The 57,671-nt window shown below is 48.4% G+C and carries 41 protein-coding genes (2 of these 41 cut by a window edge); 16 read left to right on the top strand and 25 right to left on the bottom strand.

The genetic code is table 11. The features are described 5' to 3' along the window. Together HGH91_RS28455 and HGH91_RS28450 are read right to left on the bottom strand one after the other, a co-directional pair. On the bottom strand, window positions 1-378 hold the beginning of the coding sequence (locus HGH91_RS28455; protein WP_168742649.1) for an MFS transporter. Its footprint begins 828 nt before the window's first position; only the first 378 of its 1,206 coding nucleotides appear in the window; it begins with the start codon at window positions 376-378; the stop codon falls past the left edge of the window. 140 nt (window positions 379-518) lie between these two features. After that, window positions 519-1,490, bottom strand: coding sequence for a DUF1080 domain-containing protein (locus HGH91_RS28450; protein ID WP_168742648.1), 972 nt, complete (start codon window positions 1,488-1,490; stop codon window positions 519-521). A gap of 220 nt (window positions 1,491-1,710) precedes the next feature. Between HGH91_RS28450 and HGH91_RS28445 the strand changes: the two genes are divergently transcribed. Both HGH91_RS28445 and HGH91_RS28440 read left to right on the top strand, forming a co-directional pair. Continuing rightward, the gene (locus HGH91_RS28445) at window positions 1,711-2,670 is read left to right on the top strand and encodes an SGNH/GDSL hydrolase family protein (protein WP_168742647.1); all 960 of its coding nucleotides are present in this window, start codon (window positions 1,711-1,713) and stop codon (window positions 2,668-2,670) included. A 202-nt stretch (window positions 2,671-2,872) separates the two neighbouring features. Next, window positions 2,873-4,201 (top strand): PQQ-dependent sugar dehydrogenase, encoded by a 1,329-nt coding sequence (locus HGH91_RS28440; RefSeq protein WP_168742646.1) that lies wholly within the window; start codon window positions 2,873-2,875, stop codon window positions 4,199-4,201. 70 nt (window positions 4,202-4,271) lie between these two features. Here HGH91_RS28440 and HGH91_RS28435 read toward each other — a convergent pair whose 3' ends face one another. From HGH91_RS28435 to HGH91_RS28405, 7 genes are all read right to left on the bottom strand, one after another. Next, window positions 4,272-5,405 (bottom strand): hypothetical protein, encoded by a 1,134-nt coding sequence (locus tag HGH91_RS28435; protein ID WP_168742645.1) that lies wholly within the window; start codon window positions 5,403-5,405, stop codon window positions 4,272-4,274. A 10-nt stretch (window positions 5,406-5,415) separates the two neighbouring features. Then, a complete protein-coding gene (locus HGH91_RS28430; RefSeq protein ID WP_168742644.1) occupies window positions 5,416-9,348 on the bottom strand; it encodes a PAAR-like protein in 3,933 nt (1,310 codons plus the stop codon). Window positions 9,349-9,360: 12 nt separating this feature from the next. Further along, entirely contained in the window at window positions 9,361-10,125 is a 765-nt protein-coding gene (locus HGH91_RS28425; RefSeq protein WP_168742643.1) for a hypothetical protein, read from the bottom strand. Between the two features lie 6 nt (window positions 10,126-10,131). After that, window positions 10,132-10,635: a hypothetical protein gene (locus HGH91_RS28420; RefSeq protein WP_168742642.1), complete on the bottom strand. Its 504-nt coding sequence runs from the start codon at window positions 10,633-10,635 to the stop codon at window positions 10,132-10,134. Window position 10,636: 1 nt separating this feature from the next. Then, window positions 10,637-12,025 (bottom strand): DUF3289 family protein, encoded by a 1,389-nt coding sequence (locus HGH91_RS28415; RefSeq protein WP_168742641.1) that lies wholly within the window; start codon window positions 12,023-12,025, stop codon window positions 10,637-10,639. Window positions 12,026-12,068: 43 nt separating this feature from the next. Next, entirely contained in the window at window positions 12,069-13,916 is a 1,848-nt protein-coding gene (locus HGH91_RS28410) for a type VI secretion system Vgr family protein (protein ID WP_168742640.1), read from the bottom strand. Window positions 13,917-14,281: 365 nt separating this feature from the next. Next, on the bottom strand, window positions 14,282-15,130 hold the full coding sequence (locus HGH91_RS28405) for a hypothetical protein (protein WP_168742639.1): 849 nt from the start codon (window positions 15,128-15,130) through the stop codon (window positions 14,282-14,284). A 181-nt stretch (window positions 15,131-15,311) separates the two neighbouring features. Between HGH91_RS28405 and HGH91_RS28400 the strand changes: the two genes are divergently transcribed. From HGH91_RS28400 to HGH91_RS28370, 7 genes are all read left to right on the top strand, one after another. After that, entirely contained in the window at window positions 15,312-15,899 is a 588-nt protein-coding gene (locus tag HGH91_RS28400; protein WP_168742638.1) for a phage tail protein, read from the top strand. An 11-nt stretch (window positions 15,900-15,910) separates the two neighbouring features. After that, window positions 15,911-16,462: a phage tail protein gene (locus HGH91_RS28395; RefSeq protein ID WP_168742637.1), complete on the top strand. Its 552-nt coding sequence runs from the start codon at window positions 15,911-15,913 to the stop codon at window positions 16,460-16,462. Between the two features lie 25 nt (window positions 16,463-16,487). After that, window positions 16,488-17,051 (top strand): phage tail protein, encoded by a 564-nt coding sequence (locus HGH91_RS28390; protein ID WP_168742636.1) that lies wholly within the window; start codon window positions 16,488-16,490, stop codon window positions 17,049-17,051. A 13-nt stretch (window positions 17,052-17,064) separates the two neighbouring features. Beyond that, complete coding sequence (locus HGH91_RS28385) at window positions 17,065-18,204, top strand: ABC transporter substrate-binding protein (RefSeq protein WP_168742635.1); 1,140 nt, start codon at window positions 17,065-17,067, stop codon at window positions 18,202-18,204. Window positions 18,205-18,295: 91 nt separating this feature from the next. After that, the gene (locus tag HGH91_RS28380) at window positions 18,296-29,038 is read left to right on the top strand and encodes an MBG domain-containing protein (protein ID WP_168742634.1); all 10,743 of its coding nucleotides are present in this window, start codon (window positions 18,296-18,298) and stop codon (window positions 29,036-29,038) included. Window positions 29,039-29,048: 10 nt separating this feature from the next. Then, window positions 29,049-29,966, top strand: coding sequence for a PorP/SprF family type IX secretion system membrane protein (locus tag HGH91_RS28375; RefSeq protein ID WP_168742633.1), 918 nt, complete (start codon window positions 29,049-29,051; stop codon window positions 29,964-29,966). Window positions 29,967-30,208: 242 nt separating this feature from the next. Further along, a complete protein-coding gene (locus HGH91_RS28370) occupies window positions 30,209-32,191 on the top strand; it encodes a KUP/HAK/KT family potassium transporter (protein WP_168742632.1) in 1,983 nt (660 codons plus the stop codon). 19 nt (window positions 32,192-32,210) lie between these two features. Here HGH91_RS28370 and HGH91_RS28365 read toward each other — a convergent pair whose 3' ends face one another. Genes HGH91_RS28365 through HGH91_RS28355 form a run of 3 tightly spaced genes read right to left on the bottom strand, consistent with a single transcriptional unit; the run spans window position 32,211 to window position 33,578 of the window. Further along, window positions 32,211-32,603 carry a hypothetical protein gene (locus tag HGH91_RS28365; RefSeq protein WP_168742631.1) on the bottom strand — a complete coding sequence of 131 codons (393 nt, stop codon included), beginning with the start codon at window positions 32,601-32,603 and terminating at the stop codon, window positions 32,211-32,213. A 45-nt stretch (window positions 32,604-32,648) separates the two neighbouring features. Then, on the bottom strand, window positions 32,649-33,038 hold the full coding sequence (locus HGH91_RS28360; RefSeq protein WP_168742630.1) for an STAS/SEC14 domain-containing protein: 390 nt from the start codon (window positions 33,036-33,038) through the stop codon (window positions 32,649-32,651). Window positions 33,039-33,098: 60 nt separating this feature from the next. Then, window positions 33,099-33,578 (bottom strand): DinB family protein, encoded by a 480-nt coding sequence (locus tag HGH91_RS28355; protein ID WP_168742629.1) that lies wholly within the window; start codon window positions 33,576-33,578, stop codon window positions 33,099-33,101. 145 nt (window positions 33,579-33,723) lie between these two features. Here HGH91_RS28355 and HGH91_RS28350 point away from each other — a divergent pair, with 145 nt between their 5' ends. From HGH91_RS28350 to HGH91_RS28340, 3 genes are all read left to right on the top strand, one after another. Further along, window positions 33,724-34,968, top strand: a complete 1,245-nt coding sequence (locus HGH91_RS28350) for an amidohydrolase family protein (RefSeq protein ID WP_168742628.1) — start codon at window positions 33,724-33,726, stop codon at window positions 34,966-34,968. Between the two features lie 228 nt (window positions 34,969-35,196). After that, window positions 35,197-36,384, top strand: coding sequence for an ankyrin repeat domain-containing protein (locus HGH91_RS28345; RefSeq protein WP_168742627.1), 1,188 nt, complete (start codon window positions 35,197-35,199; stop codon window positions 36,382-36,384). Window positions 36,385-36,388: 4 nt separating this feature from the next. Further along, the gene (locus HGH91_RS28340) at window positions 36,389-37,729 is read left to right on the top strand and encodes an ankyrin repeat domain-containing protein (protein ID WP_168742626.1); all 1,341 of its coding nucleotides are present in this window, start codon (window positions 36,389-36,391) and stop codon (window positions 37,727-37,729) included. 94 nt (window positions 37,730-37,823) lie between these two features. Here HGH91_RS28340 and HGH91_RS28335 read toward each other — a convergent pair whose 3' ends face one another. Continuing rightward, complete coding sequence (locus HGH91_RS28335) at window positions 37,824-38,261, bottom strand: SRPBCC family protein (RefSeq protein WP_168742625.1); 438 nt, start codon at window positions 38,259-38,261, stop codon at window positions 37,824-37,826. A gap of 203 nt (window positions 38,262-38,464) precedes the next feature. On the opposite strand from HGH91_RS28335, the gene HGH91_RS28330 reads away from it, so the two are divergent. Further along, a complete protein-coding gene (locus HGH91_RS28330) occupies window positions 38,465-40,654 on the top strand; it encodes an alpha-galactosidase (protein WP_168742624.1) in 2,190 nt (729 codons plus the stop codon). Between the two features lies 1 nt (window position 40,655). Here HGH91_RS28330 and HGH91_RS28325 read toward each other — a convergent pair whose 3' ends face one another. The 12 genes from HGH91_RS28325 to HGH91_RS28270 all read right to left on the bottom strand — a co-directional run bounded on the left by HGH91_RS28325 (window position 40,656) and on the right by HGH91_RS28270 (window position 53,342). Beyond that, window positions 40,656-41,096, bottom strand: a complete 441-nt coding sequence (locus HGH91_RS28325; RefSeq protein WP_168742623.1) for a VOC family protein — start codon at window positions 41,094-41,096, stop codon at window positions 40,656-40,658. 201 nt (window positions 41,097-41,297) lie between these two features. After that, complete coding sequence (locus tag HGH91_RS28320; protein ID WP_168742622.1) at window positions 41,298-41,810, bottom strand: hypothetical protein; 513 nt, start codon at window positions 41,808-41,810, stop codon at window positions 41,298-41,300. A 12-nt stretch (window positions 41,811-41,822) separates the two neighbouring features. After that, window positions 41,823-42,182, bottom strand: a complete 360-nt coding sequence (locus HGH91_RS28315) for a hypothetical protein (protein WP_168742621.1) — start codon at window positions 42,180-42,182, stop codon at window positions 41,823-41,825. A 1-nt stretch (window position 42,183) separates the two neighbouring features. Further along, window positions 42,184-42,525 carry a hypothetical protein gene (locus tag HGH91_RS28310; protein ID WP_168742620.1) on the bottom strand — a complete coding sequence of 114 codons (342 nt, stop codon included), beginning with the start codon at window positions 42,523-42,525 and terminating at the stop codon, window positions 42,184-42,186. Between the two features lie 24 nt (window positions 42,526-42,549). Next, a complete protein-coding gene (locus tag HGH91_RS28305; protein ID WP_168742619.1) occupies window positions 42,550-43,287 on the bottom strand; it encodes a hypothetical protein in 738 nt (245 codons plus the stop codon). A 199-nt stretch (window positions 43,288-43,486) separates the two neighbouring features. Continuing rightward, window positions 43,487-43,828 (bottom strand): hypothetical protein, encoded by a 342-nt coding sequence (locus HGH91_RS28300; RefSeq protein ID WP_168742618.1) that lies wholly within the window; start codon window positions 43,826-43,828, stop codon window positions 43,487-43,489. 127 nt (window positions 43,829-43,955) lie between these two features. Beyond that, complete coding sequence (locus HGH91_RS28295; RefSeq protein WP_168742617.1) at window positions 43,956-45,164, bottom strand: TlpA disulfide reductase family protein; 1,209 nt, start codon at window positions 45,162-45,164, stop codon at window positions 43,956-43,958. A gap of 22 nt (window positions 45,165-45,186) precedes the next feature. Beyond that, window positions 45,187-46,269 (bottom strand): TlpA disulfide reductase family protein, encoded by a 1,083-nt coding sequence (locus tag HGH91_RS28290; RefSeq protein ID WP_211092460.1) that lies wholly within the window; start codon window positions 46,267-46,269, stop codon window positions 45,187-45,189. Window positions 46,270-46,291: 22 nt separating this feature from the next. Further along, window positions 46,292-47,713: a RagB/SusD family nutrient uptake outer membrane protein gene (locus HGH91_RS28285; protein WP_168742616.1), complete on the bottom strand. Its 1,422-nt coding sequence runs from the start codon at window positions 47,711-47,713 to the stop codon at window positions 46,292-46,294. A gap of 17 nt (window positions 47,714-47,730) precedes the next feature. After that, a complete protein-coding gene (locus tag HGH91_RS28280; protein ID WP_247651868.1) occupies window positions 47,731-51,264 on the bottom strand; it encodes a TonB-dependent receptor in 3,534 nt (1,177 codons plus the stop codon). A gap of 281 nt (window positions 51,265-51,545) precedes the next feature. Further along, window positions 51,546-52,697, bottom strand: a complete 1,152-nt coding sequence (locus HGH91_RS28275; RefSeq protein WP_168742615.1) for a FecR family protein — start codon at window positions 52,695-52,697, stop codon at window positions 51,546-51,548. Between the two features lie 87 nt (window positions 52,698-52,784). Beyond that, window positions 52,785-53,342 (bottom strand): sigma-70 family RNA polymerase sigma factor, encoded by a 558-nt coding sequence (locus HGH91_RS28270; protein WP_168742614.1) that lies wholly within the window; start codon window positions 53,340-53,342, stop codon window positions 52,785-52,787. A gap of 424 nt (window positions 53,343-53,766) precedes the next feature. On the opposite strand from HGH91_RS28270, the gene HGH91_RS28265 reads away from it, so the two are divergent. The 3 genes from HGH91_RS28265 to HGH91_RS28255 all read left to right on the top strand — a co-directional run. Continuing rightward, the gene (locus tag HGH91_RS28265; protein WP_168742613.1) at window positions 53,767-55,542 is read left to right on the top strand and encodes a sensor histidine kinase; all 1,776 of its coding nucleotides are present in this window, start codon (window positions 53,767-53,769) and stop codon (window positions 55,540-55,542) included. 13 nt (window positions 55,543-55,555) lie between these two features. Next, the gene (locus HGH91_RS28260; protein ID WP_168742612.1) at window positions 55,556-55,993 is read left to right on the top strand and encodes a GNAT family N-acetyltransferase; all 438 of its coding nucleotides are present in this window, start codon (window positions 55,556-55,558) and stop codon (window positions 55,991-55,993) included. Between the two features lie 194 nt (window positions 55,994-56,187). Further along, window positions 56,188-57,671: the 5' portion of an ABC transporter permease gene (locus tag HGH91_RS28255; protein ID WP_168742611.1), read on the top strand. 949 nt of this gene lie beyond the right edge of the window; 1,484 of the gene's 2,433 nt are visible here — the first part of the coding sequence; the start codon lies at window positions 56,188-56,190; its stop codon lies off the right edge, out of view.

The raw sequence follows: 57,671 nt of genomic DNA, 5'->3' as shown, positions 1-57,671 counted from the left end.
ACTTACTACCATAGCGGCCATGGTGATGCCATGTACTATGCGCATAGCATAGATCACATAAATGCTATGTGTGTTGGCTACTATTACGCAGGAAATACAACAGATAAACATCGATACCATCGATATCTTATACCGGCCGTAGCTGTCGAGCAGGCCACCTACAAACAACTGCGACACGCCATAACTAATCAGGAAAAGGCTGAGGGTCAACTGTGCCTGGCTGTTGGTGATGCCCAGCGCACTGGTCATGCCCGGCAGGGAGGGCAGGTAAATGTCGGTGGCAAAACCCGACACGGGTATCATGGCGAAAGCGAGTATAGTAGCTATTCCGATATTGCTCTCCTTAATGTTGCTGCGTTTGTTGATACTGGTTCCCATTTATTGCTGTTATCACGCAAAGGAATATAAGAAGCAAAGACGCAAAGGAATTTGTTTGTTAGGGACAGCTGATATGCTATCGTCAACAACAAAACTTTCTTTGCGTCTTTGCTTCTTATATTCCTTTGCGTGCGGAAATATTATTTCGCCGGAGTAATCACGATGTTCCTGAATTCAATAGGACCATGGTCGCCCTGGAAATAGATCGGTCCTGGCTCCGCTTCATTGCTATCCAGTGCACCGCCGGTGATACCGGGAATTTCCTGGTTGCTGATAATGGTTTTGCCGTTGGCTACGATCGTCACCATGCGACCTACGAGGGTGATATCATATGTTTGCCACTGATCAGGTCCGATCGCCGCATTTTCACTGGGCACCAGGAATCCATATACGCCTCCGAACAGGTGACTGTTGGGATGATCGGTTTTAGGATTATCGATGATCTGTGTTTCGTAGCGGCCTCTCAGGTATACGCCACTGTTACTACCTTTCTGGTAGCGGAATTCCAGGTGTAATTTGAAGTCGGTGAAAGTCTTTTCGGAAATCAGGTTAGCACCGGAGTGAGGGCTGCTCAACACACCGTTTTTAACGATCCACTGGTTTTCGCCCAGTGCTTTCCAGCCGGTCAGATCTTTCCCATTAAATAATTTAACGGGTTGGCCCCATACTGGCGGTGTGGCTCTTTTCAGGTCGGGTGCTTTTACACCTGTAAAAGGAAAAGACTGCCCGCTGCTGGTATGAATGGTACCGCTGATACCGTCAGCAGTAACGGTTCCTTCAAGTGTCAGATCACGATCTTCGTGTTCCCATTGCGGAGGGATGGCAAAGCTGAATTTACCGTTATCGAAGTTGACCTTTGAAATAGGCCGGGCACTACCGCCTGTGCTCACAAAGCGACCTACCAGGGTTTTGAAGCCGGAGAGCTCTACTTCCAGCCAGGATGGTTTGTCTGTTCCATTTTCATTCACTTTGATATCCCAGCGGCCAATCAGGGAACCGCCGGTCACGGTTTCCGTTTTAATAGCTGACACCTGTGCCATCACACCGGATGGATGTGCCAGCCCCAGGCCCATACAACATATCAGACCTGCGATAATACGTTTTCTGTTCATGTTCATAATTGTTGAAGAAGTTATAAAGATAAATATTTGGTTCTTTTTTTTCCGGCTTTTATTGAGAGAAAGAAAGTTAGCGGTAATGACCCGAAAACCGATTCACTGCGATATATGTGCAGTACAATGCTATTACTTTGAGGCAGTAGCTAATCCGGCTTCCTGTTTCCGAATACCCTCTGCAGCACTATTCCTGGCATTTTTATCAATACCCGCCACCATGAAAAAGTGTTTACTACTGGCATTCTTTTGTCTTGGTACCTGCATCAGCTATGCACAAAATTGCAATAGCCCGCTCAAAATCGTTGTGCTGGGCTCTTCCACTGCCTGGGGCAATGGGCTGCCCAGCCGCGACAGCGCCTGGCCGTTCCGCTATGCCCGCTATCTCAAAGCCAGTCACAATACCGCCGACACCGTAATCAACCTGGCTATTGGCGGGTATACAACCCAGCATATCATGCCCAATGGCACACCACCTTATACTACGCTGGGCATCCCCCTTAGCGTGGATACCGCGCATAACATTACCAAAGCCATATCGCTGCACCCTGATGCCATCATCATTAATATGCCTACCAACGATGAGGCGAAATGGTTTCCGCTGGATAAACAGCTGGCCAACTTCCTGGTATTGAAGCAAGCCGCAGCACAAGCTAACATTCCCCTGTGGGTAAGCACTACACAACCCAGGGGTAACCTGGGGTATGATGCCGCTGCCCGCCTGCGACAAATGAAAGACACGATCATCAAATACTTCGGCGCCCACGCGATCGACTTCTATACAGGCCTGGCCACCAGCACAGGATTCATTGCCCCGCTGTACAACAGCGGCGATGATGTGCATTTTAATTCGCTGGGACAAAGTATCCTGTTCAGCCGTGTGGTAGCTGCCGCTATACCGGATTCGCTCTGTGCCTATAAATCCATTGCTACTACGCCTACCCCACCGCCTACGCCTCCTAAACCGGGCTGGCTATTTCCTAACCCCGCTGCAGATCATGTGCTGCTACAGGGTATCATAGAAACGATATTCAGCGTAGCTGTTTACAATAGCAGCGGCGCATTGATCTACCTGCAACAAAACACGATGAGCAACCGCCTGGACGTGAGAAACTGGAGACCCGGCATCTACTTTATTATGGTGAACCATTCGCAGCGATATAAACTAGTGAAGATGTAAGATAAAAGGAAACGGGTATCTCCGATGATGGAGATACCCGTTTTAGTTGTAACCGCTTTCTTTATTGTGTCGGCAGCCAGTACTTAAACCCGAGGCTCCTCACCTGCTCCCAGCTCTGCGGCGCCGCGACGGATGGTAGCAGATGAAAAATCAACCAGTTAACGTAAAATGATGTAACTTTTGCCCTTCAACCCCTATAGCGATGGAGAAAAAGTACTTGTCTGCAGCTGCGGCTGCCCTATTATTGTCGTTATGCAGCTGTCATGGTTCACGTCCTCCGGCGCATGCAGCGCCCGACTCCCTGGCTGCGGCCAACAACACACCACCGGATTCGCTTCCACTGCCGGGAGCTACCAAGTCTGTCACCAACTTCAGCGATGTAATTGGCTGGAAAGATGGCAGCAAACCTATTGCTCCTCCAGGCTTTGAAGTGACCAAATTTGCAGACGGCCTGCAAAACCCACGGTGGATATACGTAGCGCCCAATGGCGATGTGTTTGTATCAGAAGCGCATGCGATCAAGCGGTTTACCCAGGAGGTGATCAACAAATGGAGTGGTAAAGCGAACTCGGAAAATAATAGTATCACGGCCAACAGGATTACCATGTTCCGGGATACTAATAATGATGGGCTTCCCGATGAACGGCATACCTTCCTGAAAAAGCTGAACCAGCCTATGGGCATGCTGATATTGAATAATATCTTTTATGTGGCCAACACCGACGGTATTGTGCAGTATCCCTATCAAACCGGCATGACCACCATGGAGGCCGACGGGAAGAAAATAGTGACCTTGCCCGCAGGTGGTTACAACAATCACTGGACCCGGAATATCATTCCCAATGAAGATGGCAGCAAGTTGCTGGTGTCTGTGGGATCCGGTACCAACGATGCCGAACAGGGAATGGAAGTAGAAAAAAACAGGGCCAATATACTGATCATGAATCCTGATGGCAGCAACCTGAAGATATATGCCAACGGGCTCCGCAACCCTGTGGGTATGGACTGGGCACCGGGCACCCATACTTTGTGGACGGTAGTCAATGAACGGGATCAGTTGGGCGATGACCTCGTGCCCGACTATTTTACCAGTGTACAGGAAGGCGGCTTTTATGGCTGGCCTTATGCTTATTTTGGTCAGCATGAAGACCCCTCTTTCAAAGGCAAGGAACCTGAGCTGGTGAAAAAATCCATTACGCCAGATGTAGCGCTGATGGCCCACTCTGCCTCATTGGGCCTGCTTTTTTATAAAGGTACTGTCTTCCCTGAAAAATACAGGAATGGCGCTTTCATTAGCCAGCACGGCTCCTGGAACCGTACCTACCTGTCGGGCTACAAAATCATTTACATTCCTTTCCAAAACGGGAAGCCTGCCGGTAAAGCGGAAGATTTCCTGACCGGCTTTATCGCCAACGAGCCTAAAAGCGAAGTACATGGCCGCCCCGTAGGTATGGCCATGATGAAAGATGGTTCCCTGCTGGTAGCTGATGATGCCGCTAATACCATCTGGCGCGTGTCGGTAAAAAAATAATCTTATCAATAAAAGAGGGTTGCATTTCGCATGAAATGCAACCCTCTTTTATGCCTGTTAATATGCTTGACTACTTTACAATACTGGGCTCTATCTCCTTTCTTAATTCCGGTAATCCGAAATACTGTTGCTGAATTAAATAGTCACGCAACCCTTTGTCTTCCAGGAACAGGTTTTCCAGGATTGTGCCAGCCGGCCAGGTAGCGGGGTTCTTAGGTACCAGCGCATGAAACAGCGGCACATAAATATTGGCTACATATGCCACTATCTTTCTCTTTTCTTCCAGCGACCACAGCTCAAACGGCTTTTGCCTGGTAAACTCGGTACTGCCACTGTTGTCGTACAACGCCGAAGCATACCAGTTTAAACCATCCAGTAAACGGTGATCTTCCGCGGTGGTATGGTCTTTTATCCAGGTGAGCAGCTCTTCCCGGATCAACATTTTCCCCTTGCAATCTTTCACAAAAATGGCTTCACCCACGGTACCAATATGGTTATCATCCATACGGGCATAATCGTTCATGGCCAGGTCGTTGATACGGGGTTCTTTCGTATAGCCGTACTGTTTGACCAGCCTTTTCAGGAATACCGAGTCGTTGGCCAGCAAGATGGCCAGGTCGGCCTTGCTGTCGTTGAGCAGGTATTTATTCCTGGATACCATTGAAGGCAGCAACTGTATTTTATAGTGGGCACTGTCGGTAAACTCAATAAAATCGCCCACCAGCGGTACATGGGTGATAAAATGATACCCCGTGGAAACAAAAATATTATCTACCGTATACCAATATTCTTCGTCCTCTTTTTTCTTCCCGTCAAACAAGGTAATAAACTGTTCATGTTTTTTGGCGTCGCAACTACCGGATTCAAAAACGTCGCCAAATATGCTGCGGATCTTTGCTTTAAAAGCGTCGTCGGACAACTGCACGAAATGCTGCGCTTTCAACCCTTCTGCGATGGCTGGCAATGCCACGTTTACATCGGTCTCGGTATATTTATAGATAGGATAAGATCCATCTTCTGATGCTTCCAGCCTCATCTGCAATTCCTTGTGCTTTTTCAGTAAAGCAGCATTCATGGTATATACGTTTTCAATTGGTTTAACACTATCGGTTTGCGCTGCCTGTTTCGTATTACTTTCCTGTGGATGACAACCCACGCAAGCCAATACCATCGCAACGATTCCGGTGAAGGTGTGTTTATACATTGTTTGTTGTTTATCTTAATCCGATATGAAAGTGATCCTGGTGAACGCTCATCGCCACCCCTTTGGTATTTTTAATACCTGCTTTATAGGCATAGTTGGTATTAAAACCCCATTTTAGAGCAATGGTAAGAATATTTTCCAGGGTTTCTACAAATTTTTCTTCTGATGGATAATGTGCCTTAGCGTCGTACCAGTACCGTTCATCAGGCGCTGCGCCGGGATAGCGGATATCCATATCATCGCCGTGCACGTGGCCCTGGTGCCCGATATTTCTTCCGTCATTTGCGGAAATGTCGTTATAGTAGAGTGTACCGGTATATCCATTGAGTGGTAATGAATAAAAGAAGCCAAAGAATGCGGCCGTTACTTTCGGCGCCGCATAGTTATCGCCGCCGGCATCCCTGGTCCCAAAACGGCCCCAGTTGGGCCCCTCCTGCGGAAAGGGCAACAAGTCTTTCTGGTTTATATCCATCAGATAAGTTTTTACCAGGGTGTTCTTGTTGTATACATCAAACTGGTATTGCTTCGATTCTTTGTTGATCCGGATCTGCTGGTAGGTAAACAGGTCCACATCAATCCGGTATTTGTTGTTGTCGCCCGCAGGAATGATACCGTACAGGCATTCACTCACTTTAAACACGACCGATGTTGTTTCTTTAAATGCTTTTTTCTTTTCCGCGTGGCTACTCTTGCCGTCGGAAGTCACCGCATCTTTACCTACTTTTTTGCTGATCTTTTCGGTCACTTCCGTATTGCCGTTGGCCGCGTTCTGCAACCCTTTCCATTTCCAGAAGGCCATAGACGACAGCACTCCTATCTTCAGGTCTTTGATCACCAGGTCGGGATCGGCAACGATATCTGCGTTTTCCCGCTTCGTGTAGGTGTTGGCGTAGTCGTAGGCGGTGCGGCCTGTTAGCTGTATGGGGCCTTTCCCGCGGAAGTTCCAGCCATCGTTGGCCTGGGTATTCCCCAGTTCTCTTCCTTTGGCGGCATCGGGACCGTAGGCGTAGTTCGCAATATTTTTTTCATTCTCGGGTGTTACGCCCGGGTGAGGAGGCTTTTCATTGGCCCTACCCCATAATTCTGCTTTGGCCCGGCCATCCGTGGTTTGAAAGGCGCCGAAGTTTTCGATCAGGCTTTTCCAGTACCAGTTGAAGCTCTCCCCACTTTTCAGGTGCAGCGTACTACCGGTTTCCACCATGATCTGTGCAAAGAAATGAGCTTTATTCCAACAGGTATTCATGCCCAGTTCCTTCATGTATTTGTTGTAGATGTCGGCGGCTGTTTGCAGGCTTTCCGGCGTCGCATCCGGGAACATTTTCTTCAGTGTGGCCGGCGTTATTTTTTCATTGCAACGCGGGCAGCCACCGGAAGATTCTTCTTTCTCCAACGCCTCTCCCAGTACGGTGGGCGCCACATCTTTGGTCACCCTATTCAGCAGGTCGGCCGCACCATCCGAGAGTTTAATATGCTGGTAATAACTAATGGTTTTAGGATTGAAGGTGTTTTTATCTGCTATTTCCTTGGGGAATTCAAACTTATCGGCCTTCGTGGATTTGATGATAGCATAGAAGGGACGAAGATTGTCATCTTTGGCTTTTACACCTGTTTTTAATTTGGTCGTATCCAGTTCTATATTCAGGATTTCCTGGTCGTCGACCTTACCGGTCAGCTCCAATGCCAGCTTATCTTCTTCCTTGTATTTATTTTCCCAGAGTTGCAGGGTGAGCGTTTCCCCACCCAGGTTGCGCGTTTGGATATGGATCTTTATCTTCTCCCCATATTTATACACTTTATAGGCAGGATAATCTTTGCTGTCGTAGAAGTGTACCGACACCACTTCTTTGGTGTCGTCGATGTACACATATTTTCCCGTTTCCTTATCACGCAGGTTGCTTTCTTTTTTTGGATACCAGAACTTTTTGCCTTTGGCCTCTACGGTTTTTACGTCTGCAAACTCAATGCCTCCGGGCCTTTGCAGGATACCGAAGCATACGTCGTATTCATTCCATTCGTATAATTTGTTCAGGAGAGGTTTGAGGTCATCGGTTTTAACATCGAGTTTGATATCGCCGTTGGTATCAAAGGTGGCCTCGCCCAGGTCTTTAATATAATTGAAGCTCGACTTATCGGCTTCCAGGATATGCAGGTTAACTTTCTCTCCTGCCGCAGCGGGGCAGCTGACGAGCACTTTAATGGTTTCTTTCCAGCCGGCAAAGGGTTTATATACGCCTTCTTTATCTCCAAAGCACCAGCGGGTGATGGCGGCGTATTTCGCATTTACTTCCAGCCTTTTGGTAGAGGCGCCGAGGGTGGCGGTCATATAGAATTTGCCTGCATGGGTAGCGTAAACGCCCGCATTCTTTTCTGTGCTGCTGTTGTTGTTAGGCACCCATGTCAGCGGACCATCCAGTTCCCGCTGGTATTTCATGAGTGTTTTAGCTACCAATGTGTAGTGTTTACCTACTATCCAGTCGGTGGTACCGCCTTCTACTTCCAGTTGCACCACTTCATTATTCTTCACTTCAAAGCGCCAGTCGTCTTTCTGATGGTTGCCCGCGGGTGCGCCTTTGCGGACATCCCAGGCATCGGCTTTCATCACGTAGGCTTCCACTACATATTTACCCGGACGCATAAAGTGCATGCGGCCGTCCAGGGAAATAGCAGAACCGGTGCCGACGTCACGGCCGTTGAGCTGCCATTTGATCATGCTGCTTTCAAAATCCTGCACCTGTGTTTTGTATACCATTTCGCTTACCTTAAAGCTCATGGTAGTGCCGGGTCTGATCACATCGGCCTGCTGGTCGTTGGTAACAGCTACTACGCCATTTGCTTCCGAAACCATATCCTGGCTAACTGTCTGTGGTGCGCCATCGGGGGTATCGGCTGCCATGGTGGCTGTTACTTTGTAAGTGGCAGCAGAGTTATCGGGAGTAAATGTAATTTTGTCGTTGCCAGGTTCTGTAGCAGCCACGATATTGCCTGCCTGGTCGGTCACCTGCATGGATACCCGCTTCTTTTCCTCTGCGGTGGCCGGCTTCATTTCATAGTCGGCGTTCACGGTAACCGGAACGCCTCTACGAATACGTTGTTCACTGCCCTTTAGCAGTCGCCCCATCCCCTCTCCTACGCTAAGGTGGTCTTTCAGTTTATTAACCGTCACTTTCACATCGAGGGAGCAGCGGGTATCATCGCCTTCATTTCCATAGGCCATCACGCGATAGTCGCCGGCTACGTCGAAGTTCATTTTCAGGGTGGGACCGGCCTCGTTAAAATCCCGGGCGGCGCCTTCAAAACCTTGTCCCTCCAGGATTTTCCAGCTTACTTTATCTTTATCTGCCTTGGCTTCGTTAAAATAAGATTTTACCGAGAAGTTGATCGATTCATCTACTCGTACGATCAGTACTTTTACCGCATCTGTTTTCTGGCTGCTACTCACCAATTCCAGCGCTGGCACCCGCCCTTCTACGACGGCTTTAATCGTATGCACTTTGGGCATCTCCTTACGATTAGCTGGTTTGGGCGCCATCGGGTTGAGTGCCGACATTGTTTCTACTTCTACTTTATCGAAATGGGCACTGTTTACCGCGGCTGTTTGCCCGTGGAAGAGAATAGAAATACAGGCCGATCCGGCGGTAGCACATACCGCTTTACTATCTTCTGTCAGCACCTTTCCCCCATTGGTGAGGGTTACTTTTTCATAAGGCTGTTGCCACGCGGTGATAGACGGTACACAGGTGCTGTTGTTATTTTTGCTGCAGTTGCCAAATGTTTTTGCTTCCAGGGGTGTCCCGGTATCTTTTGTGCTGGCGATAGGTTTTTCGCTGCCATCTCCATCATTGATATAATCGCGGTTGTTGCCGCTGATGACCAGTTTATCGGTCTTGGCGGCAAAATCGCATTTACAGGTGGCGCCCTGTACTACAAAGTGTTTATCGGCCATACAATGGATGTTTTATTGTTGATGTTCATCGCTGATATTGATGGCACGCAGGGTAACTTTATAGTTACCCTGTGTCCATACTCCTTCTAATCGTTGTAAAAAACCAGGTGGATGTAATTGTACCGCTTTTATTTCCATATGCCCTTCCGTGGCATCCTGTGCAGGCTGGCCTGTTTGCAGGATTTGTCCGGCAGGCGTTCGTTGTGCGGTGACCAGGAAGTTTACCGGCGGTTCAAAAGGTTGCACCGGGTAAGCTGCGGGGAATGTGTTGCGATGGCCGGTACGCATCAGGGAGCACCAGGTAACGAGCAACAGGTCTTGTTTCACCGCTTCCAGGAAGGCAGCTGGTTGCAACAGCGTTTGTTCCGTAGCGCTGATATAGCTGCTGGCTTCCGGTCCGGTGAAATACTGCAACAGCTGTATTTTTTTCTCTTCCCATCTCTTCACGATCTCCGGGTGATTATAAATACCGGTAATGCTACCATCTTCCGCTGTTTGTATTTGCAGGGGCCACATTACGCTGCCGCATTGGGCAGCCAGGTCGGAGGCCAGGTGATCGGAGGCGGGTTCGTCATTGACCGTCATTTCCGAGCGGTTCACCTGGAAATAGTCGTTCCCGTTATCACCTACGATCATCCGGCAGATGGTCATATTATACCGGAGTGTAGTGGTATTTTCTGCCTGGTAGCTGGCGGTGACCACGTATATATGGGAGGCCTGCAGCACCGGCGGTGCCACTGTTTTACTGAATATTTTGCTTAAAGAAAATAGCCCCATATCCGTTTACTCTGTGCATTTATGTCCAAGGGTATCTACCTGGTGATAGCCGGGCAGGCTTACTTCCAGCGTCCATTGTCCCTGTAACGAATCCCGGGAGCAGCGTTCATAGCGCAATTCTCCCCGGTAGTCGCTCAGTTCCTGGTTAATATCATTATGTGTATCCCAGAAATCTTCTTTTCCCTGCAGGTAACTTTCCGTAGCAGCAGATCGATCGAAGAACTGTATAAAATAGCGGTAATACTGCTTTTCCATAGCGGGCTTGTTAATGGCCGAGTCGCACCAGGTGCGCAGCAGTTGCCGGAGACTATCCGGGTTGTTGGGTGTATTTTCTATCAGTGCGTATTGATACAATCCTGGCCTGGGCTGACCGTTTATATTCACGGGCCCCTTACGGGTCAGTTTATTCAATGCCAGGATGTGTGGCGCCTGGTGTTGGGCAGGCTGCGTACACGACCACATCCAGAAGAGGAGGATGCCCGCATAGCTATATTTTATCATTCGATTCATACTATCTTTTACTTTTCCTTTCGGCGGCGCCTTCCGTGATGTTGCCGGTGAATTCCTTTTCAAATTGTACTTTGGTCAGGAAGGGTTTGTACCCTCTCAGGTGCTGTAATATAAACCAGGCACGGAAGCCCGCGCCATAGGAATAAAACTTTTCCATGTCTGGCAGATCCAGGCCAAAGTGATCCCATAGCTGTACTTCGTACTTTGCTTTGTAAGTATTGCCGGTCAACTTAAATGCCGTGAGAGTTACCTTATAGGACCAAACATCGTTGATAGCAATGGTCAATCCCGTAGCGAGGTTATAATCGCGGCTATAGGGAAAGGCGGGATGCCCGTAAGGATGTTTACTTTTATATCCTGCTTCATCGCCATAGTACACTTGTTTGTCTTCCATGGCGGTGAGCTCTCCTCCTGCTTTTTTAATCCTGTCTGCCATTTCATCTTCAATGCCCGTGCAAAAGCGTTGGGTAGAGGGATTGGCGACCACCGCTTTGGTGAGCGCCGCATTCTCATATACGCCGCCTTTGTTACTCTGAAAGCGGTCGATCATATTCCGGATATTATCGTTCAGATCTCCCCGGGCCATGAGTTCCACCATGGTGCGGAAATCCAGGAACAGCATGGAGTCGGAAGAGAAGTTAGAGAGCTTCATCAGCGTGCCGGTATTCATTACCTGTGCGGTGGAATAGATACCTTTGTCGCCAGCGTCGGCATTCGCAAATTTGGCATGTTTGGCTGCATCGAAGCCGGTATCGAGATAAGCATTCCGGTAGGCGGCAATATCTGCTGCCGAATACACTGGCTTTTTCCCGGTGCCTTTGCCGTAAGCCATATCATTGGCGATGTCCAGGCCGGTTTCATTGAGCCCGGGTACCCGGTAAACATCTACTACCAGGGGAAGATAGATAACTTTCGCGGTAGCTTTTACATTCGGATCGGCTTTGCGGAAATAAGCATATACTGATACTTGCTTATCGACGGTATTGCCTGCTACCGTAATCGTTTTATATGCAATTCCTTTCTCTGCTTTGGTGGTACCGGATTTAAAGGGAATGATGGTTTTGCCGTCATCGAAAGAAAAGGCCCAGTTGACCAGCATAAGCTGATGGTCGGGTACTGTTTCACTAAAGGCGATGGCTTTGAACTCGTGGGTATTGCCGTTGATAACGCTGGCGGGGCCGGTTACCTTCAGTACTTTGATGGTAGTAGCGGTATTGAGTACAACGGGGTCATTTTTATGGAAGGTAACGCCCTCCTGTTTTCCAGCCATCCGGATTCTTTTCCCGGAGTTGAGGGAGGTTTCACCCTGGCTGTTCCAGCGTATATTTTCGCCGTTTTCTGTATATTTTTTACAGATGACGACCATGTTACCGGCCTTATTATCACCCATAGGTTTCAGTTTAAAGATAATGGAAGTGGGTTATTGCAATGGTTTAGAATAATTTGGATTTTTCTGCGCTCTTGATGGCCACTGACTTACCGGAATTGATGGTCATCTCTTCTTTGGAGCTGTCGACTTTCATTTCCTCTGCCGTCTTTTCAATTTTCCGGGCCTGTACGTCCATATTTTCCGTTGCTATTTTAGTGATATTGGTAGCAGTGAGGCGGTAATCATTCACAGAAAAGTGGCTGATAGAATCGCCTGCATTGTGCAATATATTTACGCCGGCGGAGTGGCTCATGTTCATACCGGCGGCTTGTGTCATATTAAAGCCTGCATTGACATCAATATTTTCATTGGCCTGTATGCTGATGTTGGTGGCTTTGATGCTGATGTTTTCCGGCGCGGTGATGGAAATGCTGCTGGTGCTGGTATCCATGACGATCACATTTCCTGATTTATCGGAGATGGTGATGGACTCTTGTCCACTGCTGTCGTCGAGGCGAAAGGTGTGGCCGCTGCGGGTTTTGATTACCTTCACGTTATTCTGTGCATCGCCGAAGCCGGCTTTCGCACCGCCATTGTAGGCAGCGCCGGTAGCGTAAGGGGCTTCTGCATTACCGCCTTCAAAATCTACCCATACTTCCTCTCCTACTTCGGGCACAAAATAAAATCCCTTATCACCGCCGCCATGGGGCTGGAGCAGGCGTATCCAGGGCGTGGAGCCGGTTTGCCAGTTAAAGCGAACGCGTATACGTCCCAGTCCTTTGGGATCATAGTTATCGGTAACTATGGCGCTTTGTGCTTCACAGCGGGGAATATTTTCCAGGTTTACCGGGGGAGCAGCGGCTTCCGCGGGCATGGCTTCGAAAGTGTTGCTGTATTCACCGTTACCATTACAATGATGTTCGAGGGCAGTGATGACAAATTCGCCATGATCTTCTCTCGAAAAAACATTTTCCTGGATACTGACGATATCCCCTATACGTAGACCGGTGTTTTTGCTATGTCCTTTCAGTTGCACCATCTGTGCCATCTGGCCTTGTTGCTGGCGTTTGGTAAGCGATTGTAATTCTTCGGCGGCATTACCGCTGAAGGCGAAAGGCACTTTATAGAGTGCCGGCTTCTGGTACAGCTTTTCGCTCATGGCCTGCGCATGTTGCGTATAAGAACCGGTATTACCAGCGGATTTGGCGTTGGTGCTGTCTTCCACGGTTTTATTCTGCCGGTATTCCCATCCGTTCATCGACTGGTTATTGGGTAATACCCGCAGCTCCAGGTCGAAATTGATCAGGTCTACCTGGTGTACCAGGTTTATCTTGCGGGGTGTATACTGACCGAAGATGATTTGCTGGCCGTTATAGAAAAACCATTCCCCGTAGCGTTCCGATAAACGGCGCAAGAACTGGTAGCCTGTTTCCTTATATTGTACAATGTATTTAAGTGGCTTGCTGGTAGCGGGATTTACTTCCGGGCGGGAGCCGGAGGCGCTGCCTGTTTTGAGCACCGTGTTAACGATGCTTCCCAGTTCCTGCCGTTCGTAGGACTGGATATGCGGGTTGCCGTCGAGCAATACGGTAGGGCCGGTAGCCCGTATAACGCAGCTGCCGTTGATACCATCGCTTTCTTTTCCGGAGCTGACAGCGGTAACAATGCCGTTAAACAGGAGCGGTTTAAAATCGCCGCTTTTGTCGATCGCTTGTACAGATACCGTGATATCCTTTCCCAGGAAAGATTTGCCGGCAGCGATAGGATTCCTGCCTAAACGGGATAACCAGTCGTAACCGATTTTCAGCTCCAGGGAATGATGGCCATCCATCGTTTGCTGCAGCGACAGGGCATGAAATTGCTTGAATTGTTCTTCTCCGATAGATACGTTAGTTAGCGTGTATAAGGCCATTAGTTTAAAATTGATATGGTTAGGCGGTTAACATTGCCTGTTTATGGTTACAAACTAAAGTGGGAAGTTATACAAAAAATTTGAAATTGTGTGGAAACCCAATATGAATTCTTCGTGAGGGCTCAAAGATATTAATCAAAATAATAACATGAATACCGGTAACCTCAGGATATATTTTTCTCGCAAAGACGCAAAAGAAGCAAAGAAGCGAAGATTGATGCGAATTTTAAGCCCGCAAAGCAGGGAGATTTTATCGTATAGCTATATACTTTATAATCTCCCTGCTTTGCGGGCTTAAAATTCGCTCTCTTCTTCTTTTTAATTCTTTGCTTCTTTGCGCCTTGGCGAGAAAAACCCTATAGACATTAAGCCATGATGCTGCCGGGTTGGATACCGCAGCCCTGGCGTTCTTCATTGAACATCATTTTCATTTTTCCTACCATATTACCATTCCATCCGGCCTGGCTGAGATATACCTCCCGGTCCTGGAGGTTGCGGCATACCATGGTAGATGCCAGCATTTTTTTCTGATGCCCACCGATTACGAAATCGATATGCCGGGTATCGGTGGCCATATTATGGTTGTCGGTGATGGTGTCGGGCTGCTTGTATCCCAGGTGAGAGAGGCAGATGACTACCTGGCAACCGTAATCTTTTTTGAGCATGGCAGCCACCGCATCAGCGGCGGGTACCGGTGGCAAACAGGTGACCCCGTTGCCGGCAGGCAGTTGAGGGCCTACGCCGGTGATACCGATTTTTAACGCGCCCACATATACGATTTTATAAGGCAGCACTTTTTGTGCGAGCGCTTTATCTGCAAAACGGTAATTACAGTTGACCAATGCAAACTGCATATGCGGAATGAGGGCAGCCAGGGCGGCGGCGCCTCCGGCCAATTCCCGGTTACCAATAGTAGCGGCCTGGTAACCTGCGGCATTCATGGCCTGGATCATTTTCATATGTGCCTGTACGTTAGCCGTATCATCTAAAAAATCTCCCGCATCCAGGAGCAGTCCCTGTCTGCTTTCCGGCAATAAGGCAGTTAATTGCCCGTGTTGATCATTGGTATGCCACACCAGGAATTCCCGGTTATCGCCGGGCAGATAAGCTGCATTTTCAGTAATAGCAGCCAGTGATTTGAATGGCTTTTGCAGTAACAGTAAGCCTGTTGCCAGTGATGTGTTGCGTAAAAAGGAACGACGATGATGATTCATAAGGTAAAAGGGGGTTCATGAAAGTGGAACGAAGATAGGTAGTTATACGCAAAATCGAAAAATTCAAAAATAATTTATGCTGGAAAAGAATTTTAGCTATACTTTTACGGAAATTCTTAGCCGTACACTTATTGAATCCCTCAAGACAGCACTATACTTATATCAATTTTATCCCTGAATTATGTCATCAATCTTTGGCGATGATTTTACTCCATACCTGTCGGAAATCAGGATGATGTCCTTTCCTTTTCCACCGAAAGGACATGCTTTATGCAATGGGCAGCTACTGCCAATCAATCAGAACCAGGCATTATTTTCTCTGCTCGGTACTACCTATGGTGGGGATGGGCGTGTTAATTTTGCTTTGCCTAACCTGCAGGGAAGAGTTCCTATGAGCTGGGGAAATGGTCACACACTGGGGGAAGCCAGTGGGCTCGCGGCTCAACCAATTGCCGTTTCAAATTTACCGGACCACGGGCACAATGTGACCGCTACCTTAACACAGCCAATAGGTTTCAGTTCCAATGTCGAGTCCCCCAAAAACGCTTATCCGGCGCCGGCTGCAGCAGGCAGCCCCAGATATAGTACAGTGGCAGATGATCGAATGGCCATCATAAGAGAAGATGTACTGGCTAAAGACCTGGCAAGCAATCAACCACTCGCCACCAACAACAATATAAACACCTCTACACCTTTTGATAACCAGATGCCTTATCTCGCTATCAATTTCATCATCGCCCTGCAAGGAGTATTTCCAAGTCAGTTTTAAATTATCTCTACATGCCTATTTCACCTTTCGTGGCAGAAATTATGATTTTCCCATTTAATTTCGCCCCTGTTGGCTTTGCTCTTTGTGCCGGTCAACTCATACCTCTTTCACAGAATACAGCGCTTTTTTCGCTATTGGGTACTAACTATGGCGGAGATGGCAAAAGTAATTTCGGGTTGCCCGATTTACAGGGACGCGTACCTATAGGCGTGGGGCAGGGACCGGGATTGACACAGCGGGATATAGGCGAGAAAGCAGGCGTCGAAACAGTGACCCTCGCACTCACTGAACTTCCCTCACATACCCATCTTGTTACACAAACACCATTGGCAATTCCAATGGGAGATGTTAACAATACCTATAATCCGGTGGGTAACTACCTGGGAACAACAACCGGTACACAGCTATATGGAAGTGTTCCTGATACAGTCAATATCCCTTTAAAATCAACCATACAGGCCGCTAATGGAGGATATCCCAATTTGCCACTTAATAACATGCAGCCTTACCTGGCACTTAATTTCGTGATTGCGCTGCAAGGAGTTTTTCCGCCACGTACCTGATCCCTGATCTTATAAATTACAATCAATGCCTTTTTTAGGAGAGATAAGAATATTTGCTGGCAATTTTGCTCCCGCAGGCTGGGCGTTTTGTGACGGCAGTTTACAAGCAATATCAGAGAATGACGCGCTGTTTCAATTGATTGGTACTACTTATGGAGGTGATGGCGACACCACATTTGCGCTGCCCAACCTACAGGGCAGGGCTCCTCTGCACATGAATGGCGCCTACGCAATTGGGCAAGTGGGTGGCAACGAACAAGTGACATTGATGCCCATCAACGTACCTCCACACGCCCACCTGTTAAAAGCATCCGTAGCAATTCCCGCGTACGGTGAAAATCCTGGTACTGCACTTTCGCCAGGTTATCCGGCTATTACTGCGGGTAACACGGTATACAGCACGACGCCTGCTACGGCGCCGAATGCGGGTTACCTCCAGCCAATTACAGTGGCAGAAATGTCATCCGACGGAAACTACATGATGCAGGTGCAGCCCACCGGCGGTAGTCAACCAAAGTACAATATGCAGCCTTATACGGCTGTCAATTTTATTATTTCCCTGTTTGGTGTTTTTCCATCCCAAACATGATCGTAAACCGAATATGAAAACAGGCATACTTTTACCTAAATCTACGTTCCATCCTTTGATGCATCATCACCTGCTGAAAGCCATGCAGGCTTACCTGCAATACCGGGAGGTGAACGTGGAAATATTTTCTGCCAATATTGGTTATGGGGTAGATGCCGATCTCGTATTGCAAGCTGCAGAAACCATGCTGCTGGAAAACGAGGTAGATGTATTGGTGCTGTATGCTGACCAGGCAGCCGTGGAAAAAGTGGCCCAGCTGGCTAAATCACTGAACCGGCTGGTGATACTGATGCATGGAGGCGCCAAATATATGAATACCTGGGAACCTCATCCCATGGTATTATCCAATACACTGAACCATACTATTCATTGCCGGCTCACCGGTATACATACAGCTGCCCTGGCTAATGACGCCGCCATGTGCACTTCGTTTTATGATGCCGGGTACTCACATACGCATGCCCTTGTTCAGCCATACACCGATCATGGCGGCAGTATACAGTATAATTATGTGAGTCAATATACCGTAAAGGATTTCAACATAGCTCCCCTGACTGAGTTTCTACAGGCTAACGGGAACGTACGTACGCTACTGGCGCTTTTCAATGGCGACCTGGCGTATTGCTTTCTCCAACAACTACAGCAAACAGTGATGGCCCCTGAATTACAGGTATTTGCCAGCCCTATGCTGCTGGACGAAAGATTAACCGCCGTACATGGTGAACTAAACTTACCTTTTTCTATCAGCGGGTATGTACCCTGGGTATCTGTGCTGCCCAATGCTGCCAATCAGCTGATGAAAACACAACTTCAACAAAGTGGCAAAGCCGTTAATATAGACAGCATGCATGGCTGGGAAACAGGCATCCTGCTGGAGCACATTTTCAAAACAGCCAACCTGCATCAATTTCAAGCTAAAAAAATATTGGCATCCTTAGCGGATGTTACAATCGATAGTCCACGCGGGCCCCTACGCATGGACACCGCCACCCATCATATGATTGCGCCTTCCTGGCTGGTGAAGACAAATGAAAACCTGGAGCCGGCTATCATTGGTGAAAACGCGGAAACATTACAGGTATGGCAGGATGTAGTGAGAGAGCAACCAACCGGGATAGCCTCCGGCTGGATTAATACATATCTCTGCGCGTAGTTATAAACAGCGCCTTGTAGAATTCATTTTTTACATCCTGGAATACAGGATGTAACAGACATATTTCTTATACCAAAGACTTCGCCCCTATATGAAGGCAACACTACGTAAGGCATGCTTATGCCTTTTATTATCCCTCGGCATTGTTTCCTCCCTGCACGCGCAAACAATTGGCGCCGGTGACCTGGTGTTTACCGGGATCAATAGCTTTGACGATAATAACAACGGGAGCACACAAAATGATCTATTTTCATTTGTGTTACTCCGCGACTGTCCCGCCAACACCGTCATTTACTTTACCGACCTGGGCTGGACCGACAGCGGCTTCCAATCTACCAGTTGTACTCCTGCTGGCAACGGTTCCCAAACAGACGGTGTTATCCAGTGGAACTCCGGTAGTACTGTGATCCGCGCAGGACAACAAATCGTTGTCTATTGTAAGTATGCTCCCCTGAAGGCCACCATTGGTGGGGTAGTCACCGGCACTGTTACCGGTATAACCGCCACCCAGGCATCTGCCAGCAAGTATGTAAGTCTCGGATTGGCGGGCGATGAGCTTTTTGCCTTTACCGGCTCCGTTAATAACCCAACACTCATTGCCGGTATTAATATCAACCGGAAAGAATGGGACATTACCCTGGGTTCCTGCGACTTCACCTCCTCCCAATCAATGCAACCCGCTACCACGACAGTACTCAAGTTCCCGAGTATGAATGCCGTGAATGGCCGTTATAATTGTAGCGCCCTGGTAGGTGCTCCTTCAACACTCCGTACACTCCTACAGGATACTACCCGCTGGATACTGGATCGTACCTTAGCCGCACCCGTGCCCGATTCTGCCAACCTAACAAAGATGCCCCCCTGCAACCTGACTGTCGTGAATCCCGATGCGAACGGTATTGTATATGTAAACAATAATACTGGTATTCCCCATGGAGATGGAAGCAGCTGGAGCCTTCCGCTGGCCGAACTGCGCGACGCACTCACGGCAGCCGCTGATCCTGCCAGTGGCATTACGCAGGTATGGGTAGCTAAAGGCGTTTACAAACCAACGGCCACAGGAGATAATAGTATATCCTTTGTGCTACCCGCTGCATTGAAACTGTACGGCGGGTTTGCCGGCTCAGAAACGACCATCAATTCCCGAAATTTTAGCGCTAATCCCACTATTCTCAGTGGCGACCTGGGTGGCGATGATATTCGAACCAACAACATCACGCTCAATTATAACAACACCAGGGGGACCAATAGCCGACATGTGATCGTTGCCAGCGACAATACCACCGAAACATTAATAGATGGTTTTATTGTTACAGCGGGGGTTTCCTTTGATTATGGCGGAGGTATTTACAGCAACAATGCAAAGCTGAATATACAGCATACTGCCTTTTATGGCAACTACAGTGGATTGTTTGGAGGCGCCATTTACACAACCAACACTACCAAAATCAGTAATAGCATTTTCTTTGGTAACTACAGCAATTACCGGGGTAGCGCTATTGATGGTTTTGGCAGAACTGAGCTCACCAATGTCACTATCAGCGGGAATACCGCCAGCAATAACTATGCAGTTTCCAGCGTCGCAACTACCGTCTACAACAGCATTATTTCCGGCAATACGCCAGGTACGCAAATCTCATCGATCCCCCCTTCGTTCGGTTACAACATTATAGGGAATAGCTTTTATACCAATAGCAGTACGTCCCAAACAATCAATCCGGTAACATTCGTGAACGCCGGCCAGGGCGACCTGCATCTTACCAGCGCCAACTTCGCCATTAACAGCGGCGACCCGCAAACGAACCAGACTTCATACCCGGTACAGGCAGGTACACAGGATTTAGAGGGCGCCACCCGCATCATTAACCCCATCATTGACCTTGGGGCCTATGAATACGTGGCTGCAGCGCAAAACATTGGTTTCATTCCATTTACACCCGTTACCTACGGTGATCCAGATATTGTGCCTGGTGCTATCACCAATGGCGACACCACCATCATTTATTCTTCCAGCAATACTGCCGTAGCCGATACCGTGAACGGAAAGATCCGGATCAAAGGAGCAGGCACCGCGCAGATCACCGCTAATGCCCCCTATACCCGGGCGTACCTGGCAGCTGCGCCACAAACCCGCACCCTGACGGTGAACAAAAAAGCACTGACGGTAAACGTACAGGATACCAGCCGTATTTATGGTGTAGCCAACCCCGGCCCGGTTTTCCTTTATAATAGTTTCGCTTACAGCGACGACAGCACTGCCGCCATCAAAGGCATTATCACCGCCACCTATGGCGCTAACATTAACAGTGGTGTTGGCACCTACGCCATCACCCCGAATGTAAGTGCCGCTGCGGCCGCCAACTACACGCTATCGGCCGGAACCGGGACGTTGACCATTACACAGGCGCCGCAAACCATTACCTTCGGCGCCCTGTCCAATAAAACATACGGCGATCCTGCATTTGCCCTGAATGCCAGCGTTAACAGTAGCTTATCGGTAGTATATACCGTTACTTCCGGCCCTGCTACGCTCAATGGCAATATGCTTACCATCACCGGCGCGGGAGATGTAACCATTACCGCCAGTCAGCCGGGAGATGCCAATCACATCGCTGCCACACCGGTGTCGCAAACATTTACCGTTGCCAAGGCAACCTTGACGGTGAAAGCGAACGACAAAACCAGGTTCTATAACCAGGCTAATCCCACCCTGGACTACTTCGTAACCGGGTTCGTAAATAGCGACGATAGCAGCAGTGTACTCAGTGGTACTGCTACGCTCTCCGTGAACGCGGATAACAGTAGCGCACCTGGCGATTATCCTATTGTCGTGGCTCAAAACACCCTGAGTGCCGCCAATTACAGCTTTAACCTCACTAATGGCACACTGACCATTAACAAGGCGGCTCAAACTATTACCTTCCCTCCTATTGCAGACAAAGTATACGGGGCAGCGCCTTTCGCCCCCGGTGCTACCTGCGATGGAGAAACAGATATTACCTATACGGTTACAGGTCCTGCTTCAATGAACAATGGCTTATTGAGCATTACCGGAATTGGTACTGTAACCGTTACCGCCAAGCAAACCGGTAGCAGCAACTACCTGGCTGCCACACCGGTACAGCAAACATTTACAGTAAATAAAGCGCCGCTGGTGATCAAGGCAGACCATCAACAACGGTTGTACGGACAAAACAATCCGACGCTCACCTATACTGTTACCGGGCTGGTTAACAACGAAGATCAAAGCGTGATAACAAGCACGGTTACACTCAATACCACCGCCGTACTTAACAGTTCGCCGGGCGACTACCCTATTACGATAAGTGGTACCTACACAGCTACCAATTATAATATCTCTACTATCGATAACCTGTTAACGGTAAACATTGCGCCGCAAACGATCAGCTTCCCGGGTATACCGGATAAGACATATGGCGACCTGCCTTTTGCCGCCAGCGCTACCAGCGACGCGGGACTATCCGTTAACTACTCCGTAGTCAGCGGCCCGGCTACCGTGAGCGGCAATACCATCACCATTACCGGTAATGGTACAGTTACCATTGCGGCCAACCAGGCTGGAGATGGCAACTATTCTGGCGCCACACCAGTAACACAGTCGTTCCTCGTGAAGAAGGCGACACTCACTATTACCGCTAATAACAAGTCGAAGGCTTACCTGCAGCCGAATCCGACATTAGATTACACGGCTACAGGGTTTGTAAATAATGAAGATATCAGTGTAATAAATGGCACTATTGATGTCAGCACAACCGCAGACAATAACAGCGTACCAAACAGTTACCCGATTACACTGACCCCCCAGGCTGTCAGCGCTACCAACTACGACATCAACTTCGTAAATGGTACACTCACCGTTACACCGGCTACGCAAACCATCACCTTTAATGCTTTATCCAATAAAACATATGGCGATGCAGACTTTACATTGAACGCCAGCAGCAACAGTGGTTTAGGCATCAGTTACTCTGTAATCAGCGGTCCGGCTACCATTAGCGGCAATACCGTTACCATTACCGGCGCAGGCAATGTAACCATTGCCGCCGACCAGGCAGGCGATAACCGCTACCAGGCCGCCCCGCAGGTAACACAAAGCTTCAACATAGCGAAAGCCATACTGACCGTAACTGCTAACAATAAATCAAAGATCTATTTACAGCCTAACCCGGTACTGGACTACACGATTACAGGGTTTGTGAAAAACGAGGATAACAGGGTAGTAAGTGATACCGCTGCCATCAGTACCACAGCGGACGCCAACAGCACAGCGGGTAACTACCCGATTACGGTGACCACCGGCAATATCAGCGCCACCAATTACGACTTCACCTTTGTAAATGGTACACTGAGCGTAACACCTGCTTCGCAGGCAATCACTTTCACCACCATCCCTGATAAAACATATGGTGATGCAGCATTTACAGTAAGTGCCACCAGCGATGCGGGTTTACCGATCACCTACAGCGTTCAAAGTGGCCCGGCTACCATCAGCGGTAATACCGTAACTATTACCGGCGCGGGTAACGTGACCATTGCCGCCGACCAGGCAGGCAACAGCAACTACGATGCTGCTACTACGGCTACCAGAGCATTTACTGTTAACAAAGCAGTACTCACCGTAACTGCCAACAATAAATCCAGGACTTACGGACAAGCGAATCCTAACCTGGATTACTTCATCACCGGCTTCGTAAATAATGAAGACAGTAGTCATGTAATCGCCGGTATTGCCGGCATCAGCACTACCGCAGATATTAACAGTGTACCAAATAACTACCCGATTACAGTAGGTGTTGGTGGACTGACAGCCGCTAACTATGATTTCCAGTTTACCGGCGCTACGCTCACTGTAACGCCAGCAACCCAGGCTATCACCTTCAACACACTTGCCAACAAAACTTATGGCGATGCCGACTTTACCCTGAATGCCGGTAGCAGCAGTAATTTAGCGGTAACGTATTTAGTAACCAGCGGTCCGGCTACTATCAGTGGCAATACCGTAACTATTACCGGTACCGGTAATGTAACCATTGCCGCCAGCCAGGATGGCGACAACCGCTATCAGCCGGCAACAACTGTGACACAAAGTTTCAACGTCGCTAAAGCGACGCTGACGGTAACGGCCAATAACAAATCAAAAGTATACCTACAGTCTAATCCCGTACTTGACTATACCATTACAGGATTTGTAAAAAATGAAAATGCCAGCGTGGTGAGCGACAGTGCGAGTATCAGTACCACAGCAGATATCAATAGCGTGGTAGGCACTTATCCGATTACCGTTACTACCGGTAATATCAGCGCGACCAATTACGATTTCACTTTTGTAAATGGTACACTGAACGTAACGCAGGGAACACAGGCTATCACCTTTACGGCTATACCGAATAAAACATATGGCGATGCCGCCTTTACCGTTAATGCCTCCAGCGATGCAGGATTACCAGTTAGCTACAGCGTGCAAAGCGGTCCGGCTACTATCAGTGGTAATACCGTGACCATCACGGGTACTGGCAATGTGACTATTGCGGCCGACCAGGCGGGTAATAACAACTATCCTGCGGCCAGCACAGTTACGCAAAGCTTCATCGTTAACAAAGCGATGCTCACCGTAACAGCTAACAACAAGTCCAGGGCGTATGGACAACCTAATCCTACCTTCGATTATGTGGTAACCGGGTTCGTAAACAATGAAGATAGTAGTCATGTAATTACTGGCCTTGCGGGTACCAGCACCACTGCGGATGTGAACAGTGTGCCGAACAACTACCCGATTACGGTAGGCATTGGCGGGCTGACAGCTGCTAACTATGACTTCCAGTTTACCGGCGCTACGCTGACAGTAACATCAGCTACACAAGCCATCACCTTTAATACGATAGCTAATAAGACGTATGGCGATGCCGACTTTACGCTGAATGCCAGCAGTAACAGCAGCTTAGCGGTTACCTATTCAGTAGTGAGCGGTCCGGCTACTATCAATGGTAACACCGTTACCATTACTGGTGCAGGTAATGTAACTATTGCCGCCGACCAGGCTGGCGATAACCGCTACCAGGCGGCTACGCAGGTAACGCAATCCTTCAGCGTAGCCAAAGCCACGCTGACCGTAACAGCCGGCAACAAATCAAAAATTTACTTACAGCCTAACCCTGTGCTGGATTACACCATAACAGGATTTGTAAAGAATGAAAATGCCAGTGTGGTGAGCGACAGTGCGAGTATCAGTACTACAGCAAATATCAATAGTACCGTAGGCACTTATCCGATCACTGTTACTACCGGCAATATCAGCGCGGCCAATTACGGTTTCACTTTTGTAAATGGTACACTGAACGTAACACCGGCAACACAAACGATCACGTTCACCGCTATACCAAATAAAACATATGGCGATGCCGCATTTACCATTAACGCTACCAGCGATGCAGGATTACCAGTTAGCTACAGCGTTCAAAGCGGTCCGGCTACTATCAGTGGTAATACCGTGACCATCACGGGTACAGGCAATGTGACTATTGCGGCCGACCAGGCAGGTAATAACAACTACCCTGCCGCCAGCACGGTTACACAAAGTTTCACCGTTAACAAAGCAATGCTGACGGTAACAGCCAATAACAAGTCGAGAGCCTACGGCCAACCTAATCCGACCTTCGACTATGTGGTGACTGGATTTGTAAACAATGAAGATAGTAGCCATGTGATCACCGGTATTGCCGGTACCAGCACTACTGCGGATGTGAACAGTGTGCCGAACAACTACCCGATTACGATTGGTATTGGCGGACTGACAGCTGCTAACTATGACTTCCAGTTTACCGGTGCTACGCTGACTGTAACATCAGCTACACAAGCCATCAGTTTCAACGCCCTTGCCAACAAGACATATGGTGATGCAGACTTTACGCTGAATGCCAGCAGTAGCAGCAGCTTGGCAGTCACCTATTCGGTAGTGAGCGGTCCGGCTACTATCAATGGTAACACCGTTACCATTACTGGTGCAGGTAATGTAACTATTGCCGCCGACCAGGCAGGTGATAACCGCTACCAGGCGGCTACGCAGGTAACGCAATCCTTCAGCGTAGCCAAAGCCACGCTGACCGTAACAGCTAACAATAAATCAAAAATTTACTTACAGCCTAACCCTGTGCTGGATTACACCATTACAGGATTTGTAAAGAATGAAAATGCCAGTGTGGTGAGCGACAGTGCGAGTATCAGTACTACAGCAAATATCAATAGTACCGTAGGCACTTATCCGATCACTGTTACTACCGGCAATATCAGCGCGGCCAATTACGGTTTCACTTTTGTAAATGGTACACTGAACGTAACACCGGCAACACAAACGATCGCCTTTACCGCTATACCGAATAAAACATATGGCGATGCCGCATTTACCATTAACGCTACCAGCGATGCCGGCTTAGCGGTCAGCTACAGCGTTCAAAGCGGTCCGGCTACTATCAACGGTAACACTGTCACCATCACGGGTACTGGTAATGTAACCATCGCAGCCAACCAGGCGGGCAATAGCAACTACCCTGCTGCCAGCACAGTTACACAAAGTTTCACTGTTAGTAAAGCGATGTTGACGGTAACGGCCAACAACAAGTCAAGGACTTACGGTCAGCCTAATCCGGCCTTCGATTATGTGGTAACCGGGTTCGTAAACAATGAAGATAGTAGTCATGTGATCACCGGTATTGCCGGCGCCAGCACCACTGCGGATGTTAACAGTGTACCAAACAACTACCCGATTACGGTTGGTATTGGCGGGCTGACAGCTGCTAACTATGACTTCCAGTTTACCGGCGCTACGCTGACGGTAACGCCCGCTACACAAGCCATCACTTTCAACGCCCTTGTCAACAAGACGTATGGCGATGCTGACTTTACGCTGAATGCCAGCAGTAACAGCAGCTTAGCAGTCACCTATTCAGTAGTGAGCGGTCCGGCTACTATCAATGGTAACACCGTTACCATTACTGGTGCAGGTAACGTAACTGTTGCTGCCAACCAGGCAGGTGATAACCGCTACCAGGCAGCCACGCAGGTAACGCAATCCTTCAGCGTAGCCAAAGCCACGCTGACTGTAACGGCCAACAATAAATCAAAAATTTACTTACAGCCTAATCCGAAGCTGGATTATACGATTACCGGGTTTGTTAAAAATGAAAACAATAGTGTCATTAATGATACCGCAGCAATCAGTACTACAGCGGATATCAATAGCATTGTAGGCACTTATCCAATTACCGTTACTACCGGCAATATCAGTGCAGCTAATTACGACTTCAACTTTGTAAGTGGCATACTGAGTGTAACGTCAGCTTCACAAACGATCACGTTCACCGCTGTACCGAATAAAACATATGGCGATGCCGCATTTACCATTAACGCTACCAGCGATGCCGGCTTACCGGTCAGCTACAGCGTTCAAAGCGGTCCGGCTACTATCAACGGTAACACTGTCACCATCACGGGTACTGGCAATGTGACTATTGCGGCCAACCAGGCGGGCAATAGCAACTACCCTGCTGCCAGCACAGTTACACAAAGTTTCATCGTTAACAAAGCGATGCTCACGGTAACAGCCAATAACAAGTCAAGGGCTTACGGGCAACCTAATCCGACCTTCGGTTATGTGGTAACTGGATTTGTAAACAATGAAGACAGTAGCCATGTGATCACCGGTATTGCCGGCGCCAGCACCACTGCGGATGTGAACAGTGTGCCGAACAACTACCCGATTACGGTAGGCATTGGCGGGCTGACAGCTGCTAACTATGACTTCCAGTTTACCGGTGCTACGCTGACTGTAACGCCAGCTACACAAGCCATCACTTTCAACACCCTTGCTAACAAGACGTATGGCGATGCTGACTTTACGCTGAATGCCAGCAGTAACAGCAGCTTAGCAATCACCTATTCTGTAGTGAGCGGTCCGGCTACTATTAGTGGGAATACCGTTACCATTACCGGTGCAGGTAATGTGACTATTGCCGCTGACCAGGCAGGCGACAACCGCTACCAGGCAGCTGCACAGGTAACGCAAAGCTTCAGCATCTCTAAAGCGATACTGACTGTTACGGCTAACAATAAATCAAAAATTTACTTACAGCCTAATCCGAAGCTGGATTACACGATTACCGGGTTTGTAAAAAATGAAAATGCCAGTGTGGTGAGCGACAGCGCGGCGATCAGCACCACTGCGGATATCAATAGTACCATAGGCACTTATCCGATTACTGTTACTACCGGCAATATCAGCGCTGCCAATTACGATTTCAACTTTGTAAATGGTACACTGGCTGTAACTTCAGCTTCACAAACGATCACCTTTAGCGCAATAGCGAATAAAACATATGGCGATGCTGCATTTACTGTTAACGCCACCAGCGATGCCGGCTTACCGGTAAGCTACAGCGTTCAAAGCGGTCCGGCTACTATTAATGGTAATACCGTTACCATCACCGGTGCCGGTAGCATTGCCATCACCGCCAGTCAGGCTGGTAACAGCAACTACGGCGCTGCTACACCGGTAACCCAAACACTACAGGTGGCCAAAGCGGCATTAACCGTGAAAGCCAACGATGATACCCGGGTATACAATGGTACAGCCTACACCGGCGGCAACGGCGTGAGCTACAGCGGATTTGTTAACGGCGACGATGCTACCAAACTAAGTGGCAGCCTGTCCTACGCCGGTAGTTCACAATCAGCTATCGATGCCGGCAGCTATATCATTACACCGGCAGGACTCAGCAGCAGCAACTACGATATTAGCTTTACAAATGGACAATTAGTGATTACGCGGGCTACCCAGCAAATTACCTTCAACAGTCCAGGCGATAAAAACCAGGGCGATCCTGATTTCACGCTTACTGCCTCCAGCAGTTCCGGATTGCCGGTAACCTTCAGCAGCGATGCGAGCAATGTGATCAGCGTAACCGGTAATACTGCGAAAGTAGGTGCAGCTGGTGTGGCTCATATCACGGCTACGCAGCCAGGTAATAACAACTACGAAGCAGCTACCGCGGTGGTACAAACCATTAACGTAACCGCGTACAGCGAGCCGGTTATTACGGCTAGCGGGGATATTGTCTTCTGCGAAGGCGGCAGCGTTACCCTGCAATCCAGCACAGCACCGGCATACGAGTGGTATCTCAACAATGTAAAGATAGCCGGGGCCAACAGCCAGTCGCTCCTCGTGAAAGAAAGTGGTAATTATTCTGTGAAGGCGATATACAGCAGCAGCTATCAGCTCAGCTCTACGGCACTGCAGGTGACCGTACATCCGACACCGGTAGGCAATGTACAGGCCAATGGTAATACCACGATCAGTAAGGGAGAAACCATCAGGCTGGTAGCTTCTGGCGGCAGCAGTTACAGCTGGGAACCGGCAACGGGACTTAACAACCCGGCGATAGCGGCGCCAATGGCCCGTCCGGCGGTAACCACCACTTACCAGGTAACTATCAGCAATGCCTTTGGTTGCAGCGTTACCCGTGACATTACCATCACGGTAAAAGAAGATTATAAACTGGAAGCCAATAATATTATCACGCCTAACGGCGATGGCAAGAATGATACGTGGGTCGTAAAAAATATTGATATGTATCCACAAAATGAGGTGAAGGTATTTGATCGTGCGGGCCGCCTGGTATTCCAGCAACATGGTTATACAAACAATTGGAATGCTACTGTTAACGGGCAGCCGCTGGCAGAGGGCACCTATTACTATATAATAGACCTGGGCGATAATAAACCACAATTCAAAGGCTTTATCACTATCATCCATCAAAATTAATTGAACTGGTATGAAACAATTTATCAGATATGTGATGTCACTGGGAGTATTTGCCCTCAGCAGCTTTCATACAAACGCACAAACGGTAGGTAATACCCCTCCGTTGGATGAACCTATGACGGCACAATACTTCCAGGCGCCTTATATGGCCAATGCGGCCATGGCAGGCATAGATACCGGGTTGCATGTAACGCTGGCCTACCGGCGTCAGTGGTCGGGCATCCCCGGGGCGCCCGAGTCGAAGGCGTTGTCGGCCGACTACATGTTGTTTAAACGGGTAGGTATCGGCATGAATATTTACAACGACAAAGCCGGGTTGCTCAACAATACCAAGGTGGCGTTTACGTATGCCTATCACCTGCCATTGAGTGCAAATGGTGCCAGTGCATTACATTTCGGGTTGTCTGGCGCTTTCATTGCCCGGCGCCTGGATACGCAAAAGCTCAATGGAGATGTGACCGATCCGAATATCAATGCCTTCAACAGGAGGGACAACTATTTTGAAGCAGATTTCGGGATGGCATTTACCCGTAAAGGTCTTACTGTTCAGGCCGCCATACCCAACCTGGTAAGCGCCGTTAAAACCCGCGATACGGATGCAGGGATTGACCGGGCGCTCTTTTTTGCCGCCGCAGGCTATAAATTCGAAACCGGTGAACAGCTGAGCTCTATTGAGCCCAAAGTTTGCCTGCGTGGGATCAAAGGTTACAAAGACATTGTAGACGCCGGCGCCAACTTTGCCTTCCTCCAAAACCAGCTGAATGTTTTCGGCCTGTATCACAGTACTAAAAGCTTTAGCGTGGGAGCCGGAGCCAATTACAGGTCTATCGCAGGTTTCCAGGTGATTTACAACTCTCAGACCGCGGGTTTAAGTAATTATACCAATGGCGCTTTTGAAATAAACCTGACCGTTAACCTGGCCAGGTAACCATTTTGCCCATTAAAATATAAAGGCTCCGGTCGCATGATCCGGAGCCTTTATATTTTCTCTTCTCTATACTCCTTAAAATACGCTTAAAATCCCCTTTATCTTCCCCCTCTGCTCCCCTTGTGAACCCCACAAGTTGTACATTCGCGCCGAATTATACCAGGGTATAAAAACCCTGCTTGGAATCTGTCAGCTGCCTGGCCCTTTCGGGTTGGCATATACGTTTTATTTATACCTGCAACATGGATGCTCATCATCGTCATTTTAAGCGCATTACGACCGCTGGTCTGTTGATTGCACTTGGAATTATTTATGGAGATATTGGTACCTCTCCCCTATATACTTTTCAGACCATTATGAATGATGGCGGGTTTATTGATGAGCACCTCGTGTTTGGCGCCATCTCCTGTATTTTCTGGACACTGACCCTGCAAACCACTTTCAAATATGTGATCATTACCCTCCAAGCCGATAACCGGGGTGAGGGCGGTGTATTTTCCCTGTATGCGCTGGTACGGCGATTTGGGCCGAAGTTGGTCTTCCCTGCCATCATTGGCGCCGGTACCCTGCTGGCAGATGGCATTATCACACCTCCCATTACCGTAACCTCAGCAATAGAAGGCCTGAACATGGTTCCCTGGCTGAAAGACGTTATTGTTCCCGGTAATAACCTGGTGGTAGAAATTGTGCTGGTAATTATCCTCGCGCTTTTTATCTTCCAGCGCTTCGGTACAAAAATAGTCGGCGGCGCGTTTGGCCCGGTCATGTTCCTTTGGTTTATGATGCTGGGCATATTGGGTATCAGTCAGATTATTCATTATCCACATATCTTCCTGGCCTTAAATCCCAAATACGGGCTGGAATTACTGACGGCCCATCCCAAAGGATTCTGGCTGCTGGGCGCCGTATTCCTCTGCACTACGGGGGCTGAAGCCCTGTATTCTGACCTGGGGCACTGCGGTAAAAAGAATATCCAGGCGTCATGGATATTTGTAAAAGTAACATTGATCCTCAATTACCTGGGACAAGGCGCCTGGACATTATTACAGCACAAAACCAGCCTGGATGGGGCTAACCCGTTTTTCGCCATTGTGCCGCATTGGTTCCTGTTGCCTTCCATCCTGATTGCTACCTGCGCCTCCATTATTGCCAGCCAGGCCCTGATCAGCGGTTCTTTTACCCTGATCAGTGAAGCCATCAGCTTAAATTTCTGGCCCAAAGTAACGGTGAAATTTCCTACCAATATCCGCGGACAAATCTATATCCCCAGCATTAACTGGATACTCTGCATTGGCTGTTTCCTGGTAGTATTATACTTCCGCACCAGCGAATCGATGACTGCGGCCTATGGCTTTTCCATCACCATCGCCATGCTGATGACCACTATACTGATGTTTTACTTCCTCCGCTATGTAAAGCATTATCCTTTATGGATCGTATCGGTGATCATGTTGTTGTTTATTGCGGTAGAATCCTCCTTCTTTGTAGCCAATGCGGTAAAGATCGTTAAACGGTTGTTCTTCCTGGTATTTGAACTGGGGCTGATCTCCACGATGTACATCTGGTTCAACGCCCGTAAGATCACCAACCGCTTCCTCAGTTTTGTGCATCTGAATAAATACCTGCCGCAGGTAGCTGCCTTGAGTAACGACGTTACCACGCCAAAAACTTCGTCGCACTTAATTTATCTCACGAAAGCAGATCATGCCAACCAGATTGAAAAAAGGGTGTTGACGTCCATCTTCGAGAAAACTCCCAAGCGCGCGGATATGTACTGGCTGATACACCTGGAACGTACCGACGAGCCTTTCACCATGGAATATGGCGTGGAAGAAATGAGCGAAGGTAAAGTTATCCGCATAGATTTCCGGTTGGGCTTCCGTGTACAACCCAGGATAGGCCTGATGTTCAGGAGCGTGGTAAAAGATATGCTGCAAAACAAGGAGTTGAATATTCTTCAACGCTACCCCGCACTCATCGCCGAAAACCTGAACAACTATAAGTTCGTCATCTTCGAAAATGTGCTGTCGTACGATAATGAGTTTTCCGTCAGCGAAGGTTTTATTCTCAACAGCTATTTTGCTATCAACAAACTGGCTACTTCAGACAGTAAAGCGTTTGGACTGGACAGTAGCCAGATACTGGTAGAAAAAATACCATTGGTGGTAACGCCTAAGTCTTGCGATAACCTGAAACAGGTTTTCTATAAAAGGATGCCGATATAAAACCGATGGCCCGTTGTCATCAGCGCTTTATCGCCTTCGATGCCACATAGGCGAACAATCCCTGTACCAGCCCGGAGATAACGCCGATCACCGGCCCTGTCATGAGCATCATTAAACGGGGACTATCTGGCAATGGCATATGTGTCATCATTTCGGCCTCTTTTGGATGCCATGAGAGGTAGGTTTTAAACAGCAGTATATGTATGGCAGTAATCCATACACAATTAAAAATGCTCACCATAAATCCATGCTGGAAAAACCTTGCGGTGCAGTACTTCGCAATGAAATAAGCGCAGATGATGAAAATAATTACCCAGCAGAATGGTTCTACGTTGGAAGGGATAAAATAAACGGTGCCAAGCGCCATGGCCAGGCCAAAGAGCGATAATTTGAAAATCAGACTCCAGTTCATATGTAACAGTTTAAGTGTATTTGACAACAGGTACTTGTTTGCCCATTAAACAAACTGCAATAGCCATTCTCTTGCCTCTGTATCCCGGGTAAATGATTTCATGGGAATAGGAGGCGTCTTTAATTTAAACAGGATACGCATGATCAGCTGCGACAGGCCGGGTTTAGACACCATGGCCATAGCGGTATATACGTGCGGTAATTGCGTGGTAGAAAATTCGCGGGTGGCCTTATCAGGAACAGGAGAATCGGTAAGATATATCAGCAACGGCACCTTCTTATTACCCGTCACCTGCTTTACCAATGCGATATTGCCGGAAATATTTTCCACTGTTCTGCGTATGCCTTTGGAATAGGAATATAAAATGCCGGATGGATCATAATAGTAATCGGCAATTACGCCCTTTATAATTGGAAGGTGATCCGGAGGATTCATGTATACCTGATTTTGATACAATTGTGCATTCCCTTCATAAATATACGTAAAATCAACCTATCATGATAACATCCCCCTGTTACGGATGATCTTTTTCAGGATAGCGATCTGCCCCAGGTGATAATGTGTATGCTCCGTTACCCCCAGTAAATTTCTGAAATAGCTACCATATTTAGGATCCGTAAAGTTTTCCTGTAGGGTAGCATCATCGAGTTTTTCGATCAGCATGGTCATCTGTTCTGCTTCTGTAATCGCTTTATTGACCAGCGCCTGCCACGCTTCTTCAGAAGATATCGGCGGTACGTTGAAGCTCAGTTTATCATTACCTTCCAGCGGACCACCCTGTAATACCCTGGTGATAACACCCACGTAGTAGTTAATGTGAAATACCAATACAGCAATGGTGTTGAGATCATCGATCCTCGTCGTGGCCTGCTGCCAGTTGATACCGGCCAGTGTGTCTTTCAGGTTAACGCTGGTCCAGTTTCCTCCCAGGTGAACATCCCGGAAATGTTTGGCGATTTGTTTGGTTGAGTTCATAAACAATGTTTCAGGTATTGTAATATCCTGCTTTCTATGCATTATTACAAAAAACGGGCTTTTCATCACGCCAGCGTTCCGGTTGGTACCAGTTTGATGGTATACCTGTATTAATCGTTATTTTCATAGTAGAAATACCCACATCATGAAAACATATCTGCTCCTGTTACTATCCTTGCTTTGCAGCACCGGTTATGCCCAAACGCCCGTTCATTCGTGCCTGGCACTGACCGGCGCACGTATCTACACTTCTCCCGGAAAACCACCGCTGGAAAATAGTACCGTGATCATTACTGGCGGAAAAATAACCGCCGTGGGAAACAGTAAAACGATAAAGATCCCCGCGCAAGCGGAAGTGCTGGACTGCAAAGGATTGGTGATGATGGCAGGATTCTGGAACAGCCATGTGCATTTTATTGCTCCTGAGTGGGCCAATGCGGCCAACGCACCTGCGGCGGAATTAACCCGGCATATGAATAACATGATCAACAGTCATGGTTTTACCCATGTATTTGACCTGGCTGCGCTGGACTATCCTAACCTGCTGGCGCTGAAAGCCAGGGTGGCGTCGGGGGAAGTGAATGGCCCGGCGATACTCACGGTAGGCGTGCCTTTTGTGCCCCCGCATGGAAGCCCTTTTTATATACAACCGTTGAAGCTCCCGGAAATCAATACCCCGGCGGAAGCGGAAGCGTTTGTGATGCAGCAGATACAAGCCGGCGCCGATGGTATCAAGTTGTGGTCGGCTTCTCCCGATGGACATGGCGTAGTCCCGATGCCGGTAGATATATTACAGGCTGCCAGTCGCACCGCCCACCGGTATCACAAACCGGTTTTTGCCCATCCCACTGCCGATACCGGCCTGACTATTGCCATTGCCGGCGGCGTCGACATCCTGGCACATGTATCGCCCGATGGCTATCGTAACTGGAATAAGGAAGAAGTGACCCTGCTGCTCCAGCATAAAATAGCCCTCATCCCTACCCTGAAACTATACAAGTGGGAACTGGAGAAAAAGCATATCCCCTGGCAGGATAATCCACTGGTAACAACCGCCCTGCAACAGCTCCGGGCTTATGCTGCCGCAGGAGGCGAAATCCTCTTTGGCACCGATGTGGGCTATATCTCCGACTATAGCACCACGGAAGAATTTATGCTATTGGCGGCAGCCGGGCTAAACTTTGACCAGATCCTGGCCTCCCTAACGATAACGCCTGCACGCAGATTTGGGCAGGACGCACATAGCGGCCGCATTGCCAAAGGCATGGATGGCGACTTCGTTATACTGCAGGCCGATCCGCACGACGACGTCCGCCATTTTGCAGATGTGGTGTATACGATCCGTAACGGGAAAATTATTTATAACAGCCATACCGATACTATCCATTGAACCGGAGAACCACGTATGATCTTCTTGTTATTTTTCCGGAGAAAACAGGCCAATTTTCATCCGGATATACACTTTTTTTGACGGTTTCTTGAATTTTCGGGAGAAATATCGGAAGTTTGATCCTATTGACTGCTATGCCCGCAAAGGTTTGTTATTGTTAACTCAGGCAGATGCTTTCAGGAGATCCATATCTCAAACCAAAAAATTGACCCGAAAAATCAGGAAACTATGCACGAAACAAATGCGCTGACCGATGCGCTGAGAAGAGGTAATGTAGCAGAAGTCCGTCAAAAACTAGCTGACGGAGAAAAATTACCGAAAGACCTGGCTCACGACAAAAGACAAATACTGGATACCTTGTTCCGGTTAAAAGCCTTCGATATCATCGATGCTATGATCAAAGATCGTATCATTGAAACCGATGTATACGAATATGAAAAGCTGGATGGCAGCGTATTTGAAAGCCTGTTCCGCTACCTGGGCAACAGCCCCGAGGAACTCAGCTTCCTGTCTTCCTTCCTCTCCAGGCTGGATAATATCAACGATGCCGTACAGGATAAAACCTTGCTGGAACTGGCTTTCAATCTCTCTGCCCCGATAGAAGCGATTAAAGCGCTGGTAGATGCAGGTTGCAACCTCCAATACAAAAACAACTACGAGGAAAATTATCTCTATAAAATAGTACAGGAATTTGGTATTAAAGAAGATACCGGCGTAGTATACCTGGAATATCTTATACAGGAAGGCCTGGACCCCAATGCCGGCAATATTGTACGGGAAACGCCGCTGCACCTGGCAGTAGGAAAAAGGAAAGAGAAGTATATCGACCTGTTACTGCAACAGGGTGCAGATCCTAACCAACCGGGCAAAGATGGGGAAACCGTGTTTTATGCCGCTATCGTTCACCAGGTATGTGATACGAAACTCTATCGCAAGCTGACGGCCTACGCATCGCCCGATTTTGACATCGTCAATAAAAACGGGGAAACCGTTCTTGGTGGCGCCGTACGCATGCGCCGCCGCGGAAGCGAGTCGGAAGTTGAACTGCTGAAGGCGCTACTGCAGGATGGCGCTGATATCTATCAAACATCCATTTATTATGGCACCGACAAAGCGGCCCTGGACTGGATCACCGAACAGCCGGCCGATACCCTGCAAGCCGTACTGGATGCCGGCGCCGTAACCCTCGATCGCCGGGATAACCAGGGCAATACCCTGCTGCATAAAGTTTGCGCGTATAACGTTAACTACGACCAGGAAGCCGCCAAACAGCTGTACCGGAAAGTGAAAATACTGCTGGAGCAGGGCGCCGATCCCAATATTACCAACGACCTTGATCAACTTCCCATGGACCTGGCCGCACAGGATAACCTGAAAGCCAAAGCAGTGGAGTTACTCTTAAAACATAAAGCATAGCACTATGTCCATGTCATTTATTATTGCCTGTGAAAGCGGCAAACGCAAAATAGCAGAGATATTACTGGCTAACAACGAAGTGGATGTTGCCTACACGGATGAAAAAGGCAGGACAGCCCTCCACTATACCGCGCATCATGGCTACCTGGATATGGTAAAGTTATTGCTGGAAGCCGGTGCCGACCTGGATTATGAAGATCATAACGGGGAAACGCCCTTTTACTTTGCCTGCCTGCAAAAACAAAAACAGGCAGCCCTTTACCTGTTGGAAAAAGGCGCCCGCACCAATATCAACGATCTGCAGGGAAATAGCCTATTGCACCTTACCGCCAAAACCGGACAAAAAGAACTGGTGGATGCCTTGCTGGACAAGGGCGTGGAAGTAGACCTGGAAAACAACCAGGCCGAAACACCTTTACTGATTGCTGCCGCCTGGCGTAATAAAGAAATCGTACAAACGCTGATTAACCACGGCGCCAATGTAAACACCACCAACAAAGCCGGTGATAGTCCGCTGATAGTGGCGGTTCGCGCTAAAAATCCGGTGATGGTTACCTGCCTGCTCGACAATCATGCCGCCGTGAATCATATCAATCATGCCGGCGAATCGCCCCTGCTGATTGCCTGCTATGATACCAACCGCGCGCTTACGCAGTTGCTGGTAGAACAGGGCGCAGATATATTTATCACCTCTAAGAACGGACTGTCGCCCATCTGGTATGCATGTGCCAACAATCAGAAGGAAATAGTGAGCCTGTTCCTCGACAAAGGCATAGATGTTAATTTCAGCCAGCCGCTGTCGGCCGATACCGCCAGTATGAACAGCTACCTCGACTGGGTGGAGAGTGCATCCAACCTATCGATGGACAGTGCTTTCAGCCTGCATCACACGTATAGTTATGGTGGTGAAAGCCTTTTACATGTGGCAGCCAAAAATGGCCACCTGAGCATGGTAAAGCTGCTGCTGGAAAAAGGCGCTAACATCAATATACAAGATGAATCGGGCAATACACCGCTTCACTACGCTGCCTCCGGTGGGAAAAAGGATATTGTCAAATACCTGCTGGAACAGGGTGCCGACGTATCTGTGGTAAATACCAAAGAGCAAAAAGCCATCGACTATGCTGCCATAAAAGGGTATAATGAAATTGCCGCCCTGCTGCTCAGTTATAATTCTACAGCAGCCAAAGCAGTGCAAAACACTGCACCAGCGCCTGCAGCTGCAGGTGGCAGTAGCATTACCAATAAGAAGCAGGCCTTGCTGGACCTGAAAGAATTGTTGGATGCAGGGATTTTATCTGCCGCGGAATTTGATGCAGAAAAAACGAAGATATTGAAAGGATAATAATCACGCCAAGGAGCAAAGAAGGAAAGACGCAAAGGGAAAATATTACTACTTCCTTTGCGTCTTTCCTTCTTTGCTCCTTGGCGTGAAACAATTACATGGGCTTTCCTTTGCCTGTGTCGATAAAACTTTGCAGGCTGCTATTAATAAAATGCATCCAACCACCGGAGCAGGGGCCGAAGCATGGACAACTAGGTACGAGTCCATGATGTGTAAAACGTATTTCCGTTTGGTTACCTGCACCGGCAATGTCGAAAGTAATGCTGGTACCTGTCCACTCGTTTTTATCTTCCACAAATTCCAGGGAGCTATCAGTGGTCAGCCAGGCTACCTTTTTACCGGGTACCAATTCCGTGATCCGGTGCTTGCTGTAGTGGATGCCATGATTGCGGTAGCTGAACTCATCGTTGAGTTGATCGGTCGGTCCTTCTATTTGTCCCAACCACCATCCCCGTACATTGTTGATGGCCTGGTAAGCGGCTTCGGGAGTGCTATTTACTACGATGGTAGTGGTGAAATCCTGGTTATTCATAACTGTATTTGTTAGTGGGTGATACAATATACTAACAAAGTTAGGCCGCTTTCTGTTGGCATACAGGGTGCAGAAAAGACATTATAGGGGGGACATCCGGCCACACTTCGTCATTGGCCTTGTAAATAAATATATAATCGACAATATTTATTCTACATTTATCTCCTAAATCATCAAATACATTATCAAGATATTTCCCCATCATGAATACCAGACTGGTTTTCTTATTATTCGCCAGCATCATTGCCACCAGGTACAACGTTGTTGCACAAACGATGATTAACATTGAAACCAACCGTACGGCATTGATACTGGAAACCGATGCTGACAGCGCACTTATCTTTACGCATTTTGGTCCCCGGTTATCACATACCGGCGATTACCAGCAAATCCGCGGACTGGATAAATTCAAGCCAGGCAACGACGACCTTTACAACAAAAGGGAAGCCTATACCAGCGCCGGTTCACTGACCCTGCTGGAACCGGCATTATCCGTAACCCACGCCAATGGCGACAAATCGGTAGTGCTGCACTATGTTTCCCATACCATTCAAAAGATCGATAACAACCGCACACTGACTACCATCCAGCTGGAAGACAGCCGGTATCGCCTGCAGGTAACCCTGTACTACCAATCCTATTACCAGGAGGATGTCATCGAACAGTGGACAGCTATTTCGCATCGTGAAAAGGGCAATATCGTCCTGAACAAATACGCCTCCGCCAGCCTGACATTGCCCGGCAAAAACTTTTACCTGAAGAGTCACCATAGTGGCTGGGGCCGGGAGATGGCTTCCGAAGAAGAACCATTAACGCATGGCATCAAAACCCTGGACGCCAAACTAGGCACCAGGACCAACCTCCTGCAATCTTCTTCCTTTATGGTATCGCTCAACCAACCGGCTACAGAAGATGCCGGCGAAGTAATAGCAGGCACCCTCGCCTGGACCGGCAATTTCAGGATAGACTTCGAAACCTTTGATGAATACTACCTGCGGGTAACTGCCGGCATCAACAACTTCGCGTCCAACTACACCCTGGCGCCGGGAACACCCTTTGTAACGCCGAAATTTATATTCACTTACAGCAACCAGGGCAAAGGCGCCGCCAGCCAGCACTTGCAGCGTTGGGCACGCAACTACCAGTTGGCCGATGGTAACGGTGAAAGATCTACGCTGCTCAACAACTGGGAAACCACCTACTTCGATTTCGACGATGCCAAACTTAATGCCCTGATCCAGGACACTAAAAAATTAGGCGTCGATGTATTCCTCCTCGACGACGGCTGGTTTGGTAATAAATATCCCCGGAACAACGCCAATGGCGGCCTGGGCGACTGGCAGCCTAACAAACAAAAGCTGCCCAACGGGTTAGTATCCCTGGCCCGCAATGCTACCACCAACAGCGTAAAATTCGGTATCTGGATAGAACCGGAGATGGTCAATCCCCACAGTGAACTATATGAAAAACACCCCGACTGGGTAGTGCGGGAACCCGGCAGGAAGGAATACTACATGCGCAACCAGCTGGTGCTGGACCTGGCTAACCCCGCTGTACAGGATTTCATCTACAACACCGTGGATGGACTTTTCAACGAAATTCCCGGCCTGGCATTTATTAAATGGGACTGTAATTCCCTCATCTATAACGCCCACTCCCCCTACCTCGAGAACCAGGATCATTTTTATGTAGCCTATGTACAAGGATGGTACAACATCCTGGAAAGACTACGTCGCAAACATCCGCTCACACCCATGATGCTATGCGCCGGCGGCGGCTCCCGGGTAGACTACGGCGCCCTGCAATACTTCACGGAGTTTTGGCCCAGCGATAACACCAATGCCTTTGACCGGATCTTTATCCAGTGGGAATATTCCTACTATTTCCCCGCCATCGCGCTCGACAACCATGTAACCGATATGGGAAAACAGCCCATCAAATTCAGGACAGACGTAGCTATGATGGGCAAGCTGGGATTTGATATACGGGTCAATGAGCTGGCACCGCAAGACTTGCTTTTTGCTCAGCAGGCCGTGAAATGCTACAACAGCATTAAAGATATTATCTGGCACGGCGAACAATACCGCCTGCAAGATCCGTATAAGGAGAAAGTGACGTCTATGGCTTACGTGAACAGCAACAAAGACGAAGCCGTTGTATTCAACTATTACGTAGCCACTACCTATACCACCACCATTGGCCTCCCCATCAAAATGAAAGGGCTGGCGCCGGACAAGCAGTATAAAATAGAAGAGATCAATGTATACCCGGGTACGAAATCTACGATCCACAGTACGAAGACTTACTCCGGTGACTTCCTGATGAACATTGGTTTCAATCCTGAGGTGAGCGCGCGCAGAACCAGTGTGGTATTGAAGGTGACGGCGATTTGATTTAAAGATGATCAATCGACTTATGCCCCACCGCATCCCGATGATCATTGAGCGGGATTAACGGATTATAAGCTACTTCCAGCAAATTACCCTCTACGTCCTGGAAGTAAAAAAATAATCCTCCAAATGAAGGTACGGTGGGGCTTTTTACGATCTTTACCCCCTTGGTTTTGAGGCGATCGTATATCTCCCTCACTTCCGCTTCCGACGCTACATTATACCCTGTTATCACTGCACGAAAACCGCTGCCTTCTGGTGAAATGCCAACAAAATCGGCCAGGAAAGGCCGCTTCGCCAAACTAAACAGGAACCCGTTCATCTGGTAAAAAACGATATACTTGTTTTGCGCTACGGGCTTCCAGCCCAGCTTATCTTCATAAAAGGCCCGCATGGCAGGTAAATCATCTGCGCCTAATGTTAATACACTGATCCTTTGTTCCATGTTTGTATGGTTTGTTTGCTTCACCGTATGGCAGGCATACAGGGTGATTACTATACAGCTGCCGATGAATAATTGTGTAATGAATTTCATGCATCAAAAATACCTCTCACAACAAACGGGCGTTTGTATAAATCCGACAAAAAAAAGCCCCCCAATGACATCATTGGAAGGCTGTATACTTAATGAAACCCCTGTCTGTTTTTACTGCTGTTGCGTTACCTGCTCCCTGAACTGCTTAGGATTTCGGGCATACAACTTTTTCAGCTCATGCGAAAACCCTATCACTGCCTGCGGGAAGGTATTTACCAATGCATTCATCAGCTCATCTTCCTGTCCACGTTTCCGGATGATGGGCATCTTAAAGATGTTGCCTTCATCGTCTCCTATCATCATACTTTCCTGCGGTACGCCATTCATTCGCAGGATATGATGGTAGATCCATACGATCTTAGCTGGCTGATCTTTCGCATATTCCAGCAAGCGTTTATCTTTCCGGTTTTTCAGACCATCGTACAGCAAAGCCAACGGGATGACGATGAGTGCAATGCCCACGGCGAATATCCAGCTGGCGCCGGACGTGGTTATTTGCTGATAGCCCCAGATGCCAAATGCCAGTCCGGCTACCAGGCATACCGGTACCCATACTTTGATGGTTTTTTCTGAAGCGGCCAGCTTCTTCTCTATTCTCTGAATAACGATTGTTTTACTATCCATAGAAAATATAGTTTAATGAAAATGAGCTTTAATCCTGTAATAGATTTCAATGGCCGCTATGACCAGGAGTATCGATATCCAGCCGCCATATCGTTTCCAAAATGAGATCTTTACTTTTGCCAGCTCCGATTGCTCCAGGGCTTTCAGCTCTGGTGACCAGGGCCCCCGCTTGATATAGTTGCCACAGGCATCGCAATGCACTGCCGCTTTCTTGCTATGCGAGGCCAGGATATTGATGCCCAGTATCTTCTGGTAACTAATGAAATAGTCGATGTACAGGGTACCCTCTGTGCCTTTGCATTTCTGACAGGGTGGGATAGTTACCTTTACCTGGTTAACGGGTTCTTTTTCTGTTACGTTTGTGATGACCATTTTACGATTTCTTTAATTTTTGATTCCGGCGGAAATGGAGGACGGCAGCCAGGATCATGAACAAACCGAACAGCACCAGTATCAATGGGAACAGCCAGATACCCGCCAGGTCATAGCAGAGCTTTTCCAGCGTGCGCATACGGATGGTAGTGCCGTTGCTTTGCCATTCGAGCAATTCGTTGTACCTGAGCCAGCCCATATATATGGCCCCCAGTCCGAATGCGGTAAACATAATACTAGCGGGCCAGGGGCTTTTAGAGGTGCGGTTTACATATTCGTAATCCACATCCCGGTGGGGATTAGACCATTTTATTTTCTTTTCCGAAGGTTTTTCCTGTTCCATGATAATAAATTTTGTAGATAGACATTATTTTCCGGGACGTTTTATCTGGGCTATCCTCCCGGGCGTGGCATCTTTTTCTCTTGGCAACGGCGTAAAAAACTGGTACTGGGTCATGCTTTGGTGCGAAATAATAATGGGGGTAGTCCCATATGCCGTCGTTTCCTTTTCTATGCTGTCCCAAAAGCCAGAGACGTACTCATTGATAACTTTACCAGCGGTACTTACGCGACTTCCGTTGCCCTGTACTACAAATACACTGTCACCATCTACCTTCACTACTTTAAACAGGGCGTATACCTCGTTAATACTGCTGGCACTGTTGCCCTCCACTTTCATTTCACCGCCGGTATGGGCATAATAGATATCCCCCACCTGTGGATTGGCAAAGTATTCGGTTTGTATGCCGGCGTCTGCTGCGCGCATTTTTGTTCTTACCATACCTACTACGCTCAGGGTTGCCAACAGTCCTCCGATGACCAGCATCCCCCTCCATAAACGCAGGGGCGTTTTCACGGATGATTTATCATCCCGGTACGCCTGTTCCAGGGCCTTGCTCCATTTTACCTTAGGGATCTTCTGGTCGCAGTGCTCGCACCAGGCGATGCCGAATTTGCTGGTCGGACACATAGGACCAAACCACCATATGTATCGCTGGCGGATGGCGATATGGACACCACCCTGCTGCTGACAAAGGGGACAGGCTACTTCCGGGTGGGCTACAGTTTTGTGTTCCTGGGTACGGACTTCGTAAACAATGTACATGATTAATATTTAGGCTTTATCGTTATTTATATGACTAAAATGTTAATATTTATTAGCTACCGGGTTATTGGGTTATGGCCAATAAAGTGGCTCAAAGCTACAGCGAATCTATTTATTCTGCTAATTTCCGGCATCTACATATGATCTACAAAAAACTGGACAGGCATCTACAGCCCTTATACAAAAACCGCTACCAGCCTTATTCAAAGGGAAGTTTTAGAGGAGATAATAACCAGGAGATACCATCTTCCACCTGTTTTACATGCCATACCACTACCCCGCATGCCGCATCCTGGTCAGCGTATTGTTGCAGCATAAAAGGGGGTATCCAGATCAACCCGATGTCACCGTCGCCTTCCCAACTCGCCTGGAGGAAGCGCTCCCTGGCCACGGCAATATATTCTTCCGCGTTTTCCACGAACTCCCTCGGGTCCATGACGAAATGCAGGTTATCGATCCATTCGTAGATAGTGAGATGAAATGTTTTTAAAGTTTCCGGGCCGTATTGGATGACGTCCTTTTTGGGAATAGTATATGCCATGTCGGATATGGGTCAACGTTATTGATCCCGCAAACATACTATTTTCTGCAAAAAACAGCCATGATATATAAAAAAATCCCCGTGGTGAAGTCACCACGGGGATAATGGTCATCATCCATCTATCCGCTTATGCGCCAAATATTTCTTTTAGTTTTTTATTCATCGCTTCATCGTCTTCACCTCCACCGCCGTAGCGGCCAACGATCACCCCATTGGGGTCGATCAGGATTTTGGTAGGCAGGGAATGAATGCCATAGTAATCGCTCACATCTTCGGGGTTAGGCAGGTTCTTTTCACGCTTGGACCAGTCGAGCCCGCGGAGCACATGACGCCAGATGCCAATACCATCCTGGTTAACCGCCTTCTTCCAGGCTTCGTGGTTATTATCATCATCAGAAATGCCAATGATTTCGAAACCTTTGGATTGGTATTTCGTATACAGCTCTTTCAGATGAGGATTCCCTTTACGACAGGGACCACACCAGCTGGCCCAGAAATCCAGCATGACGTACTTGCCTTTAAAATCGGCCAGGCTGAGCGTTTTCCCTTCTATGTCTGTTTTGGTGAATGCATGAGCAGTACTGCCGGGGGAACCGGCTTTCAGGCCATCCAGCTCTTTACGGATTTCAAGGCCGTGCATACTCTGCTGCATGGCGGGCGACATTTTAGCGTAAGCGGCTTCGCCCTCCTGCAGCGGCATACCACTCACCCGGTAACGGAGAATTTGCGCCGAAACATATGAATCCGGGTATTGATCGATAAAAGCTTTATCGATCTTTTCCATTTCCTCGTAGTAAGGTTCCATTTTCTCTTTTATTCCGTCCAGCTTTTCCTTCAGGGGCTTCATGGCCTCTTCGGATTTCTTGGTACGCATACCGGCACTATATTCTTTGTTGCCTTTATTGTAGGCATCGGACAACGGCTTGAGCTTCGCCATTACCGGCGCCCGCATGGCATCCAGCTTATCCTGCTCCTCCTGGGTTTTGGAACCGGTTAACTTAGCACCTTTTAATTTTCCATTGGAAGAAGTTAACTGCATAGTGGTCGACTCCATAAAGAAATTGGCCATATCGCCTTCGAAATACATGGCTGCTTTTTTGTCGACGTACATCCGTCCTTCTACCGGTTGCACCAGCTTACCGGTAAAAGTGAATTTACCATCTTTGGAAAGGACACTGTCGGTTTTGTACGACGTGTTGCCAGTGGCATAACTAAGATATACATACCGGTTAGGTAGTCCTTTGATATTGCCTTTCAGCGTAAAAGGCTGTTGTTCCTGTGCCTGTCCCTGTAAGGAAAGTAGCACCAGGGGGAGCGCGGTGAGAGTGTATTTCATAATACTTTTTTTTGTGGATATACTATTTCAGGATTTCTGCGAGTTTGGCGTGTAAAGCGGCGCCACGTAGTTCTTTTGCCACGATAATTCCCTGCGGATCTATCAGGAAAGAAAAAGGGATAGCCTGTATGCCATATTGCTGGGCTACTTCATTGCGGAAGCCTTTCAGGTCGGACACCTGCATCCAGGGCATACCGTCTTTTTCGATGGCCTCTTTCCACTTGTCGGCTTTATCATCGAGTGATACGCCTACAACGGTGAAGTTTTTGTCTTTGAACTGGTTGTAGGCTTTCAGTACATTCGGGTTTTCTGCGCGACAGGGACCGCACCAGCTGGCCCAGAAGTCGAGCAACACATACTTACCTTTGTAATCGGACAACCGTACCGGTTTACCATTTACATCGGCCTGGGTAAAGTCGATCATCGGCTGGCCAATCGCGCTTTTCTTCAGCACGGCCAACCGGGTGGCCAGTCTTTTACCGGTAGCTGTTTGTTGCGCTTCTGGTGTAAGCTTACGATACAGGCTATCTAACGGCGCATATTCCCCAACTACGGCCATATCGGCAATCATGCTTACGCTTACAGGGCTTTCGGGGTGGGCTATAATATAGGCCTTAGTCCGATCATGTCTTTGTTCCCGCAGCACTTCCAGCTTAGCTTCCACGGCGGCTAGTGCGGTATCATTGCCTTTTACTTCCTGGTACTTTCCATACAACCCATTTTCCTGGCTGGTAATGTCTTCAATAGATTGCTGATACGCTTCATAGGCCGTTTGTGTAGCAGAGCCAGTGATCTTCAGCTGGTCCACCGAATCGATGTTTCCTTTTACCTGTACCGCTGCATTTTCCATGAACAGTTCGATATAACGGGTGTGGGTACCGATGTATATCTTCTGCGGCTCCGCGATATCGCCGGTCCAGGTGAAGTGGCCATCCTTTACCGGTACGGTGTCTGTTTTAGCAGAGTCGGCTACGGGTACGGATATATACACCACCGAATCTTTCAATCCCGTTATATCAGCCGTGATACTGGCCCTGGGTTTGGGCTGGGTACAGGCTGCCAGCAGCGCCAGTCCCATGAGTAGTTGATTGGAATGCATCTTCATAAATAAAATTTAAGGTCTGTACTTATTTTTGATAGCCTGGGTTTTGATCACCAATGGCTGGGTTATACAGGAATTCTTCGTGTGGAATAGGCATGATATACCGGATCTGATCCGTGAGTGTAGGACGCAATTGTTTAGTTAATGCCACTGGCAAACGAAGTAAGGCCATCCATTCCTGGCCATCTTCTCCTACCAAGTTACGGGAAATTTCCAGGTAGATCTGCTTCAGCAATTCGTTGGTGTCGCTGGCGTTATCGATCGCCGTAAAGTCCGTTACACCGGCATGTCCCATCACCGTTTTCAGGATAGTACGTACGGCGGCGGTACTGCCTCCGGAGCGTACCAGCGCTTCTGCCTTTAACAGGTATACTTCTGTTAAGCGGAACGCATAAGCGGTTTCTGATACCACGGTGGTAGTGGATCCCTGCTGTTTGTATTTAGTAAAGAAAAAGGTACCGGGTGAATAGCGGTTGGCCGTGCCTACCATCCAGGGCTGTCTCGGATCACCATTCAACAGGTCTTTTAATGCCGTTTTGGCGACATACAATCCTGAAGCGCCCGGCCAGTATTGATTACTTAAAGTGTAGTAAAAGCTTTCCTGGTTTTGCTGAGGTTTTACCCCCAGTATTACTTCAGGGCTAGCTAGTCCTTTGGTTAAAAAAATATCCTTGGTTACAGGTTCCAGGGAATATTTATTCTTGATGATGATACTGTCGGCCAATGCAATCACGTTAGGATAGTCTTCCGGTTGCGCATGACTCATCAGCACCCGCATTTTCAATGCCATGGCTGCCCAGCGGGTAGCGTAGAAATCCGGCCTGTTGTCGGGACCATGCGCAATGGCATCATCTACGTCTGCGAGGATAGCCGCGTAGCTGTCTTTCACGGAGCTGCGTGCTTTGGAGATTTTATCTACCGTCACAAATTCATCGCGCAGCAATATGCCGTAGGGACTGCCCAGGTTGAACCATTGTCCGTAAAAGCTCAATAATTTAAAGTTGGCATAAGCCCGCAGGAACCTCGCTTCTGCAAGAATTTCCGCTTTCCGGCTGCCCGTAAATCCTTTATCATCCAGGGCCGTCACCCCTTTGATGATACCATTGGCCGCATTGATAATATTATAGCCAGAAGTCCAGTAGCTACTGTTAAAGCTGGAATTCGCCATATCATTTATTTCTCCCGGGTCAGCCCCATAACCATATCCCAGGTACCCGGCAAAGATACCGGGTGTTACTTCGTGTTCCATCCATTTGGTCACATTGTTGTCGCTGTTAACTGCAGCAAAACGATAGTAGACACCGTTGAGCGCTATTTCAGAAGTACGCTGATCGATGATGGTGTTACCATCTACTTTGGCATTTTCCGGTAGCTTCCCTAACTCCTTCTTGCAAGATGCAGTTGTCAGTAACAAACCGCCCAGCATGGTATATATAATACTTTTCATAAAATCTGTTTGATAGTTTAAAATCCAAAACGAATACCCAGGTTATACTGCTTTACGGTCGGGAAAGTGCTCACATCGTTACTGCCATTGATTAGGCTGTAAGGATTGTTACTCACTTCCGGATCTGGCCCGGGATATTTGGTGATGGTAAACAGGTTGGTAGCCGACATATACATAGAGGCATCCCGGATATGCATTTTGGCAGCTACTTTCGCCGGCAGCTGGTAACTGAGTGTGATGGATTTTAATTTGAGATAAGAGCCATCAAATACTTCTGCGCTGGAATTATAATTATATCCATTTTGCGCCAGCATCAGCCTGGGGCGGTCGGAATTTGGATTTTCCGGCGTCCACCTGCCCAGGATACGTGTGCCTTTGTTGGTGTACTCCTGGAAGCTCTTGTACTGGACATCTGCCAGGTACAGCATTTGGCCACCATAGGAGAAGGTGAGCAGCGTAATGAGACTAAAGTGCTTATAGGTAAATGTGTTGGTAAAACCGCCAAAAAACTTAGGCTGTGCATGTCCGATCACATACTGTCCGGGGAAGCCGGTACTGTCTAACTTATACATCGGGTCACCTATGCCCAGGTAGGGAGCGAAGTACATATAATACGTATATGCTTTTTTATAGGTGTCTAACTGTTCCTGTGTACGGATGATACCTTCAAATTGCTTACCATAGAAAAGTCCGAGCGGTTCATTTTTTCTTACAATACTATTCCCCAGGGAAAAAGCATTGATATCATTGGGATCAGAGAAATCCTTGTCGATATCCGTTACCTTAGAACGATTGCCTGACAGGTTGATGGCGGCTGTCCACTGGAAAGATTTATGCCTGATGATATCTGTCCGTAAATCTATCTCCAGGCCTTTATTGCTGATGTTGGCGATGTTGGCCACAACACTACCATAGGAGGAACTTGGCGCCAGCGTGGTAGGCAGCAACAACCCGGAGGTATGCTTCTCATAATATCCCACTACCCCACGCAGGCGGGAATTGAATAATTCAAAGTCCAGTCCCAGGTCTTTCTGTAACGTAGATTCCCATTTGAGCCGGCTATTTCCCAGTTGTGTAGGGATCAGCGCATTGGTACCTCCATAGGAACCGGGTGTATACAGGGTATAATATAAATTGTCGCCGAAGTTCTGCGTACCTGTGTAACCCGCACTGGCTCTTAATTTCAACTCATTCACCCAGTTTACATGCTGCATGAATGGCTCCTGGGAAATACGCCAGGCGATACCACCGGAAGGGAAATAACCTACGCGGTTATGTTCCGGAAATTTGGAAGAAGCATCAGAGCGGCCGGTAAAAGTAAAGAGGTATTTTTCTCTCAGCGCATAGTTGGCACGTACATAAAAACTCAACAACGAGTTTTGGCCGGAAATCCCTGTAGAAGGGAGTGTAACAGCGGCTGAAGAAAGATTATTGAGAAATTTATCATCCGGGAACCCTTGTCCTGACGCGGAAAAAGAGTTGAAACGGTATTTCTGCCAGGAGGTACCACCCAACAGGTTGATGCGGTTGTTTTTATTAAATTGTTTATCCCAGGTAAGGGTATTTTCGAAAAACAGGTTCACGTCTTCTGTCTGCGCCTGCGAACCGATACCGCCATTGGAGCTGCTGGTGCCATCCGGAGAGGCTATTACCGCGGTGCTGGGCTCATAGTTCAGCTGGTGGTAGTTATTATAGTTGACAGACAGGGTACTTCTGAATTTCAGGTCTTTCAGGATATCGTAGTCGCCGCTCAATGACCCGATAAGGGACGCCGTTTTACCCTGGTTGATACCATCCAGCAATACCAGCGGGTTTTGAAAACCCTGGTAGTCGTAGGCGCCCACCTGTGATCCCTTGAACTGGTAGATGCTACCATCAGGGTTATAAGCCGGTAAGGTAGGCGGCGCAAACAACGCCTGTGGATAAATACCGTTGGTAATATTATTTTTAGTGAACCCATAATCCAGGTTGGTAATTACCCTAAAGCGCTGCGTAATTTCATTATCCAGGCTTATTTTACCCGAGATACGGGAGAAGTCGGTACCTTTTAACACCCCATCCTGCTTCGTATAGGCGAGAGAGGTATAGTACCTGGACCCTGCGCCACCGCCACGTACAGAGATATCTGCATTGTGCGACACGCCATTACGTAATACCAGTTTGAGCCAGTCGGTATTGGCCGTGCCCAGGAAACTGGGATCAGTGAGGATAGCGGTTGCCTTGGGATCCGGGTTTGCACCGGCTTGCGCTTTGGCATCGTTCAGATTTTTCGCTGCTTCTTTGATGAGGCTTAGGTACTGGCTGGCATTCAGGAGTTTTTCCTTGATAGGGGAACTTACGCCTGCGTAGTAGTTGGCTTCCAGCACAGGCTTTTGATTCAGCTTTCCTTTTTTGGTAGTGATAATCACCACGCCGTTGGCCGCCTTGGAACCATAAATAGCCGTGGCAGAAGCGTCTTTAAGGATATCGATGCTTTCGATATCGTTGATATTGAGACCAGCGAGGCTGTTTAATCCGCGGGAGAAGGAGCCGGAAACGCCGTCATTCCGGTCGTCGCTACCGCCGCCTTCCACCGGGTTTACCACTTCCGCCTGGTTCTGGAGATACCGGTTTTGTATTGTTACCTGCACCCCATCGATGATGTATAAAGGATCGTTCCCGCCCAGCAGGGAGGTACCGCCACGGATGCGGATTTTGGCCACGCCGCCGGGTGAGCCGTCGGCCTGTACCACCTGTACGCCGGCGGCTTTACCGGCCAGTGCCTGGTCGATGCTGGCGAAAGGAACGTTCTTCACCTCTTCTACATTGACAGAGGCCACGGAGCCGGTGAGATCTTTCCGTTTGGTGCTGCCATAACCGACTACCACATATTGATTGAGGTCGTCGACTTTGGCCTTCAGCTCTATTTCCAGCTGGACCCTGCCTCCCAGGTTGAAGGTTTGTGATTCGAAGCCTACGCAGGACACCAACAGGGTGGCATTCCTGGTTACCTCCTTCAGGCGGAAATGCCCGGTGGCATCCGTAATAGCGGCCGTGTTGCTGCCTTTTACGCGAACAGAAACACCCGGGATGGGCGTCCCTTTGGCGTCCACTATTTTCCCTTCCACTTCCTGCGGGGGAACTGGCTCGGTTGCCGTGATTTCCGTCGCCGCTGTTTTGCGGGAAATAACGATGGTGTTGCCTTCCATGTCGAAAGTCAATGGCTTATCCTGCAGCAGCTTTCCCAGGGCTACTTTCAGTGGTACTTCTTTCAGCTGTGCCGACACTGGCGTGATATCCGACAGGTCTTTGCTGCGATAAAAAAATACGAAGCCGGTTTGTTGTTTAATAATACTGAATACCTGCTGTAAAGGCATATCCTTGCAGGACACACTGACCGTTTGTGACAATCCCTTGGCACAAACGTGCAGGGCCAGTACCGTTAAAAAGAGGGCGGTCAATTTCATTGCTCTCCAGATTTTGGTGACATAATCGCTCCCTGGTTGATGGGAATACGCGTTGCTGAAAGACGGGTCGTTGTGATGCCCGCTGCGAACAACATTAATTTTCATACCTTAGATTGGTTTTTGGTTGACAAAATGCTTCTAACCGCTTTTTTAAGCAGTAGAATCGTTTTCCTGAATGAGTTAACCATTACTAAAACCTGGTGCGGACGCCAATCTTGACACCAGGTTTTTTTTATGGATGAACATAATTAGCCCCTGTCCGGTGGACTCTTGTCGTTCATAGCACGAAATTTGACAGGATAGCAATCGATGCAGGCGTTGGTGGTGCCTGGCATCATGGTGGCTGATATTGGTGGTATCAGCAATGGTTGGTGATTGGTTTTTGATTATGGATAAATGATAAGCTTTCTCCCCTCTTCTACTTTAAACTGAATCTTTGCCTGCGCCAGTATTTTCAGTAGTTGTTCCTGTGTCAGACTTCTGCCAATCTCCCCTGTAAACCTCTCTTCCGGAATCTTGCCGGCATAGCTCACTTCTATATTATACCACCTGGACAATTGTCGCATTACGGTGGGTATATCTGCATCATCGAACGAAAAGTAACCATTCTTCCAGGCCATCACATTATTCACATCTGCTTTTTTCACAAAGACGATCTCCTCTTTGCCGGGCATTACCCTGGCTTGCTGACCGGGGTCCAGCTGTTTATACTGGCTGCCGGCTCTTACCAGCACCGCGCCTTCCAGCAAGGTGGTATTCATGGTACTTTCATCCGGGTAGGCATTCACATTAAAATGTGTGCCCAGCACCAGTATTTCCATATTGTTGACCTTTACCGAAAAGGGTTGATGGGCATTCGGCGCCACTTCAAAATATACTTCCCCGGTAACGGTCACCGCTCTTTCTTTACCGGCAAACGCCGTAGGGTAGCTGATAGAAGAGGAAGCATTCAGCCAGGCATCGGTGCCATCGGGGAGCTTGATTTTAAACTGCCCTCCCCGGGGCGTGCGTAGTACGTTGTTGCTCACAGCTTCCGCCACGGGGCCGCCATGCTGGTAAATAATTTCCCCTTTACCGGTTTTCTGTACTTTACTGCTTCCCTGTATGGTGGCCCATCCGCTGCCGGTGGTATCCAGGTTCACTACCGAACCATCGGACAGGGTAAGGGTGGCTTTATCGCCCCCGGGCGCTATAGGTAAAGCTTTGGCAGCTGTACTATTTTTAGGTTTACTGGTAGAGACATAATAGGTAATACCTGCTCCCAGTAATAAAACCACTGCCGCGGCCACTCTCCAGCTTTTGTAAAATACCGGGCGCAAACGGGGCTGGCTTTCGGATGGCAGCGTTGCCGCCAGCAAACGGGCGTGCATGCGCTGTTCCAGCGATGCCTCCGTTTCACCTTCTGCGGCCGCTATATGCACGGTTAAAGTCGCCTCGTCGTAGGCATTGTACCATTGCAACAACCGGTTCGTTTCTTCCTCGCTGGCTTTCCCCGCGAGGTACTTCTCCGATAGTATGGCCAGCTCTTTAGTTTCCATCCACAGTCATGATTTAATAAGGTGCTATATAAGTAGAGTAGGAAAATGGATGCCCTACCCTACCTCTCCGGAAAAAAAATTTTTCCGCTACAGTACCAGGGTGTGAAAATAGTTCCGGAATTGTACGCGTAAACGCTGTAAGGCTTTGGTGATATGTTTTTCCACCGCTTTCTCGGAGATCTGAAGCTCGGCGGCAATTTCTTTGTTACTCATTCCCTTTTCCCGGCTATATTCAAAAACGATCCGGCATTTTTCGGGTAGTTGTTTTAGCTGCTCCTGCATAGATTGCTGCAGGAAATGGATGGTGGCCACATCGTCGGTTATAGCCTGCACCGCTTCCGGCAAGGCTTCTACCGGTGTCACCGGCATCAATTTCGATAGTTGTGTAAACACCGCGTAGCGGCTGGCGGTAGCCAGGTAGGCCGGCAAAGACCGGATAATCGTATGTCCTCTCCGTTGCCACAGGCCGGTAAGTACGTCCTGTACCACATCTTCAGCCAGTTCACGGGAGCGTAAGCGATCATATGCCAGTACGTACAACCGCTTCCAGTAGCGGTAATATATAGTGGTAAAGGCGTTGTGATCATCTTTACCCATCATCTGAACCAGCTCTTCATCAGCAAAATGGGAGTAATCGGTCATCATCTCACCTATAAATCTATTACATTAATGGCATAAAATGCCAAACAAGATAAAGACTTATTTATGAAAGTTATATAAAAACGTTGTTGTATGTAAAAAAGAATACCTGCGCCCCCCGCGCAGGTATTCAAAATAAGGATTAGATAATATTTCAAGGCGATATCAGTCAGGAACGTGCATCCTTCCATACCTTATTAAAAGTAAAAAGAAAAGTATTAACAATGGCAGATAATCAAATTTGCAAATTACACCGCAATACATAGCTGGTATACCTTCACCATACGAAAGCCCGGCATTTTCCAATAAAAAAATGTAAATTGTACATACCTATTAATACGACATGAATATACCCAAGCCAGGACCCTTCCTATTATTAGCGCTATTACTATTTTTAATAATCAATAACGCGATCGCTCAATCTAAAGAAATGTGGGAAGAAAGGGCACGGTTGTCATCCATCAAAGACAGCATTGCACTCGTTAACGCGCTGAACCGGGTAGGAATACTTTACCAGGTCAAAAACGTAGACAGTGTTTTTTACTACGGGCTTAAAGCCAAAGCCCTGGCGCACCACATGCACTATTTTAAAGGTGAAACGGATGCGGATAATGTCATTGCTATTGCGCTTGCCAACAGGGGGCTCACCAGGGAAGCATTGAACTTATTTAGTAGTGCACTGACAGGTTACGAGCGAATGGCCGATACTGCCAACGTTGTACAAATGCTCATGAACATGGCAATCACCTATTCGCAAATAGCCGATACCGTCAAATCCAGGACTTACTTCCACCAGGCCATGGCCATGGGCAGCCATTTGCAGCAAGACAGCATCATGAGCCTTTTATATGTCGATTACTGTACCTGTACCCCGTCCCTTAGCGCCGACAGTATCAACTATTACCTCGATAAATCGCAGGCCATTGCCCGCCGGCATAAGACGGAATGGATTCCCATTATGATCATGCAAATGCAGGCGAACGTCATGATCAGCGAGGGAAAGAAAGAAGCCCTGCCGTTACTGAAAGAAAGCCTGGACAAATGCCGGCGACAGAACAACGAACTACTTGAAATGAATGGTTTATCCGGCATTGGCAGCTATTATGATCCAAGTAACCCCGATAGCGCACTCAAGTACCATTATGAAGCCTATAACCTTGCCCGGAAAACGGGATACGACAATATGATGGTACCGGGCGCACAGGCAATACTGGCTGCCGCAAAACGGACCGGCAACGCAGCCAATATCAGTCGCGCACATGAACAACTTGAAAATGCACTCACGAAAGAAAATGACAACCTGAAAAATTTCATCGGCGACTATGTTAAATACAACAATATCGAAGGAACAAACAAACTACTCACCATCAGCAATCGCAATAAAGAATCGAAAATCTGGTTATTAATTGGCCTTTGCAGTATCTGTGCATTACTCGCTATTTTCACTTACCGGCAATACCGGGTGTCTAACCGGCTCAATAAAAAAATAACGGAACAAAATAATTACCTGCAAACGACGCTTACTGCCCTGGAACAAAGCCAGGAAGACAATACGAGGATCATGAAAATAGTAGCGCACGACCTCCGCAACCCCGTCGGCGCCATGACCTCCATCGCTTCCATGATGCTGGAAGAAGGGAAGCAGTCGCCCGACAACCAGATGATGCTGGACCTTATCAAAACTTCCGGCGAACGTTCCATGGAAATGGTAGACAGCCTCTTAATGATGCACAGCCGCTCCGAAGAACTGAAAAAAGAGAAAGCTGACATATACGATATGCTTCGCTACTGTGTGGATCTATTACAGTTCAAAGCAGAAAATAAAAAACAGCATATCCACCTTGGCGTCGCACACATAACGTTATCGATCAACCGCGAAAAAATATGGCGGGTCATGAGTAACCTTATTACCAATGCTATTAAATTCAGTCCGGATGGCGCCGACATTTTCGTTCACCTGGAAGAAAAATCCCACGAAGTGGTGATTACCGTGAAAGACAACGGAATAGGCATTCCCGATAACATGCAGGACAATATATTCCAGATGTTTACTACCTCCAGGAGAAAAGGCACTGCAGGTGAACATTCCTTCGGATTGGGCCTGGCCATATCCAAACAAATCGTAGAAGCACACAAGGGGCGTATCTGGTATGAAAGCCAGCCAGGCAACGGAACTACTTTTTTTGTGGCACTTCCTACAACATAAAATATTTACTCCTATGATCATCAGAGAAGCCAGGCTCCACGACATTCCCCAAATACAAACCGTGAGAAATGCGGTGAGGGAAAATATGTTGTCGAACCCCAACCTGGTCACCGACCAGGACTGCGAAACCTTCCTGTTTACCCGGGGCAAGGGCTGGGTATGTGAAATTGGCCGGCAGGTAGTAGGATTTTCCATTGTTGATTTACAGGAGCACAACATATGGGCCCTGTTCGTTCATCCAGAATTCGATAAACAAGGCATCGGCAGGCAACTACATGACGTGATGCTGGACTGGTATTTTACGCAAACGGATACGCCGCTGTGGCTGGGTACCGCACCCGGTACCCGGGCAGCATCCTTTTACCAGAAAGCGGGCTGGAAAGAAACAGGCGTACATGGAAAAGGCGAAATCAAATTTGAAATGACAGTTGACCAATGGCGGCAACTGTAGTGACGTGCTGACGGCACAAAGCAACCGGCTTTACCACCGGCATGCAAACATGTAGGTCCCCGGATGTCCGGTTCCGGACGTTTAATCGTTCGCTGGCGGACAAAATTCGCCGGCTCATCAGCGCCCAAACGTTGACTGCCCTGCATTTGAAAGGACGGCAATATTCTTGTACCGGGACCCAAAAAGCAACTCTCATGTTAAAGAGCTACTTTAAAATTGCCTGGCGGAATTTGTCCAAGCAAAAAATGTATGCCGCCATTAAAATTGGCGGATTTGCCCTGGGTATTGCCGCATGTTTACTAATCTTTTTATATATCGTAGACGAAGTGAGCTATGACCGGCAGATTCCGGGTGGCGACCAGGTCTACCGCATATTAGGTACTTATAGCGACAACGGTAAATTAAATAAAGGCACTGCCTGGCCCGCGCCACTGGCCAACACCGTTGAAAAAGATTACCCGGAAATAGAAAAGGCCGGACGATACCTCGATAGCCCAGGCTGGGGTGATGGCGGCAACAGCCAGGTACGGCGCTCCGACCAGACAGAAAACAATTATGAAGAAGGGCTGGTATATGCCGACCAGTCCCTGCTCGATATCTTACAGCCGCATTTCATTTACGGCGATGCCTCGCAGGCACTCACCGCCCCCAACACCATCGTTATTACGCGGAGCAAGGCGGAAAAGTATTTCCCGGGCGAAAATCCCGTGGGCAAGCTATTGGTACTTAACAACAAGATAGACAAGCCTTACCGGGTAGCCGGCGTTATTGAAGATTTCCCCGCCACCACCCACTTCCGCCATAATTTCCTGATTACCCTCGCCGGCGTTGAATTCTGGCCGGGAGAACAAACTTTCTGGCGCGCCTCCAATTACGCGACTTATGTGAAACTGCGGCCAGGAACGGATTACAGTGCACTTGAAAAAAAGATAACTACCGGCATTATCGAGCATTACTTTATTCCTGCTATGAAAGAAGTAGGCGATGTAAATGTCGCCACCCTGGCAAAAAAAGCCGCGCTTGTTCTTCAACCACTGCGGGACATTCACCTCCGGTCAGATGGTGTTGATGATGGCCTCCACCACGGCGATATACGCCTGGTATGGCTCTTTGGCGCCGTAGCGGGCTTTATCTTATTGATTGCCTGTATCAACTTCATCAACCTGGCCACCGCCCGGTCCGCCGGGAGGGCCAAAGAAGTAGGGCTCCGGAAAGCCATTGGCGCACAACGAACCGGCCTCGTATATCAATTTCTCAGTGAATCCCTGCTATACAGCCTGCTTTCCTTTTTGCTGGGTATTACACTCGCCTGGGTGTTACTGCCTTTTTTCAACACCATGGCCGACAAATCACTCACTATTCCCTGGCAGGCGGGGTGGTTTGCCCCCGGAATATTCCTGGCCGCCATTCTTACCGGAATAGTAGCCGGGCTGTACCCGGCATTTTACCTGTCGGCTTTCCAACCGGTATCTGTACTGAAAGGCACGACGACCGCCGGCAGCAAAAGTGCCGCGATACGCAGCGGCCTGGTGGTATTTCAATTCACCGCCTCCGTAGTCCTCATTATTGCCACGATGATCATCTACCGGCAAATGGGGTATATGCTGCATAAGAAGCTGGGATTTGACAAAGAACAGGTCATGGTGATACAGGGCGCCGGTACCCTGAAAGAACGGGC

The organism is Chitinophaga eiseniae (assembly GCF_012641265.1).
Classification (GTDB): Bacteria; Bacteroidota; Bacteroidia; order Chitinophagales; family Chitinophagaceae; genus Chitinophaga; species Chitinophaga eiseniae_A.
Note: the sequence above shows the minus strand (reverse complement) of the source record. Positions and strands in the feature narration are given on the sequence as shown.

Excerpts from the sequence above, each read along its gene's own strand:
- HGH91_RS28450 (WP_168742648.1), bottom strand. The coding sequence starts at position 1,490 with ATGAACAGAAAACGTATTATCGCAGGTCTGATATGTTGTATGGGCCTG.
- HGH91_RS28445 (WP_168742647.1), top strand. The coding sequence starts at position 1,711 with ATGAAAAAGTGTTTACTACTGGCATTCTTTTGTCTTGGTACCTGCATC.
- HGH91_RS28305 (WP_168742619.1), bottom strand. The coding sequence starts at position 43,287 with ATGTACATTGTTTACGAAGTCCGTACCCAGGAACACAAAACTGTAGCC.
- HGH91_RS28275 (WP_168742615.1), bottom strand. The coding sequence starts at position 52,697 with ATGGAAACTAAAGAGCTGGCCATACTATCGGAGAAGTACCTCGCGGGG.
- HGH91_RS28370 (WP_168742632.1), top strand. The coding sequence starts at position 30,209 with ATGGATGCTCATCATCGTCATTTTAAGCGCATTACGACCGCTGGTCTG.
- HGH91_RS28415 (WP_168742641.1), bottom strand. The coding sequence starts at position 12,025 with ATGGGTGATAATAAGGCCGGTAACATGGTCGTCATCTGTAAAAAATAT.
- HGH91_RS28290 (WP_211092460.1), bottom strand. The coding sequence starts at position 46,269 with ATGAAGATGCATTCCAATCAACTACTCATGGGACTGGCGCTGCTGGCA.
- HGH91_RS28325 (WP_168742623.1), bottom strand. The coding sequence starts at position 41,096 with ATGGAACAAAGGATCAGTGTATTAACATTAGGCGCAGATGATTTACCT.
- HGH91_RS28280 (WP_247651868.1), bottom strand. The coding sequence starts at position 51,264 with ATGAAAATTAATGTTGTTCGCAGCGGGCATCACAACGACCCGTCTTTC.
- HGH91_RS28435 (WP_168742645.1), bottom strand. The coding sequence starts at position 5,405 with ATGTATAAACACACCTTCACCGGAATCGTTGCGATGGTATTGGCTTGC.
- HGH91_RS28270 (WP_168742614.1), bottom strand. The coding sequence starts at position 53,342 with ATGATGACCGATTACTCCCATTTTGCTGATGAAGAGCTGGTTCAGATG.
- HGH91_RS28310 (WP_168742620.1), bottom strand. The coding sequence starts at position 42,525 with ATGGAACAGGAAAAACCTTCGGAAAAGAAAATAAAATGGTCTAATCCC.
- HGH91_RS28365 (WP_168742631.1), bottom strand. The coding sequence starts at position 32,603 with ATGAACTGGAGTCTGATTTTCAAATTATCGCTCTTTGGCCTGGCCATG.
- HGH91_RS28395 (WP_168742637.1), top strand. The coding sequence starts at position 15,911 with ATGCCTATTTCACCTTTCGTGGCAGAAATTATGATTTTCCCATTTAAT.
- HGH91_RS28320 (WP_168742622.1), bottom strand. The coding sequence starts at position 41,810 with ATGGATAGTAAAACAATCGTTATTCAGAGAATAGAGAAGAAGCTGGCC.
- HGH91_RS28420 (WP_168742642.1), bottom strand. The coding sequence starts at position 10,635 with ATGAATCGAATGATAAAATATAGCTATGCGGGCATCCTCCTCTTCTGG.
- HGH91_RS28390 (WP_168742636.1), top strand. The coding sequence starts at position 16,488 with ATGCCTTTTTTAGGAGAGATAAGAATATTTGCTGGCAATTTTGCTCCC.
- HGH91_RS28315 (WP_168742621.1), bottom strand. The coding sequence starts at position 42,182 with ATGGTCATCACAAACGTAACAGAAAAAGAACCCGTTAACCAGGTAAAG.
- HGH91_RS28335 (WP_168742625.1), bottom strand. The coding sequence starts at position 38,261 with ATGAATAACCAGGATTTCACCACTACCATCGTAGTAAATAGCACTCCC.
- HGH91_RS28440 (WP_168742646.1), top strand. The coding sequence starts at position 2,873 with ATGGAGAAAAAGTACTTGTCTGCAGCTGCGGCTGCCCTATTATTGTCG.
- HGH91_RS28380 (WP_168742634.1), top strand. The coding sequence starts at position 18,296 with ATGAAGGCAACACTACGTAAGGCATGCTTATGCCTTTTATTATCCCTC.
- HGH91_RS28425 (WP_168742643.1), bottom strand. The coding sequence starts at position 10,125 with ATGGGGCTATTTTCTTTAAGCAAAATATTCAGTAAAACAGTGGCACCG.
- HGH91_RS28260 (WP_168742612.1), top strand. The coding sequence starts at position 55,556 with ATGATCATCAGAGAAGCCAGGCTCCACGACATTCCCCAAATACAAACC.
- HGH91_RS28350 (WP_168742628.1), top strand. The coding sequence starts at position 33,724 with ATGAAAACATATCTGCTCCTGTTACTATCCTTGCTTTGCAGCACCGGT.
- HGH91_RS28410 (WP_168742640.1), bottom strand. The coding sequence starts at position 13,916 with ATGGCCTTATACACGCTAACTAACGTATCTATCGGAGAAGAACAATTC.
- HGH91_RS28405 (WP_168742639.1), bottom strand. The coding sequence starts at position 15,130 with ATGAATCATCATCGTCGTTCCTTTTTACGCAACACATCACTGGCAACA.
- HGH91_RS28265 (WP_168742613.1), top strand. The coding sequence starts at position 53,767 with ATGTGGGAAGAAAGGGCACGGTTGTCATCCATCAAAGACAGCATTGCA.
- HGH91_RS28375 (WP_168742633.1), top strand. The coding sequence starts at position 29,049 with ATGAAACAATTTATCAGATATGTGATGTCACTGGGAGTATTTGCCCTC.
- HGH91_RS28300 (WP_168742618.1), bottom strand. The coding sequence starts at position 43,828 with ATGGCATATACTATTCCCAAAAAGGACGTCATCCAATACGGCCCGGAA.
- HGH91_RS28430 (WP_168742644.1), bottom strand. The coding sequence starts at position 9,348 with ATGGCCGATAAACACTTTGTAGTACAGGGCGCCACCTGTAAATGCGAT.
- HGH91_RS28330 (WP_168742624.1), top strand. The coding sequence starts at position 38,465 with ATGAATACCAGACTGGTTTTCTTATTATTCGCCAGCATCATTGCCACC.
- HGH91_RS28285 (WP_168742616.1), bottom strand. The coding sequence starts at position 47,713 with ATGAAAAGTATTATATATACCATGCTGGGCGGTTTGTTACTGACAACT.
- HGH91_RS28345 (WP_168742627.1), top strand. The coding sequence starts at position 35,197 with ATGCACGAAACAAATGCGCTGACCGATGCGCTGAGAAGAGGTAATGTA.
- HGH91_RS28355 (WP_168742629.1), bottom strand. The coding sequence starts at position 33,578 with ATGAACTCAACCAAACAAATCGCCAAACATTTCCGGGATGTTCACCTG.
- HGH91_RS28400 (WP_168742638.1), top strand. The coding sequence starts at position 15,312 with ATGTCATCAATCTTTGGCGATGATTTTACTCCATACCTGTCGGAAATC.
- HGH91_RS28360 (WP_168742630.1), bottom strand. The coding sequence starts at position 33,038 with ATGAATCCTCCGGATCACCTTCCAATTATAAAGGGCGTAATTGCCGAT.
- HGH91_RS28385 (WP_168742635.1), top strand. The coding sequence starts at position 17,065 with ATGAAAACAGGCATACTTTTACCTAAATCTACGTTCCATCCTTTGATG.
- HGH91_RS28295 (WP_168742617.1), bottom strand. The coding sequence starts at position 45,164 with ATGAAATACACTCTCACCGCGCTCCCCCTGGTGCTACTTTCCTTACAG.
- HGH91_RS28340 (WP_168742626.1), top strand. The coding sequence starts at position 36,389 with ATGTCCATGTCATTTATTATTGCCTGTGAAAGCGGCAAACGCAAAATA.